Source organism: Maledivibacter sp. (assembly GCA_025210375.1).
Taxonomy (GTDB): domain Bacteria; phylum Bacillota; class Clostridia; order Peptostreptococcales; family Caminicellaceae; genus JAOASB01.
The window spans coordinates 1-57,671 of the sequence record JAOASB010000053.1 but is presented as its reverse complement, the minus strand read 5'-3'; the positions used below and the strand labels follow the sequence as shown (position 1 = coordinate 57,671).

Here is a 57,671-nt window from a genome sequence, read left to right as displayed (position 1 = left end):
CTTTTTGTATTTCTAAAACTATATCTCTTTCTTTATCAAACTTTGAATTAGTAGCTTTAGCATAATAATTTATTTGAGGCTGATTTGATATGGTTTTCATTGTAGCCTTTATTTTCTCTAGGGCTAATTCATATTCTTTTTCTAAGTAATATCCTAAATTCTCTTTCAAAAAATTTTTTCCGGTTTCCAGTGCCATTAATTCTTTTTTATCAATACCAAAATCGCATAAAAAGCTAGTAGAAATAAGCTTATATCCACCATATCTTCCTCTGGTTCTTTCAATAAATATCCCATCCGCGGATTCCAACTCATTAATAATGTTTCTAACTTGCCTCTCTCCAACACCTACTATTCCTGCTAATTCCTTACTTGTAAGTTTTCCTCTATATTTCAGATATTGTAAGATTTTTATAGCATTATATAACTTATCCATATTAGATCATCTCCAAAATATTGTTTCTAAAGTATTTTTTACCATATTATAGTTTGATTCGACATGTTCTCCCAAACTCCTTGGTGAAAATGTAATTTGAATACATATACTTATTTAATATAATTTCTCTATTTCTATTACTTTCTTGATGTCTGAATCATACTTGTATCCTTAATAATACAGTATATATCTTACTTATCGCCCAAGCCATAGTAAAAAAGAGAGGCAAGCGTAAAATTATTATAAGAAGTCTATTACCTATAATTTGATAAATTGATTTATGGGAAGTTATTGCCAATGAGAAGATATACATGCAAAATGTAAGTAGGCCTAGAAATATATAGTATAGAAAAGATATTGATATATCAAAACCAAAAATTTCAAAATTCAGCTTACTAAGCTGATTAAGTATTGGATTTAAGGAAATAGTAATTATTAAGAACTTAATACCAAATTTAAATTCATTTTTTATGATTTTATCCATAATAACCCCTCCAACCACATTTTATTATCAATACTTCTAACAGTGACAATAATAGCGCGAATTCCAAAATACCTAAATCATACAACTCACCACTTAGAAACTATCAGAAAACACTGAAAATCCAAACACGTTCTGCAAGCTACCACTTATGTCAAATCATAGCTATCATACATCTAATGTTAAGGTTTATTGGAGTTAAAGAACTCTAAATCAATACTTCAAACAGATTTCAATACATATGATGTTACAGTTTATGTAATTTCATGTTATCATATAATGAAAATAATTACAATAATGTTTTTTTATGTAATTAGTATTTCCACCTTCCTATGTTAAGGTTTATCGTAAGGTTATAATATGCTAGTTTATGTAATCGATGAATTTCAATACATCCTATGTTAAGGTTTATCAATAATTTCTTTTTATTCATTCTATCAACTCCTTATATTTCAATACATCCTATGTTAAGGTTTATCCTTGCATAGTTCTATAGGTTCATCATCATTAATATTATTTCAATACATCCTATGTTAAGGTTTATCATTATCCCCTCACAAAGTTTAATCTTCTATTTTCATTTATTTCAATACATCCTATGTTAAGGTTTATCTTTGAAAGATATTCTATGTTTAAATCCCACAACTATATTTCAATACATCCTATGTTAAGGTTTATCCTTATTAGGTACCAGGACAGGAAAGCAATACAAACAATTTCAATACATCCTATGTTAAGGTTTATCTGGCGATATTTTTATTAAATATTAGGTTGTGATATTAATTTCAATACATCCTATGTTAAGGTTTATCTGTTTTGGAGCAGAAAAGCCAGCAATAAAATCTTTCAATTTCAATACATCCTATGTTAAGGTTTATCTTAGACGAAAATCCAAATGTTGCAGCATTTTTTAAATTTCAATACATCCTATGTTAAGGTTTATCACAAACAAGGAATTATAATATCTACTCAATATCCAAAATTTCAATACATCCTATGTTAAGGTTTATCACTTATTTAATTCATCTTCTGTAAATGCTCTAGTTATTTCAATACATCCTATGTTAAGGTTTATCACATATTACTGTAGCCAGTGTTAGCAGAATATTATCATTTCAATACATCCTATGTTAAGGTTTATCTCTATGGCATTTTGTTGCATATTCATGCTTACGTGATTTCAATACATCCTATGTTAAGGTTTATCTATGCCTCCTGGAGTAAAAGGGAGGATAATTATAATAATTTCAATACATCCTATGTTAAGGTTTATCAGTTTCTATCCATATACCTTCATAACCAGGAGAATCATTTCAATACATCCTATGTTAAGGTTTATCTTTGCTTATATCAGTCATTATTAGTGCTGGATATATATTTCAATACATCCTATGTTAAGGTTTATCAATATTGCTACAACGCAAATATATGCCCATATGAATAATTTCAATACATCCTATGTTAAGGTTTATCATAAAAAAACCTAAGGTTTTCCTTACGTTTTACTTATTTCAATACATCCTATGTTAAGGTTTATCCATTGAAAAATATAGGTTTTCTAAAATCCTACAAACTATAAAAGTATGTATTTAACAGTAATTTATAATATTTTTTCTAAAGAAATCCTTTGTTTTTGTATTTCGCTAAAAAATCAAGTATATCATTGTAATATCAAACGCTTCAAGTTATTATCCTATTTTGTCTTTATGAAATTTTTTTATAGAAAATTGGTGAATGGGATATAATTTTATTTATATCTTAGCATATTTTTCATTGTTTTCACAAATAAATCCTTATTATTTTAAAACCGCTACACTTTTAAAACAATAAAGTTGGTAGCGGTTTATAAGTAAATGTATTTAATTATTAATAAGCCTTAGCCACATAAACCATATGCTTAGCTTCTTTTCCACAGAAGTGACATTTATCTCCAAGGTCTTCTTGATTAAATGGCATACACCTGATTGTGGCACTTGTTTCTGATTTGATGTGTTCTTCACATTCCCTTTCTCCACACCACATAGCCTTTGCAAAGCCAGGCTTTTGTTCCATTTTTTCTTTGAAATCTTCAAGACTTTCTACATCATATGTGTTTTCATCTCTATGTTTTCTTGCTTTTTCAAGCATATCACTTTGGATAGTATCTAATAGACCAGAAATAGTTTCAGCTAAGCCATCCATTGATATCGGTTCTTTTTCTAATGTATCTCTTCTTGCTGCCATTACTTGATTGTTTTTGATATCTCTAGGCCCTATTTCTATACGAACAGGTACACCCTTCATTTCGTATTCATTGAATTTCCATCCCGGTGAGTAATTTTCATTGTCATCAAGCTCTACTCTTATACCCATATCTTCAAACTGCTTTTTAAGCTCGTATGCTTTATCAAGAACGCCTTCCTTGTGTTGGGCTATTGGTATAATCACAACTTGGGTTGGAGCAAGTCTTGGAGGTAATACTAGTCCTCTGTTGTCCCCATGTACCATTATAACTCCACCGATAAGCCTAGTTGATACACCCCATGAAGTATGATATGGATGCTGCATATCTCCATTTCTATCTAGGAAGGAGATATCAAATGCCTTTGTAAAATGCTGTCCAAGGTTATGGGAAGTACCTGCTTGAAGTGCCTTACCATCATGCATAAGGGCTTCCATTGTATAAGTAGCATGCGCACCTGCGAATTTTTCCTTTTCACTTTTTCTACCGGTTACCACAGGGATAGCTAAAAGCTCTTCTGCCATTTCCTTATATATATCAAGCATTTGAAGAGTTTCTTCCTGAGCCTCTTTCTCTGTTTCATGTAGTGTATGACCTTCTTGCCATAGGAATTCAGAGGTTCTTAGGAATGGTCTTGTGCTTTTTTCCCATCTAACAACGCTGCACCATTGGTTGTAAAGATATGGAAGCTCTCTATAGGATTTTAACCATTTTGCATACATCTCACAGATGATAGTCTCGGAGGTTGGTCTAACACAAAGCCTTTCTCCTAGTTTTTCCTTTCCACCATGGGTTACCCATGCAACCTCTGGAGCAAAGCCTTCAACGTGTTCTGCTTCCTTTTGTAGTAGGCTCTCAGGAATAAGTAGAGGAAAGTAACAGTTTTTATGTCCTGTTTCTTTAAACCTATTATCCAAGAAGCTCTGGATATTTTCCCATAAAGCATATCCATAGGGCTTTATTACCATGAAGCCTTTTACCGGTGAATAGTCTACAAGATCAGTTTTTCTTATAACATCCGTATACCATTGTGGGAAGTCAACCTCCATAGGGGTAATCTCTTTTACAAAATCTTTGTCCTTTTTACCCATAATAACACTCTCCTTTTTATTTTTAGTTGCAAATTTTATGTTTTAAGTACTAGAGTCCTTATAATGAATCCTATGAGAAAACAACTTCACTCCAATATTCTATTGGAAATAGTTTGACTACTAACAGTTAATTCATTCTCATTAGTCTAATTTTTTTCAAAATATTCGAGTCCATAAACAAAAATAAAAAACCTCCATCTCTATTTTAGAGACGAAGGTGATTCGCGGTACCACTCTAATTAATCTATAGATCTACATTATGATGTCCATAGATTATCTTCTTGCGATGATAACGGCTTCGCCACCGTATGACTTATTGATTCGCCATAAGCTCCGGGATGGGTTCAAAATGAATATATCCTGTAAAATCTCTCAGCCAATGGATTTTACTCTCTAAAGGAATCATCACCTTTACTTGTTCCCTTCATAACCAAAAACTATACAGTTATGCTTGCTAAATCATAAAACTCACTATATAGAGTTCCAAGTAAATCTTAATTTATACATATAAAAATATCCGATGTTTCTAGGAAATTTTGATATATATAAATTAAAGCCTTGACTGGAATCTCTATAACATTATATTTAAATCACTTTATTTTGTCAACACTTACTACTGACTGAGCGGCAATTCCCTCTCCTCTACCTGTGAATCCCAATTGTTCAGTGGTTGTTGCCTTTACATTAATGCGGTCTAAATCAATATCTAGTGCCTTTGCAATGTTTAATCTCATTTGTTCAATATAGGATGCCATTTTAGGCTTTTGGGCTATAACAACTGAATCGATGTTATTTACCCTATATCCCTTATCCATTAGCTTATTATTTACTTCAATAAGAAGTTCAATACTCGAAGCCCCTTTATATCTTTCGTCAGTATCCGGGAAATGTTTACCAATATCGCCTAATGCTACTGCTCCCAAAATCGCATCCTTGATAGCATGTAATAAGACATCGGCATCGGAATGACCAAGCAAACCCTTATCATAGGGAATATCTACTCCACCTATGATAAGCTTCCTTCCTTCTACCAGTTTATGTACATCATATCCTATTCCAACACGCATAGTATTCATCCTTTCAGGTTAAAATGTATTTCTACATATTTCCCAGGAAATTATAAATATATTTCCTTTTTCGACTTAAGGTATAGATTTCCAAAAGTTAAACTTAATTTATACATCTCAAAATATCCGATGTTTCTAGGGATTTTTGATGTGTATAAATTAACTTTTCAACTGGAATATCTATAGAATTTTCATAGTATAAATTAAGTTTAATTTCAAGAAATCTATATGTCTTAATATGTTTGTAAAAATAAAGAGAGCCCATATCTCGCCCTCATTTGATGCCATATATTTACTTTACCCTTTTTGTTCCAGTCATTCCCCTTAATTCTTTATATTCCTTTATCATTCTATAGGGCTTAGTTACCACTCTAATGGGGATAGAACATAGGAACCTCGATAGGTCTTCTTTGATCTCTTGGCTCATTCTTTCAGGTTTACTTGATACCCTTTGCAATATATCCATTGCATAATTAGACATCACAAGATTTTCATCAATTTCCAAATATGTATCACATTCTAAACAAGTTATTTTTTCAATGTTTTCTCCAATATATATTACTTCATGGGGAGTATTTTTATTACAATTTACACAATATAAATCTGCCTTCATTTTTGTAACATTCACATAAACACCCCCTAGTTTTTTTCAATATATAATAAGTATATCCTAATTTTATATATGATAATATATATTATGAGAAAATTTATAATTTATTAATTTTATTTATATTTTTCATTATATGACACAATTTAGTATATCATCTATTGAAAATTTTGAAAAGTATCGTTCAATATCTATGGATGACAGCACATTCTTTATTTCTTCTCTATCATATTTGTGCCCAATAAGTTTCCCCTCAATATCTCCTAAATCGCCACTGCCAAAAAAATCACCGTGAAATTTACATCCCTTTATTATCCCTTTTTCCACATCAATAAAGGCATCCACTTTTCCATACTCCAACCTTTGTGATTTCTTCACATTGAATTTGGGAGATTCTCCATAATTCCATTCCCAGGTATTATATTTTTCTTCCATTAGCTTTTTTACTTCCATGGTTTGCTCTTCACTTAGTTCCGCCTCATGTATTTCTTCATCCTCAAATAAATATTTCAAAAGCAATTCTTTAAACTGTGGCATACCTATATCTAAGTCCAGATGCTCCCTAATATTTGTTACTCTGCTTCTTATGGATTTAATTCCCTTAGAGACTATTTTTTCATTAGAAACATTTAAAGCCTTTACTAGCATCTCTAGATCCGAATTAAATAGAAGGGTGCCATGATGGAGAAGAGCATTCTTTTTCATGTATTGAGAATTACCAGAAAACTTTTTGCCCTTTATAGCTAAATCATTTCTACTATTAAATTCAGCCTCTACCCCTAGTTTTTTTAATGCATTTATAACAGGAAGAGTAAACTTTTTAAAATCAAAGGAAGTACTTTCTGTATTTTTAACAATAAATGTAAAGTTGAGGTTTCCTAAATCATGATATACAGCTCCGCCACCTGAAAGACGTCTAACAACTTGTATGCTATTTGCTTTTATAAAGTCCATGTTAATTTCTTCTATGGTATTTTGGTGTTTACCAACGACTATTGTAGGTCGATTTTGCCACAACAATAAATATTCATCGGCTTCATGCATATTGTTAAACACATATTCTTCAAAGGCTAAATTGAAATAAGGATTGTTAGAATTGTTTTTAATATATATCACAGCTAAACACTTCCTTTCTTATTGATTAAAGTATATTCAACACATTTTAGTTACAAGTTTAAAGCTACAAGTCTTAACTATTCCCATTATATATTTAAATCATTTATTCTCCAAATTTACTTGCTATTAAATCTACCAATGTGCTAGCGGCCTGTTCTTCATCATTTCCCTCCGCACATATCTCCACCTCATTACCACAACAAATTCCTGCTGATAATAAAGCCATTATGCTTTTTGCATTATAGGAATTTTCTCCATGCTTTATTGTAATTTGAGACTGAAATTTACTTGCCATTTGAACAAACATTGATGCTGGTCTTGCATGTAATCCAGTTTCATTGGTAATATGGACACTTTTAACAACCATAAATCATTCTCCTTTATTTCTTTATTTGTAACCCCCATACTCAAAATCATACTGTTGGGGTGATTAATCCCTTATTAAAATCAACCCAAAGTTATAGATATTTCAGTTAAACAGTTAATTTATACACATCAAGAATCTCCATATAGGGATTTTGGTAGAAACTTCATATATATTTTTGTTTGTAAAAATACCACCTTAATAAGGGTGGTATCTTTGTATAGTTTGATTTGCTACTATATGTGTATGACTTTATCAAGTATACCTGCTGACGCTTCCATGATCCCCTCCGAAAGTGTGGGATGGGCATGAATGGTATCTGCTAGTTCATATACCGTACCCTCTAATTCCATCACTGCCACGACCTCTGCAATCAAATGGGCGGCATCGGGACCTATTATATGGGCACCTATTATCTCACCCCACCGCTCATCGGCAATGATTTTTATAAAGCCCCTTGTATCGTCGGAAGCCACCGCCTTACCTAATGCCATAAATGGAAACTTAAATGCCTTATATGGCAGTTTCCTATTTTTAGCCTCTTCTTCGGTTATTCCAACACTGGCAATCTCTGGATCAGTAAAAATACAGTTTGGCACTATATCATACTTCATTTCCTTTTCTTCTCCAAACATATTTTCCACTGCAACTATTCCTTGATGTGATGCCACATGTGCTAGTTGAAGCTTATTTGTGATATCTCCTATGGCATAAATATTTTCAATATTTGTTTTGAGTTTATTGTCTACCTCTATATATCCCTTTTTATCTGTTCTAATATTTATATTCTTAAACAGCTCATTATTTGGTTTCCTACCTATTGCTACTAATATCTCATCCGAGTCTATGGTCTTTCCATTGCTCAAATCTATCCTATATGCTTTGTTGTTTTCCACAATCTTTTCGACTGTAGTTTCTGTATATATGTTGATTCCTTTTCCTTTAAATTCTTGCTTAAGCACATCTATAACCTCATTATCCATCATAGGAATAAGCTTTGGCATCATCTCAACTATGGAAACCTCTACTCCAAATGTAGAAAAAATACTTGCTATTTCTACACCTATAACACCTCCACCGATTATACAAAGCTTCTTTGGAAGACTTTGCAAGTCCAAAATCTCCTTAACATCCTTAAGCTTTACATTCCCCTGTGTTGGAATATTAACTGTGCTGGATTCTGTGCCCGTTGCAATAATAATATTTTTTGTAGAAATTATGTCTTCTTTTGCCCCAGTATTTATTCTTATTTTGTTCTTATCTAAAATTTCTGCTGTTCCTTTTATAAGCTTTATCTTATTTTTAATAAACAATTTATTTACACCATCGACTAGGGTGCTAACGGCTTTGTCTTTTCTACTGATAATTTTTCCCCAGTCGAAGCTTGAATCCTTTGTGCTAAATCCATAGTTTTCAGCATTTTTTATCTTATTCCATACATCGGCATGATAAACCAATGCCTTGGTGGGTATACATCCCCAATTGAGACAGGTTCCCCCAAGCTTTTCCTTCTCAACCACAACTACCTTTGCCCCTAGTTGTGCCGCTCTAATTGTCGCAACATATCCCCCAGGCCCTGCTCCAATAACACATAAATCATATTGGTTTGATGAAGCTTCTTCATTTATTCTATTTTCTTCAATGTCTTTAGGCTCTTCCTTATGGACTTCATTCTCTGCATTATTGTCCAAAGGAGGTATTTCTTCTCCTTCCTGTCCTATAAAGGCAATAGGATCATTTACATCTACTACTTCACCCTCATTTCTATATATCTTTAAAATGCTTCCTTCAACTATAGCCTCTACTTCTAGATTTACCTTTCCAGTCTCTACTTCAAAAACCGGATCACCCTTTTCTATCCTATCCCCTTCTTTACACATCCATTTTAATAGTTTTCCTTCTTCCATAGACATGTCCAGCTTAGGCATTATCATAAATTGTCCCATATAGTCCTCCTCCTTTTTCAGATGTCCTATATAGAGATTCCAGTCAAAACTCTAATTTATACACATCAAAACCTCCTGGAAATATGGGATGTTTCAATATATATAAATTAAGATTTAACCTAGACTCTCTATAATAAAATACAAAGTGGCTCTTGTAATAACTCCTTAAGGGTTTTCAAAAATTTACATCCTTCAATTCCATCTATGTGCCTATGATCTAAGGTCAAACTAAATGCAGTCATTTTTCTAATGGTTATCTCCCCATCTATTACAACGGGTTTTTCTTGAGTTTGTCCAACAGCTAAAATACCACTCTCCGGTTGATTAATAATTGGTGTAGCAAAGTCTATTGGATACATACCCATATTGCTAATTGAAAAGGTACTTCCAGCACACTCATGGCCTAGTATTTTCCCTTCCCTTGCCCTTTTATAAAGATCCTTTCCTACACTATGTATATCCCCTATTGAGATTTTATTGGCATCCTTTATAACAGGTACTATAAGACCATCATCTAGGGCCACAGCTACACCCATATGAATTGACTCATGATATGTTATATGGTCATTAGCATAGGATGAATTTATTACTGGATGTTTTTCAAGTGCTAAAGCTACTATCTTAACTAGAAAATCTGTAATAGTCAGCTTTTGTCCGTTTAGCTTAGTAAACATTGAATTTGAACTTTTTATCAAATCAAACAGATTAGTTGTATCTATCTCACTAAACAATGTATATTGAGGAGCAGTCGCCATGCTTTCCAGCATTCTTTTAGCAATCATCTTTCTCATGGGCGATGCCTTAGCTTCTGATAAAACTTCATCATCTATCCTATTCTCTACTACTGAGGTTGAATTTCTTTGATCTAATAATTCCAAAATATCCTTCTTTGTGATTTTCTTTTCATTATTTTCTAAATCATTAATATTCAATTTATAATAATCTGCCATCCGCTTGGCAACGGGAGTAATTTTTGCTGTTCCTTTAAAGCCCAATACATCCCTTGAGAAAACACTTCCCAGCTCTCCCGTTCCAGGAATCAAAGAAATATCTATGTTTAAGTCATCAGCAAGTTTTCTTGCGTAGGGAGTAGCAAGTACGATCTCCTTATTCATTAATCTCCCTCCTTCACTACTTTACTAGTTTTAATGCCTGCTCTATTATCTCTTCTTCACTTGGAACCACCTGTTTTTCAAGTTCTGGATTATATGGAATAGGTACATCGGCTCCACATAGTCTAACTATTTTTGCATCAAGATAATAAAATGCATCACTTTCAGCAATTCTTCCGGCTATTTCTCCACCGATTCCACCCGTTTTGCATGCTTCATGGACTATCATAAGTCTATGTGTCTTTTTTACAGACTCTAAAATAGTCTCAGTATCCAAAGGTGCTATAGTTCTTAAATCCACTACCTCTACAGAAATACCTTTCTGCTCTAGTTTTTCAGCTGCATCTAAAGCTCTTTGAAGCATTCTGGAGTATGTAACTATGGTTAAGTCCTCACCTGTCCTTTTGACATCGGCTTTGCCTATTGGTAAAACATATTCTTCCTCGGGCACATCTCCCTTGGTTCTATACAATAATTTATTTTCAAAGAAAACAACGGGATTATCCTCTCTTATTGCGGCCTTTAACAGCCCCTTGGCATCATATGGAGTTGCAGGCATAACTACCTTTAACCCAGGTATATGAGCGAACCATGCCTCTAAGCTTTGGGAATGCTGGGCAGCAGCTCCAGTCCCCGAACCTGCAGGCGTCCTAACCACAAGAGGAATTTTAACCTGCCCCCCTGTCATAAATCGCATTTTAGCAGCGTGATTAGCAAGCTGATCCGCTCCTAGGGCTATAAAATCGGAAAACATTATCTCTACAATAGGTCTCTCGCCTAAGAGTGCGGCTCCGATTCCCGCTCCTATAAAGCCCTGCTCTGAAATAGGAGTCTCTAATATTCTTTCCGGTCCAAATTCATCGTAAAAGCCCCTTGTTACACCGAAGCATCCTCCGTATATACCTATATCCTCACCCATTATGAATACCTTATCATCTTTATACATTTCTTCCTTCATTGCCTCGGCAATAGCCTGTAGATATGTGATCTTACGCACAAGAATTCCTCCCTTCATTTACGCATATATTAACTCTGAAATTTCTTCTAATGTAGATCTGGAACTACTTTGAGCAAATTCTTTAGCCCTCTCAATGTCGTCATTTGCTTTATCCTTCATTCCATTAAATTCATCCTCTGTTATAACACCATTTTCTATCATATAATTCTTCATGAACTTGATAGGGCATTTATCCTTCCATTCCTTTTCTTCTTCCCTGGTTCTATACTTTCTTTGATCACTCTTTGAATGTCCCAGCCAGCGATAGGTTTTACACTCAAGTAAAAATGGTCCATTACCCTCTCTCATATGCTGGGCAATTTCACATACAGCTTCATATACTTCTAGTACATTATTCCCATCAATTATTTTACTAGGTATATTATAGGATACTCCCCTATCCGCAACATTTTTCACTGGCATTGAATAGTCAATTGGCACAGACATGCCATACATGTTATTTTCACAAACATATAGTATTGGAAGCTTCCAAATGCTAGCAAGGTTTAAAGCCTCATGAAATGTGCCTTCATTATTTGCTCCATCCCCAAATACACAGGCTATAATTGAATCCTTTTTTTGTCTTTTCAATGCTAAACCAATTCCCACGGAGATTGGAAATGTTCCTCCAACTATTCCCGATGTTCCCATGTTGTGGGCTGATATATCGGCAATATGCATTGACCCCCCAACGCCCTTACAATGTCCATCTTTTTTGCCAAATAGCTCTGCCATGATTCCATTTAGATTTCCACTCTTAGATATACAATGGCCATGCCCTCTATGGGTCGGTTGTATCCAATCATTATCTCTAAGTGCATTTGATACTCCCGATGATACGGCTTCTTGACCTATACATAGATGGGTTGTTCCATGGATTTGCCCTTGCATAAACATCTCATTTACCTTTTCCTCAAAGCTCCTTGTTAGAAGCATGTCATTTAAAAGCTTGATTTGGACTTCTTTTTCAACTGAATACTTTTTCACTCCCATTCCTCCTCATAAAAAAATTTATATTATGTAATATATGCAAATCTTATGCCATTTCAATATTTTCATTTATGGCATAACAACTTGTATTTTCAACACATTTAGTAAAAACAGAAAATACCATTTTTTTATAAAAAACGGTATTTTTTGTTTTGTTTTTGTATAATATGTTTTTAACCTATCGGGCATTATTCTTGTTTATTCTCCTTGTAGACCTTCTATTAAAACGGTCCATCATTGGATGCAATTTAGCTTCGTGGTCTTTTAATATCTCTAATAATTCATTACCATCATTAAAGAGGTCTATGTTTATCCAATACCGTCCTTTAAAGAAACTTGTGTTTCCAAGTCTTAAATAAATCTTGTTAGTAAATGCGGCTTTCCTTACATTAATCTTTTCAATATCATTCCATACATAAGTATGTTCTCTACCAAAGGAATATAGCTGTATTTTTTCTTCATTATCTACTATAACTTTAGGATGTGTAAGGGCAAAAAAATGATCTATTGCAATCATTGTACAGGTTATAAATACAAATAAATAAAATTTATTTTTCCCTCCTGTATAATATTGATAAACTGAATATATTGATAGTATGCTAGCTAAAAAAGTGGGTATTGACACACCCAGCATATATCTAAGAGAATCATAACGATATTCTTTTTTCAAAATAATACCTCCTAGCAAAGCACCAAAGAAACTTTACTAATTCTAAGGCGAAAGTTCTAAACCCAAGGTTCTTAGAGTCATTCTCTTCGATGCTTAAAAATTTTTCAGAAAAAAACAAGCTCAACATATGAAGATATAGAACTTTATATGTTGAGCTTATGATTAGTCTTTATGCTGTTGTATCTTGAGGTTCATTAGCTTCTTTTATAATACGTTTTCTATTGATTACTGCCATAACTACTGCTAAGGCTGTCATAGCAATACCACCTATAACTTTAAATTCCATTGTTTTAACAAACAGCCAGCTTGCTGGGCAAGCACCATCTGCTATACTTGATATCATTGTTGCCCCTTCTGGGATATCAAAGCTTGCATCTATTGCCGCTTGAGTTAATAATGGAGCTAAATCTGTTGAAATCCATAATCCTATCATAACAATTACTATACCTATGATTAGGGTTCTAAATAAATCCCCTTTTGTTATGGGAACTATTAAAACGAAAACAAATGGAAATACAGCTAGATCAGCAAATGGTAAAAATTGATTTCCAGGTAAAATAACTGCTATGAATACTGCTAATGGTACTAGTATCAATGAAACCGCTAATGTTGTAGGATGTCCAACTCCAACGGCAGAATCCAAACCAATATACATTTTATAATTTGATTTAAAGTGCTTATCAATAAATTCTGCTGCCCCATCAGAAATCGGAATAAGTCCTTCCATTAACAATCCTGACATTTTAGGTATAAGTACAAGGGCAGCACCCATTGTAACCCCTAGTGTTAAAAAGCCCTTTATATTATATCCTGCAAGGGCACCTATAGCTCCACCTAATACAGTTCCTACAAGTATAGGTTCTCCAAATACGCCAAACTTTTTCTGAATGGCCACTGCATCCATATTTATCTTATTGATTCCAGGTATCTTATCTAATATCTTATTTACTACTAATGCAATGGGAACAAAGGATGCGGTAAATCCATGGGGAATTGATACACCAGGAAGCCCACAATACTCTTCAACTCCCTTTGCAGTCCAATCGGCCAACACTAATGTAATAGCGGCCTGAAGTGCTGCTGCTATCATTCCAAATACAAAACTGTCTGTCGCAAAGCTAACTAATGCACCAGTAAACGCATAATGCCAGAAATTCCAAACATCAATATTAACGGTTTGTGTAGTTTTTGTAATTATCATAATTATATTAACAGCAAGACATAAAGGAATTACTACAGCTCCTATTTTGGAAGCAAATGCTATAGCAGCTGCAGCAGGCCACCCAACATCTATTACATTCAAGCTTAGTCCAAAATTATTAACCATTTCTTGAACCGCTGGTCCTAGATTACCACCTAATAATCCTATAACAAGATTAAGTCCTATAAATGCAACGCCAACAGTTAAGCCTGCTCTTAAAGCTTTACCAAATTTAACACCAAGTATAACACCAAGTATAGTTAAAATAATAGGCATCATAACTGTAGGTCCTAAATCAACGAGTCTTTGAAGTCCAGATAATAAAGTTTCTATCATATAATCCACTCCTTATTTTTCTTTTAAGCCTTCTTATTTTTCCAGCCCCAAACAATCTATAATTTCCTTTAAAACAGGTTCTGTACCTTTACCAATCAAAAATGCAACTCCCATAATTACTTTAACAGGCAATTCCTTGCTATTATGAGCTGTTGTAACAACTAAATCATATTTAGGTGCCTTCGTATGTAATTCAGCAACTGAGCATGTTCCAAATTCTACACGGTCCCCATAACCTCTTTCTTCAAATATTCCTTTAATCTTGTTAGCAACAGCTACTGAAGTAGCTATTCCAGTACCACATGCCACTAATACTCTTTTCTTCTGAGCCACATTAATCTCCCCCCATTTTTTAAAATTTAGGAAATTACATAAGTACTATGTAATTATGCAATTTCCTCTTTAAGTTGATTTTCTAATACTGATATTAATTCCTTTGTTGATTCACAGTTTTTAATTCGTAATAATAGGTCTTTATCTTGAATTAAGCTTATTAAACTTTGAAGCATTTCAATCTGAGCATGATGCTCATTTAAAGCCAGCATAAACATTATTTCTACTTGGATAATCTCATCATGATTACCCATCATTCTAAAGGAAACAGGCTTATCTAATATACCAACAGCTATAATTGGACTATTTACATGTTCAATGCTTGCATGGGGAATAGCTACTCCTACACCCTCCGAGGGTAATCCTGTAGCAAACATTTTTTCTCTTTCCTTTATAGCATTAATATATGATGTCTTAACATATCCTTCTTTTTGAAGTAGGCTCGAAAGGGAATCTAAAGCTTCATCAACATTTTCAGCTTTGATATTAATATTCATTACTTTTTCATCTAACAATTTATTTTTTGTCATTTTTTCCACCCCAGACAATTATATTAAACAACTTCGACCTCAACAGCTTTTGCTCCCTTCGGACTTTCCTTCACTTCAAACTGTACCTTCTGTCCCTGTGCAAGCTTTCTCATTCCTGTTCCTTTAATGTCTGCAAGCTTAACTTTGTATTCCTTTTTATCATCTCCAGATATGATTCCTTCACCCTTCACAATACTGTAAAGTTTTACAATTCCAGTTTTCATAATCCCTGGCCCCCTTTTTAATTCTTATTTATTTAATCTGTCTAGATGGCTAGAAGCTAAAAAACGCCACCTTGACTTAATGCCTTATAAAGATTTCTATATTGCCAATAAATTTCGTTATAGATACTAACATTTTGTTGTTTTGGCTCTATTTCGTCACTATAGTGAACCATTTTGGATACTCCTTCTTCAACATCTTTAAATATACCTACACCGATTCCAGCTAAAATGGCAGCTCCTATTATAGTCGAATCCGACACTTTAAGTCTTTTTACAGTAACATCAAACATATCAGCAATCATTTGTCTCCATAACTTTGATTTTGTGGCCCCACCAATTATACTTAGTTTATTTATCTGAACACCCGAGCTTTTTATTTTTTCATACATATCCTTACTTTCTAAAGTTATACCTTCCATTACAGCCCTAACTAAATCACTCTTGGTATTTGAAAAAGTTAATCCAGAAAACATTCCCTTTGCATTGGTATTCCAATAAGGATATCCAGCCCCAATTAAATATGGCATAAATATTACTCCATTGGCACCTATAGGACTTTTTTCAATGTGCTTTTCCATCAAATCGTAGGTATTAGAATCTATCTCATTGGCAAATATTTGTTCATTTGTACAAAGTACATCCCTAATCCAACGATAACTACTTGCTGCCCCTAGTTGAATTCCTTCTAATTCAAAGAGCCCTGGTGAAAGTGCTTTTCCCACCATAAGTCCCATATCCTCAAGAAATCTAGGCTTGTTTGCTCCAACAACTAATACCCCAGATGTTCCTAAGGACATACTAGCATTTCCTTCCTTGACTACCCCTGCACCTAATGCACCACATTGATTATCTCCTGATCCACTACATAGTATAGTACCTTCCTTTAAGCCTGTTTTTTCAGCTGCTATTTTTCCAACCTTACCTACAACGATACCTGCTTCTATAAGCCTCGGAAGCTTATCTTTATGGATTCCATATGTATCTATAATCTTATCTGACCATTTATTGTTTTCTATATCTACCATGCCACTACATCCAGCATTTGCAACCTCACACAGAAACTCCTCTGCTCCAAACCTATATAGGATATAATCAGGTACCATGACAATTTTCTTTGTTTTCCCATATATATCAGGTTGATTATTCATTAGCCAAATTACCTTCTCAAAGGAAAATGTAGGTGTAATGGGCTGACCTTCAATACAGTACATTTCAAATGCATCCATTTTTGATTTAATATACTCGATTTCTGATATGGCACGATTATCCTGCCAAACATAAAAGCGATCACCTATAACCCTATTGTCTTTATCTATCAACCCAAAGGTGGCTCTCTGAGCAGAAAAACCTACCGATGCAATATTTACTGAGGAAATATTAGAGTTTTTTATGGCTTCTCTACATGCTTCAAAGGTTTTTTCAGTGACTAGCTCTGCACTTTGTTCAACCCAGCTCAGTTTTGGATAAATACAGGGATACTCTCTATAGCCACTTCCTATTATATTTCCATCAGTATCTATTATCATAGCCTTTGAACCGGTTGTTCCAATATCTACACCCATTAAGTACTTAGACATAGTAATCCCCCTTCTCAAAAGTGAGCTTATTTACATTATGAGCATACTTTTACAGGTTTTAAAGAATTCCTATAAATTTCTATAGCATCCTCTTCCGTTAATTTCTTTAAGCTTACATCCATGCATCCTCCCATAGTGGCAAATGCGTCCTTTGCAAGCTGAGGTATCATATCTTCTGTAACTCCTAGATCTGAAATAGATATGTTAACTTCAAATCTTTCCAATACTGCTTCTAGTGCCTCACTAGATTTTTCTGCACACTCTTCTTCTGTTAATCCTTCACAATTATAGCCCAACATTCTAGTCACATGAGCATATCTCTGTATATCTGAATCATAGGTTGCCTTTAAAAATGCTTTGCCTAAGGCTGCCATAGTCAATCCATGGGGGGCATTAGTATGACCTCCGATTGGATGTCCCATACCATGAATTCCTACTGTACTTGCTTGAACTATTGCAACGCCTGCAAGGGTATTAGCCCACGCCATCTTGGCACGTACTTCTATATTTTTTGGATTATCCATAGCTTCTCTGAGATTCTCTAAAACTAGCCTTATTGACTCCTGGGCCAATAAATCAGTAAAAGGAGTGGCTACTGTAGAAATATAGGCCTCCATTGCATGAAATAATACATCTATCCCTGTACTAGCAGTAACACTTTTAGGAACAGTAACCATCAATTGCGGATCAACAATCGATACCATAGGATACATACTAGTATGACCTATTCCCGGTTTTTCATTTTTTTCTGGATTTGTAATTACTGAAAACATTGTTACCTCTGACCCTGTACCTGCAGTGGTTGTAATTGCAAGTATGGGTAAAGCATTAACTACATCCTCCAAATCTCCACGCTTTCCTTCAGGATGATAATCTTCCATTTTACCACCATTTTCAGCTACAAATGCAATTGCTTTTGCCGCATCCATTGAGCTTCCTCCACCTAGTCCTATGAGAAAATCACAATTTTTTTCCTTGACAATATCAACCATTCTATCTATATAAGTTGTACATGGGTTTGGATCCACCTCGTCACTTACTATTAATTCCACACCCCCTTCCTCTGCAAGTTTTATAACTCTATCTAAAATTCCAGTTTGTCTCATACTATCTCTAGCTGCTATTAAAAGTCCTTTTTTACCAAAATCAGAAACTACGTTTTTAACTTCCTCTACCTTTCCTTCCCCAAATATAACTTTTGTTGGTATGGAAAATTCAAAGTTCTTCACAATTAACATCCCCCTTTATCTAAATTAAATATTAATCACTTAGCTAATCAACATTGATATTATTTCATCTTCATTACAAGAAGATAGTAGCTCGATATTTTTGGGATCTTCACAAAAGCTTTGTAGCTCAGTAATAACATCAATACATTCAGATTTTAATGCTATCATCAAAATAATTTTAACTTCTACTTCACCCCAGTTTACTGGGTACTTTAAAACACCTACTCCTATAATGGGTTTATTTACATAGATAGGCTCACCATGGGGTATACTTGTTCCATTAATAAAATATGTAGGTCCGAGCTTTTCCCTATCTAATACAGATTGAATAAATCTCTTTTCAACAAATCCCTTTTCATAGAGCTTATTTGCTAAAGTTTTTATAGCCTGTTCTTTGGAATCAGCTTCCATATCAATTAAAATTGAATTTCTATTAATTAATTTACTTAATGCTGAATTTGTATCAATATTTATTTCAACTGATATATCTTCAAGAGAATTTCTTTTTAAAATAAGATTTTCAAGCTTTTTTAAGCCTTTTTCTTGAATAATATTTTCTAAAGCTATATATGGTATATTCGCTATCCTAGGATTTACAGTTCCAACTATGGATAAAATTTTGTGTTCCTTTTGGATTTCCATTATTAGTTCCTTTATATTATTTTCAACTGCACCTATGGGGATAATTTTCACCTTTTCATCAAACTTATTTATTATATTTTCTAAAAGTTCCTTAATCTTAAGGGCAGTTCCTTGACCTGTAATACACATAGTTATAATTGCCTTTTGTTTCTGTACAGTTTCAGGATATAAATTTGTCAACCTACTTATATATTTAGTTTTTTCTTCAATGCTATCTGCTATTTCATCTAAGTTAGAGTCAGGAAGCATAGCTCTTCTAATAGCCTCAATAACCATCACTGTATCTACCCTTGATACACTTTTTGTTTTGATTCCTGTTTCCTTAGTGATTATTTCACCAAAGGTTACTAAGGAACCCATATCTACTAAAAGTAATACGCCTTTTCCCTCATCCATACTTTTTACCATTTCCATGGTTCTATCTAAAGCTGTTTGAGGACTCTCATCTAAAGACATATTAACCGCCTTGGCAAAGCTCACACCTAATAATCTGTTTGCTACCTCCGCCATAGCATTAGATACATTCCCATGGGTAGCTACTAAAACCCCCACTCTTCCTTGTTTTACAGATTCTTCTTTATCGGTCACCGTTGATAGATACATGGAGATGAATCCTATTTCATCTTCAGTAAGCACTACGTTTAATTCTTCGTTGATTACTTCAACCATTTCCTTAGCTACCTCAAACTCCTTTGGATACTTTTCCTTTATCTTTTTAAGTTGTGGATTTGTAATCGTTTTCCCATTCTTTAATCTTATTAATGTTGTATTTAGATGAACAGATAGTACGTAAAAAAGATGATCCGTTATTATTCCTAACTTCCAACTAGCTATTCTTAAAATCTTATTCACTAGCTCTACAATTTCAATACCGACTATATTCACCAAATCTTTTTTCTCTATGGGTTTTATACTGGTTTCCACTTTTTTAAGTAAATTCTCTACTTTTCTTTGCATCTCATTTCCAATAATATAATTAATAACCTCTTGATTGGAAACTTGCCCTTGAAGATCGTGATATCTTTTTTCTATGAATTCATATATCTCATAGGGCATATTATACATGTCTTGATTGTCGGAAATGGGATGAACCCTTTCTTTATTTGGCTCAACCACTAGATTTTGATACTTAATTAGCTTTTCAATCTCTGGTCTATAATTTTGGGTTTTAAGTAATCCTTTTTTTGCATGGATAGGAATATCATCTATTGTTATTTCCATCATGGCAGGATTATTTGTTACATAATTTAAAAATCCCTTTGCACAGCTTACTTGTATATCGCTTCTTAACTGCCCCACATTTCCTAGGCATTCATATAGGAGTAATGCTCTTAAAACATTATTACAAACCTTGATAGCTGTCTGAATTCTATATGCCTCCTTACTAAAAAACGCCTTAATGATTTCTAGCCTTTCAGATAAAGGTCTTGTACTTAAATTCGGCAATTCTATTACCATTGGTATTCTTCTTCTGAAAGTATGTAGAAGCATTGAATCTGAGTTTTCAGTAGTGGCCGCAATTATAGTTATTTTAACTTGCCTTTGGGCACTTGTTTCACCTAGTCTTCTAAATTTACCTCTATCTATCAAATAGAATAATAACTCCTGCCCTTCTGGTGGCAAGCGATGTACTTCATCTAAAAAAAGTATACCTCCATTTGCTTTTTCAACTAATCCTTCTTTATCGGATTCTGCACCTGTAAAGGCTCCCTTTACATATCCAAATAACTGCGACATAAGCAATTGTGGATTATCTGCATAATCGGCACAATTAAATGTAACCATATGTGATTTTTGACCTATTATATTTGCTTCTTTAGAGAATTTATACATTGATTCTGCTAGCTCACTTTTTCCTACTCCAGTAGGGCCAAGAATTAAAGTATGTAAACCATGGGGTGGATAAAGCATTGCTGCCTTTGCTTGTTTTATATAGGGCTTTAGGCTGCCCTCAGCCCCAATAATATTACTAAAGGAAGAATATTTTTTCTGACTATAGGAATACGTGGAGCCGATTAATTGATTATTAGAATTTTTATTTTTCTCATCAATATATTTTGGGTCCATATTATTATTCAATTCTTTTCTATATTCTCTAATAATATGACGCGAAACATCGAACCCAAGCTCCCCAACTTTTTTAGTTAACTCTCTCTCTGAGATTTTATGATTATTTTTTAATATACCTTTAATAGCCTTAGTTAAAATTTCCCTTCTTCGTTCCCTTGAATCAGGTATACCATGGTTTTTGCGTAAACCTGTAACTATTTCTCTTCTTAGGCTCATAAGCTTTGCTAGCTGTGCATCGGTATAGGGTTTCTTTTTATCCTCTTTATTTATAATGTCAAATAATCTTTCTCTCATATTCCTCCTCCTTATTCTTCTTAATAAGCAATATTTATGCCAAACTTTGCTATTGTTTTTCCAATTTCCCTAAGCTTGTTTTTTCAATATGTATAGCAGATAAATCTTTTGAAAATATAACATTATATACCAAATAGTAAATTTGGTATATAAACAAACCAAATCGACCACTCATGGTATATCATGTTTTGAATATTTTCTATATTCAATCATATTTTTCCTGCAAAAAAAAATATTACCTTTAATTTGTTGTTAAAACAAATGAGAAACTTGCATAATTGACATTATTAATTTTGAAATACAATATGTAGATTGCTTTTCTAACTCTCTCTGCTACATTTTGTATTTCAAAATTCTTTAAATGTATTATGGAATTTCCTCAAATATTCATAGGTAATATTTTCAAGATCTAATTATGAAATTTTTTTCAGTACTTTATTTTATCTTCTTTTATGATTAAGTATTGCTTCAGCCGTAATTAAATCCTCTGGAGTAGTTATCTTTATATTTTCATAGTCTCCTTCAACCATTTTTACTTCTCTCCCAATTTGTTCTACTAGCATGGCATCATCAGTGCCTAAAAAATTTTCAGTAGCGGCAAACTTATGGGCTTGCTTTATGATCTCCACTTTAAAAACTTGGGGTGTCTGAGTGATCCATACATCTTTTCTTTTTGGAGTAAACTTCACAAATCCATCTTCCTTCATGATCTTTATGGTATCCTTTATGGGTACTCCAGCTGACACAGCTCCAAATTTTTTTGCTCCATCAATACATCTTTTAATGACTTCCTTGGATACGAGGGGTCTTGCCCCATCATGTATGAGAACAATTTCTGATTTAGGATTTAAATGGGAAAGACCATTTAAAACAGATTCTTGTCTTTGGTCTCCTCCATTAATTATCTTCACCACTTTTTTGAATCTATATTTCTTCAAAACATTTTTTTTACATAGCTCTATATCATTCTTATTAATAACAAGTATAATTTCATCGATTAACGGGCTTCTTTCAAAGGCATTTAAAGTATGGGCAATTATGGGTCTTCCCTTTAAGAACAAATATTGTTTATTTAGCTGTGCTTTCATCCTAGTTCCTCTTCCAGCAGCAAGTATTATAGCTGTGTTCATATCAATAAAACTCCTTTAATCTATGTTGTGGACAAAGGCGCCCGACAACGCTTTGTTGGTTGCAAGTTCAAAGTTTCAAGTTACAAGTATTAGGGTCATTACTTTGAGTCTAAAAGACAATAGTAAAGACTAAAGTATATTTGTCAGTATATCAAATATAGTATACCACATACATAACAAAACCCAGCTTTTATTGCTGGGTAATTGATTATTATATTATTATATCATTATTTATTATGCTGTTCTATTTATCATATTCTTTGGTTTAGCAAATATAAGTCTTCCCGCTGCTGTTTGAAGTACACTTGTAACTGTAACATCCATGGTTTGACCAATATGTTTTTTGCCACCATCTACTACTATCATTGTACCATCATCAAGGTAAGCAACCCCTTGACCGTTTTCTTTTCCTTCTTTAATAACTTGAACCACCATTTCTTCACCTGGTAATACAACTGGTTTTACTGCATTGGCTAATTCATTGATATTTAAAACCGGTACCCCTTGAAGCTCCGATACCTTATTTAAGTTGAAATCATTAGTGACAACCTTACCCGATAATACTTGTCCTAATTTGACTAGTTTTATATCCACTTCACCTATTTCATCAAAGTCCCTATCGGTAATTTGAACTTCGATATCCAATTCCTTTTGTATCTTATTTAATATATCTAAGCCTCTTCTACCTCTATTTCTCTTAAGAGAATCTGAAGAGTCTGCTATATGTCTTAATTCTTTTAAAACAAATTCTGGAATAACCAAGGGGCCTTCAACAAAACCTGTTTTACATACGTCGGCAATTCTTCCATCAATTATTACACTAGTATCAAGTATTTTAGGTATACTTGAATACTCTGGCTTGTTACTCGCCTTGTCCTTAGAACTTCTTTTAAATATATTAGGTAAGTTAATTAAATCATTAGTTTTCTTTGTCGATATACTTACTCCTAAATAGCCTAAGAAGATATAGACTATAACAGAAAGTATGGTCCCTACATAAGGGATAGGTATAATTAAGAGACTAATCAAATAAGCAATTATAAGTCCAATTATAAGTCCAATAGATCCTACTAAAATATCAGTAGTTGGTATTTTCTGCAGCTCAGTTTCAACCCAGTTCGCACTACTCAAACCTTTTTTCATCAGCCATGGTGTTATAGCAAAGAGTATAAATCCAAATACAACAGCACTAACAATGCTAATTATTAATTCTTGTAACGTTGTTAAAGGAGCGATATTTAAGAAATTTTGGGCTTTAATAATTTTGGAAATTAATATTCCCACTGCATATCCAGCCATTGCTCCCGCAAAAGTTAAAGAACCACGTATAATTTTATTCAGCATGTTATTTCCACCTCCTTTTTGTAATTATATCCACTGAGCTGTTATTTTATAACAATAGTATTTCTAGTCAAAAAAAAAAAGAATTTTGCATAAATTGTATACTATTTTTTTCTCTTTTTCTATATTAGTCACAAATTTTTTAGTTAACTGTAATGTAGATTTCACATAGTAACATAATAGTAAACTAAAAAATATGTGTGTTGAAAACGAATTTTACTGAACAGCTTCGTTTATAAGATCTTCTACACTTATTTCATCGGCATCATTCACTAATACCAATTCGCTTACTAATATTTGTTTTGCATTATTTAACATTTTTCTTTCTCCCGTGGAAAGCCCTTTTTCTCTATCCCTAAGCATTAAATTTCGAACTACAATCGCAACTTCATAAATATCTCCGCTTTTAATTTTATCCATATTTGCTCTATATCTACGATTCCAATTTTGAGGCATCTTAGACTCATCATCATTTAATACTGCTAAAACCTGTTCAACTTCTTTCTCTGATATTATATCTCGAAGTCCCATAGTTTCAACATTGTCAAGGGGAATCATTACCTTCATATTTCTTAGAGGTAATCGTAAAATATAATACTTCCTCTTTTTACCTAAAATTTCCTTTTCTTCAATTGATTCAATTATTCCTGCACCGTGCATAGGATAAACCACTTTATCGCCTATATTAAACATAGAATTACCTCCCAAATGACATTCCACATTTTCAGTATACAGTATTTGGTACATGATGTCAAGAAATAAATAATTTTATCATAGTCACAAATAATTGTCAATGATTTTTTATGAATCTTTCCGACTCTGATATATACTATTTACAACACTTTATACATTTTTTACCTTTAATATATTTTTATCTCATTTTTTCTTTATATATACATTTATGTTTACCCTTTAAATTTATACTTCTTTATGCTAAAATAATTGTGTCAACTATAGAAAACCAACCGTCTACTTGTGGGAGTGATTATTTATGAAGGACTTATTATGTGATGAATTTCAAAACTCTGTTGGCGAAGTTTTAACCAGACATAAAAGCATATTAGATACAATAACTAAACTTCAGGAATCTTCTGCAAAAATTAATAGAGCAGTGATCAAATCAGTAACCAACTGTGGGTGTGTTAAAATCGACGCTTGTAATCAAAAAGTTCCAGACGATGTAAATTATGAAGATATATCAAATTATCTAGACAATCATCTTCGGGGAGAACTTTGTGAAGTTTGCAGAGAAAAAATCATTGAAGAAATGGGACGTAATTTATTTTATATGGCTGCACTAGCAAATGATTTTGATATAAATCTTTATGATGTAATGCTTAAAGAATTTAAAAAAATTAATGCTTTAGGTAAGTTTACCTTGTACTAGAATAAGAAGTTTTTGTTATAATTTATACTACATATCCTATTGATTATTGTCCTAGATTTTAATCAAACATTAAAGCTTCTAGCTACATGCTAGTGGCTTTTTTAATTAAAACCATTTTTCTTAGAAAAGTCTGCCCAAAGGGCAGGATACTTGACATCCTTGAATTTGCGTTTTATTTTTTCAACAAATGTCTGTCTAAAAGAACTTGATCCCTTACCCTTCTAAGTCCTTCTTTTATATTTTTTGCCCTTACTTCACCGATTCCTTCTACATCATACAATTCTTCCGTACTGGCCCTTGATATTTTTTGAAAGTCTTTGAAATACTGAACAATATTATCTATAACTGCCGATGGTAATCTAGGTATTTTGAATAGTATTCTATATCCCCTTGGAGTTACTGATATATCTAAAATATTAATATCATATGAATATCCTAATATGTTTGCTATATTTGTTAAATCCAAAAGTTCCTCCGATGAAAGTTCCCTAAGTTTTTTCATTATGGAGTCCTTATCATTTTCCTCAATATAAATTCTATAGTCCTCAATAACATGTTCTCCATCTTCCTTCACAAAGCATATCAATTCCTCAAGCTGCATGCTAACTAATCTACCTTCACTGCCCAATTCATTTATATATCTTTCTATCTCATTTGCTATTCTTATTACCATATCCGTTCTTTGTATAACAAGGCATACATCATATAAAGTTACTAGATCCTCAAGCTCTAAGGCACTAAGGCTCGTCATTGCCTGATCTAAAACCGTTTTATATTTTTCCAGAGTTTGTACAGCTTGGTTTGCCTTATTTATAACCTTGTTTGTATCCTGTAATATATATTTATGCTGTCCCTTATAAAGGGTTATGATATTTCTACGTTGAGATATAGATACCACAAGATTTCCTGTTTCTATTGCCGTTCTTTGAGCTGTTCTATGCCTTATACCAGTTTCAGATGATGTGATGGAGGGTTGAGGATTAAGCTGTGCATTTGCATAAAGAATCTTTCTTTGATCCGAGCTAATTATAATGGCCCCATCCATCTTAGCTAATTCATATAAGTGGGCAGGGGTAAGCTCTGTATTTATATAAAAACCTCCATCGACTAGCTTAATTACCTCTGGATTATCTCCAACTACTATCAAAGCTCCTGTCTTAGCTCTAAGAACACTCTCTAGTCCTTCCCTAAGGGGCGTTCCTGGAGCTAAAATTTTTAACGACTCATTTATATCTTGAGTTCTGTTTTTTTCTTCCTGAACCACTAACGTCTACCTCCCAAAATCATATCAAGGGCTTCATATACATTATCCACGCCAATTATTTCTATATCCTTAAGCTCTGGAAGCCCACTTAAGTTTCCCTTTGGAATTACACAAGTCTTAAATCCCATTTTTACCGCTTCTACTATCCTTTTTTCAGCATGATTAACTGATCTAACTTCTCCAGTCAAGCCTACTTCCCCAAATATAATAGTGTGGGGATCTATTATTTTATTTCTGAAGCTTGAAGCAATGGCTGCTACAATTGCTAAATCAACTGCAGGCTCACTAAGCTGTATTCCCCCTACCACATTTACATATCCATCTTGCCCTTGAAGCTGCAAACCTACTTTTTTCTCAAGAACTGCCATAAGCATTACTACCCTATTATAATCAATACCCGTTGCCATTCTCCTTGGATTACCAAAATTTGTAGGGCTTATAAGTGCTTGTATTTCAATTAGCACAGGTCTTGTTCCTTCTATCCCCGATACAACCACTGATCCCGATGCTTTTTCCGGTCTATGGGATAAAAATAGATGCGAAGGATTTAAAATTTCTTGTAAACCATTGTTAGTCATCTCAAAAATGCCTATTTCATTTGTAGATCCAAATCTATTTTTAACCGCCCGAAGCACTCTATATATATTATGCTTTTCCCCTTCAAAATATAGCACTGTATCTACCATATGCTCTAATACTTTCGGCCCTGCAATTGATCCAGTCTTAGTAACATGTCCTACAATGAAGGTTGCAATCCCTTGGGTCTTTGATAACTTCATAAGTGCAGAGGTTCCTTCACGAACTTGACTAACACTCCCCGGTGCAGAGGCTATATCTGGATTATACACCGTTTGTATAGAGTCTATAATTAGTAAATTTGGATCAACTTCTTCAATATACTTTGAAATAAATTGTAGATTGTTCTCAGAAACTATATACAGATTATCATTGTTTATACCAAGTCTATCGGCTCTCATCTTTATTTGCTTAAGAGACTCTTCCCCGGATACATATAAAACCCTTAGGCCTTGGCCTCCTATATTACTTGCCACTTGTATAAGAAGAGTTGACTTACCAATACCTGGGTCTCCCCCTACTAAGACCAAAGAACCCTTTACAATTCCTCCTCCTAGGACCCTGTCCAGCTCACTGTTAGCTGTTGAAAATCTATTTTCCATCTCCAGCTCAATATTTTTAAGCTTTACGGGTTTTTGTGAAACGGTTGTGGATAAATCGCTGCTTCTCCCCTTCTTTTCAACAAACTCCTCCACAAAGCTTTGCCAACTATTGCACTCCGGGCATTTCCCCATCCATTTTAATGATATATATCCACATTCCTGACATACATACTTTGTCTTTATCTTACCCATAAATATCACCTCTAATTCCTAAATTTGTCATATAATAAATTTAGGGATTCTACATTTGTTGTAGAATCCCATTACATTACATTACTTCTTACTAAATATCAATTTGTCTTCTTCTACATCTACTATTATATCATCTTGTTTAGATATTTTCCCCATTAATATTTCCTCTGAAAGCTTATCCTCTATCATTTTTGTAATAACCCTCTTAAGGGGTCTCGCACCATATTCTATGTCATAACCCTTATCTGCAAGATAATCCTTAGCAGTCTCTGTAATTTCAATGGTTATATTTAAATCGATTAGTCTATTTGTAAGCTCTTTTACCATTAGGTCAACTATCTCTTTTATATGCTCCCTTTGTAATTGATGAAATACTATAGTATCATCAATTCTATTTAAAAACTCGGGTCTGAACTGTCTCCTAAGTTCACTGATTATATTTTCCTTCATCTTCTCGTATTCATTTTTCTTTGTATCTTCATCTATTCCGGAAAACCCTAGGGTTTTTTGCTTCTTAATTCTACTTGCTCCTACATTTGAAGTCATTACTATAACCGTGTTCTTAAAATCTACCATTCTACCCTTAGCATCGGTTAATCTACCATCATCCAGCATTTGCAGCAATATATTGAATACATCGGGATGTGCCTTTTCTATCTCATCAAATAATATTACAGAATAGGGCTTTCTTCTGATCTTTTCAGTCAGTTGACCACCTTCATCGTAGCCTACATATCCTGGAGGAGATCCCACTAGCTTAGCTACTGAATGCTTTTCCATATATTCAGACATATCTATTCTGATCATTGCATCCTCATCCCCAAACATGGTCTCAGCCAATGCCTTTGTAAGCTCTGTTTTCCCTACCCCAGTCGGTCCTAGGAATATAAAGGACCCAATAGGCTTATTAGGGTCCTTAAGCCCTACTCTGGCTCTTCTTATGGCCCGTGATATGGATTCAACAGCTTCTTCTTGTCCGATTACCCTTTTATGAAGTATATTTTCCATGTTGAGAAGTCTCTCGGATTCCTCTTGTGCCAGTTTATTTACAGGTATACCAGTCCATACTGAAACTACACCTGCTATTTCTTCCTCTCCTACTTCTGAGTTCTTGTTAATACTTGTTTTCCAATTATCCTTTTTATCATTAAGCTCTTGTAAAATGTTTTTTTCTTCATCTCTAAGCTGTGCTGCCTTCTCAAAATTTTGATTACTTACTGCTTCTTCCTTTTCTTTTTTTATTTTTTCCAGCTTATCCTCTAAGCTTTTCAAATTTTCGGGTTGAGTGGCATTTTGTAATCTTACCTTTGAAGCAGCTTCATCAATCAAGTCTACCGCCTTATCTGGCAGGAATCTATCTGCTATATATCTATGGGAAAGCTCGGCCGCTGCCTTTAAAGCTTCATCAGTAATTTTCACCCTATGATGGGCTTCATATTTATCCCTAAGTCCTTTAAGTATCTTTATAGTATCCTGTATTGAAGGCTCCTCTATCATGATAGGCTGAAATCTTCTTTCCAGTGCCGAATCCTTTTCAATATGTTTTTTATATTCATCAAGGGTTGTTGCCCCTATGGCTTGTATTTCTCCCCTTGCAAGAACAGGTTTCAAAATATTTGAGGCATCTATGGCTCCCTCAGCACCTCCGGCTCCAATAATTGTATGCATTTCATCAATAAATAATATTACATCCCCGGCTTCTCTAAGTTCATCCATCACGGTGGTTAATCTTTGTTCAAATTCTCCTCGATATTTTGCCCCAGCAAGCATTGAAGCCAGTGCTAAGGTAACTACCCTTTTATTTTTTAAGATTTCTGGTATATTCCCCTCAATAATTTTTTGGGCAAGACCTTCGGCAACAGCAGTTTTCCCCACTCCCGGTTCACCTATAAGGCATGGATTATTCTTTGTTCTTCTACTAAGAACCTGCACTACTCTATCGATTTCCTTTTCTCTGCCTATAACAGGATCTAGCTTATCTTCTGCTGCCATTATGGTTAAATCTCTACCGTATTTATCCAGTGTAGGTGTTTTTGTTTTCACATTGCCTTTAACTTTACCCATTTTAGGCGATTCTGATTCCACATTGTTTCCCAATAATTTAAGTACTTCTAAGTAAACCTTATTGATATCTACACCCATACTCAATATTGCCTTAGCAGCTACCCCTTCACCTTCTCTTATTAGGGCGAGGAGTAAATGTTCAGTTCCTACATAATTATGACCAAGCTTTCTGGCTTCCTCAAAGCTAAGTTCAAATACTCTTTTTGTTCTAGGAGTAATTCCTTGAAGCTCACTTTCTTCTTTTCCCACACCAACCATGGCTTCGATATTTTGTCTAAGCTTATCTATTTGAATCCCTAGATTGGTTAAAGCCTTTGCCGCGACTCCCCCACCTTCGCTTAAAAGGCCTAATAGTATATGTTCAGTCCCGATATAATTATGCTTTAAGCGTTTTGCTTCTTCTTGAGCCAATCCAATTGCCCTTTGTGCCCTTTCCGTAAATTTATCAAACATAAACATGCTATTACCTCCTTCTTTTAGTTACAAGTCCCATGTTACAAGTTTTAGGGTCACTGTATTTGGTTTTAAATTATATACTCATATTTTCTAATTACCCTTTAATCTTTCTCTAATAAGATTTGCACGCTTTATATCTCTTTCATTAGTACTTAAGTTTTTACCATAGATTTTTTGGAGTATCCCTCCCTGTATATCTACCATAAGAGTGTTTATAGTTTTGACATCTATATCCTTTATTATTCCAAGGTCAATGCCTAGTCTAACGTCTGAAATAAGCTTTAAAGCCTCCTTGGAATTCATTATTCTTGCATTGGTTAGCACACCATAGGATCTGCATATCTTATCTTCCAGCTTTATTCTATTATTAGCTATTAAAGTTGCCCTTGCATCCTTTTCCTTATTCGTTATCTGTTTTGTAAGCTCTATAAGAGTAGTGATAATCTCTTCTTCCGTCCTACCTAATGTAACTTGGTTGGATATTTGAAATATATTTCCTTGAGATTGACTTCCTTCTCCATACAACCCTCTGACAGTAAAGCCTATTTGGCTTATAGCTTGAAGTATTCTATTCATATACCCAATCATCGCAAGGGCTGGTAGATGAATCATTACAGAAGCCCTTATGCCAGTTCCAACATTTGTTGGACAGGATGTTAAATAACCTATGTCTTCAGCAAAGGCATATTTAAGATTTTCTTCAATTATATCGTCAATTTTATTCGCCATATTCCAAGCCTCTTCTAACTGAAAACCTGGAAAAAGACATTGGATACGAATATGATCTTCTTCATTTATCATAATACTTACCGATTCATCGGCATTCATCATTATAGCACTTTTATTTGGCTTTTCTATAAGGTTAGGGCTTATTAAATGTTTTTCTATGAGTACTTGCTTATCATTATTTTCTATTTGGTCTATGCCTATTAAATCAAAATCATTTTTAAGTATTGTATTGCCCTGTAGGATAGAATCACTAACCTTTTTGATGACCTCTTTACTTTTTTCCGTAGTCAAAGCAACGGGAAATGGAAATTCTTCTAAATTTCTTGCTAGTCTTATTCTACTACTTATTATGATATCGTTTTGTGGCCCTTCTCCATCAATCCATTTAGTCATATCACACACTCCCCTACTTATTTATTTCCAAATCCTTTTCCAGTAATCTTATTTTGTCTCTGAGTTCAGCGGCTTTTTCAAATTCCTGCTTATCAATGGCTCTATTTAACTCCTTCTTCATATTCATGATTTCTCTCTTCATCCTAATAACGCTACCTGTCTTTTTAGGAATCTTTCCAACATGCTGCTGACTGCCATGTACATTTTTTACCAGGGGCATTAGCTTCTCACTAAAGGTTTTATAGCATTCCGAACAGCCAAGTCTTCCTAACTGCTTAAATTTACCATAGCTCATTCCACATTTACTGCATGTAGTGGTCTTAATATAATCAACCTTTATATGGGGACTCTGAACCGAGTCCAAAAGACCCGTTAGAAAATTATTTATCGTAAATGGATTTTCAAAACTTATATCCTGACTTTTCCTTGCACATTCTTCACATAAATGTATCTCTGTCTTTTTATTATTTAAGATTTTTGTTAAATGAACAGTGGCTTTATTTTGTTTGCATTTTTCACAAAGCATTTTATTCTACCTCCTATCTGGATAAAAGCGTTTGAGAACGCATTTTTGGTGCCAAGTTGTATGTTCCAAGTTACAACCTACAAGTGTTAGGGTCATTCTTTTATGCCCCTAAATATCTATCTAAGTAATGAAGCAAGCATGGATTTTAAGATACCTGCCCTTACATTATTTTTTGTTTCAGAATCAATATCCAAAGCCCTATTATTTACGGCTGCCATCATTATTCTTGCCTCTCTGTCTTTTATAATACCTCTTTCCAGTAGAAAGCCTATGAGGGATATTGCCTTAGCCATATTTATGCTGTCTCCAATTTCACCTATTATATTATATATAAGCTCAGTATCATCAATCTTAAGTCTAATAATCCTTATATGACCCCCGCCACCTCTTCTACTTTCTATGGTATATCCTTTTTCTACAGAAAATCTTGTTGTAAGAACATAGTTTATTTGGGATGGCGCACAATTAAAGGTATTGGCCAATTCGTTTCTTTTAATCTCTACAACTTGCCCTTCTGAATCCTGTAAAAGTTCTTTTATGAAAGCTTCAATTATATCACTTAATCTAGCCATAACATCATCCTCTATTTTACTTTGACTTTCTTTGACCTTTATTTGATAATAATAGATTTTACTATTAATTTCAAGTGTCATTTACTGTTAATTACAGTTAAATTTCATGTTCATTTGTTATTTTCTAAAATTTTCTTTATTTTATTCATTTTTTTTATGTATATTTCCAAATTACTCTATATTTCATAAAATTTTCATTAATTCAACTGAAAACCTTGCTTTGACATATTACTTGGAAATCTTTTTTGCATAGGCTCCGAAAAAATGACACGGGGACAGACACACACTGAGAAGAATGTGTGGGTGTCTGTCCCCATGTCATTTTTTAAAGTATATTTTTATAACAGTCCCAACCTAACAGGATCTTATTCTCTAATTTGTCCTTCACCATATATGATATTCTTTATTGTTGTAAGCTCTTTAAGTCCCATAGGCCCTCTAGTATGAAGCTTCTGTGTACTTATTCCTATTTCTGCACCAAATCCAAATTGACTTCCATCTGTGAACCTTGTGGATGCATTTACATATACTGCTGAAGCATCAATTTCTTTCAAAAATCTTTGTGAATTCCCATAGTCATTTGTAATTATTGCTTCAGAATGGTTTGTCCCGTACCTATAAATATGATCTATAGCTACATCTATGGAATCTACCACTTTAATGGCCAATATTAAATCTAAATACTCAGTGCCCCAGTCTTCTTCTAAGGCGGGTTTTATCTCAGGTAAAATCCTTTTAGCTACCCCACAACCCCTTAACTCTACACCTAAATCAATTAGTTTTTGAGCCAAGCCCGGTAAAAACTCAGGGGCTATATCCCCATGTACAAGTATTGTTTCTATAGCATTACACACTGCCGGTCTTTGGGTTTTCCCATTTATTACTATGTCCTCTGCCATTTTAATATCAGCACTTTTATCAATGTATATATGGCAATTACCCACTCCAGTTTTTATAACAGGTATAGTGGCATTGTTGGCAACGGCATTTATAAGTCCAGCTCCACCCCTAGGTATTAATACATCTATATATTCATTCAGCTTCATCATTTCATTTACAGCTTCTCTGTCTGTAACCTCAAGAAATTCTATACACCCCTCTGGAAGCCCATTTTCCACAGCGGCTTTCTTAATAATATTCACCAAGATAGTATTTGAATTGATGGCTTCTGTTCCACCCCTTAGGATAACCGTATTACCTGCTTTAATACATAACGCCGCAGCATCAACCGTTACATTCGGTCTTGATTCATATATCATACCAATTACTCCTAGAGGAACTCTTATCTGACCAATTTGCAGATTGTTTTCTGTCCTCCACATTTTTTCTACTTCCCCTACTGGATCTTTAAGGGAAGCTACATTCCTAAGACCCTCGGCCATATCATTTATTCTATTCTCATTTAGCAATAATCTATCCAGCATGTACTGAGATAGCCCTTTTTCTCTACCATTTTTCATATCCATTGTATTAGCAGCTAGAATGTCGGCCTTATGATTTATTAAAGCCTCTGCCATAGCCCTAAGGGCCTTATTCTTTACATCTGTGCCTATTGTAGACATTCTCCTAGATGCAGTCTTGGATAGCTTCCCTTTTTTTGCTACATATTCTCTTGTATTCAACCTTATATCTCCCTTCAGTTTTAGGTATATTTTTAAAATAGAACAATGAAAATTCCTTCGCGACCTAATTTATTTATCCTTTTCATATCCCTGATTTAACTAGTATTGCCATATTATCTGCATGAATCACTTCATCATAGGTCTTATGATCAAGCTTTTCTTCTATATCCGAGGTTTGACTTCCCTTGATTAACTCAACCTCATATGAATTATAATTAGTTATGCCACGGGCAACTTCCATTCCTAACCCATTAACAATAGATACAATATCCCCTTTTTCAAATAATCCATTTATAGATAGCACTCCCGCAGGTAATAGACTTTTTCTGTGCTTAGTAAGTGCGTCTATGGCACCATCATCTATAGTTATTTGTCCTTTAATTAAGGTATTATATGTTATCCAACATTTTCTGCCTTGAAGGGGATGCCTATTAGCAAGGAAAAATGTACCAACATTTTTGCCTTCAACCACTTGATTTATAATATTTTCTGTAGAACCATTCACTATTATCATAGATGAACCTGCAGATACAGCAATTTCTGCTGCATTTATCTTAGTTTCCATTCCACCTGTACCAAACTTTGTCCCTGCTCCTCCAGCCGCTTCCCTTATTTTATCTGTAATTTCTTCAACAAAGCTGATAAGCTTAGCATCTTTATTTTCCTTGGGATTTGAATCATATAATCCATCAATATCTGAAAGTAGTAAAAGAAGATCTGCTTCTACAAGGCTTGTAACCATTGCTGACAGAGTATCATTATCTCCGAATTTTATCTCATCAATAGCTACTGCATCATTTTCATTTACGATAGGTATTACTCCTTGTTTAAATAGTGTAAAAAAAGCATTTCGTGCATTTAAAAATCTTTTTCTATTTAATATTGCTTCCTTTGTTAGAAGTATCTGGGCTACGTTTTTTCCATACTCGGAAAACAGCTTCTCATACATATGAAGCAAAACTCCTTGTCCTACAGCCGCCGCGGCTTGTTTTTCAGGTATAGTAGTAGGTCTTGTTTTAAGTCCTAGCTTACCCATACCTGCACCTATGGCTCCAGAGGTTACTAAGACAATCTCTATATTTTGATTATGCAGATTTGTCAATTGTCTTACTATGCTTTCTATTCGATTTAGGTCTAATAATCCTGTTGAATGTGTTAATGTCGATGTTCCTATTTTTACAACTATTCTTTTTGCATCCTTTATAAATTCACTTCTCATAGTTTTTATAATTAAGACTGAAAAACAGTCTTGCCTCCTTTCATATTATGTATTATTATATATTCTATAAAATAATTATTCAATTGTAAATCTTATCCCATTTATTTTAGAAAATTTAAAACTCTGCTACGTCCTTTTGTTTCTAAGACATTCATCAAATTCTCGACGTACGGTCTAGGTATGACTTTAAACCCCATAAACGTCTTAGAAACTAAAACTACTTGCATTTTTTTAAACATTCCATTAATAATCTGGGATTATAGAAATTCTGGTAATTTATAATATTTCATGATAATAATAATTGAGAGAATTACATAACTCTTACTCGGCACATTTGAATAATATATAAAGTAATTATGTAATTTGCTAAATTGTATTTAAAATATTTATGGAGGAATATTAATGAAGAAAAATATTGGTTTCATAGGATGTGGAAATATTGCTAATGCCATGATAGGTGGACTTGTAAAATCTAAAACCATATCACCTAAGGCTATAATGGTGAGTAATAGATCGTCAGAAAAATTGGATAAAGTAAAAGAGCAGTACGATGTTAATATTACATTAAACAACATAGAGGTTGCTGAGTTTGCAGATGTGTTGATTTTATCTGTTAAAACCAATAAATATTATAAAATAATAGATCAAATTAAAGATGTTATTAAAGAAGATACTGTAATCGTGTCCTTAGCAGCTGGTAGAAGCATAGATACCATTGAACAAGCCTTTGGAAAAGAAATAAAGCTCGTAAGAACAATGCCGAATATACCCGCCATAGTTGGTGAAGCCATGTCTGCTTTATGTCATAACAATATGGTAACCGATGAGGAATTTAGGTTAGTTCTTGATATCTTTAAAAGCTTTGGCGAAGTAGAGATTGTGGATGAAGAATTGATGGATGTTGTAACTGCTATCTCTGGATCTTCTCCAGCTCTAGTTTACCTATTTATTGAGTCCTTAGCAGATGGAGCAGTTTTAAAGGGGTTCCCTAGAAACAAGGCCTATAAAATGGTTTCCCAGGCAGTGCTAGGTGCCGCCAAAATTGTACTAGAAACGGGGAAACACCCTGGACAGCTAAAGGATGAAGTTTGTTCTTCTGGAGGAACTACCATAGAAGCTATTTATGCCTTAGAAAGGAAAGGCTTTAGAGGCCATGTAATAGAAGCAATTGAAATGGGTACTGAAAAGTCTAAGAGGCTTTCGGAGAAATAATACAAAGAGTGTAAAGACATTCTTGTAGTTGCAAGTTCCATGTTCCAAGTTACAAGTTTTATAGTCATACTTTTAGATCAAGATAATACTCTTGGAGCTTAGAACATGGAACTGCCAAAGCGTTATCAAACGCTTTGGCAAATAATTATTCTTCTTCTTTAGATTCTTCTATAATTTTTTGTGATAGATGGGCTGGAACCTCATCATATCTTTCAAATTTCATTACAAAGCTTCCTCTCGCTTGTGTCATTGAGCGTAGGTCTGGAGCGTATTTAAACATTTCGGCTTGGGGGGCCTCAGCAATTACTTTTTGATAACCCTCTCCTGTTGGTTCCATACCAAGGATTCTACCTCTTCTCTTATTCATATCACCCATTATATCTCCCATGTAGTCTTCCGGTATAAGAACCTCTACATGCATGATTGGCTCAAGTAGTACTGGTTTTGCCTTTTCAACACCCTTTTTAAATGCTTGTGAAGCCGCAATTTTAAATGCCATTTCGTTGGAGTCAACTGAGTGATAAGAACCGTCAAATAATGTTGCCTTAATATTAACTACAGGAAATCCTGCAAGAACTCCCCTTTCCAATGAATCCCTAAGCCCTTTCTCAACCGCTGGTATATATTGCCTTGGAACTGAACCACCAAATATTTCTTCATTAAATTCAAATTCCTCAGTTGAAGGTTCAAATCTTATATGAACATCTCCATATTGACCTGATCCACCACTTTGCTTTTTATGTTTTCCTTGAACGCTTGCAGTTCCTTTGATTGTTTCTCTAAATGCAATTTTAGGATCCATGAGATCTACTTCAACCCCAAAATTATTCCTCATTTTATTAGTTATTACAGTAAGCTGCATAGTCCCTTGACCACCAATAAGCAGCTGTTTAGTTTCTTTATTTCTTTCAACTATAAAGGTAGGATCTTCTTCGGTCAACCTATGGAGTGAAGTCCCTATTTTTTCTTCATCTCCCTTTGACTTAGGCTCTACTGCCATGAATAAACAAGGCTGAGCAAATTTGATCCCATGATATTTTATTGGAGCGCTTCTATCGCAGAGTGTATCCCCTGTCTCCGTGTACTGAAGCTTAGCTATGGCTCCGATATCTCCGGCAACTATGGCATCACACTCCAACTGATTTTTACCCCTTAGCATAAATAAGCTTCCTATTTTCTCCTTCTCATCCTTATTAGCATTGAGGACTTCCATATCCTTAGTTAATTTTCCAGAGTAAACCTTAAATAAGGATATCTTACCCACAAATGGGTCAACTATAGTTTTAAATACTAGGGCTGAAAAAGGCTCTTTTTCATCTACCTTTCTTACTAAGGGTTCCTCACTTTCTGGATGTAACCCTTCGTATTCCCCATTATGCATGTCCTTTGGCGTAGGCATGTAATCAGATGTCATTCCAAACAAGGTATGGATTCCTATATTATTAGCAGCTGAACCTACTAACACTGGTACCACCTCTCCAGCCAATACACCCTTTCTAAGTCCCTCATGGATCTCCTCAGTACTAAAGGCTTCGCCTTCAAAGTATTTTTCAAGTAATTCCTCATCACTTTCTGCAACGGATTCAATAAGCATTTCTCTAATAGGTGCTATTTTCTCCTTTAATTCCTCGGGCACATCAACATTTACACATTCCTTACCGTTGTATTCTCTTCCAATCATATCTACAACATTTACAAATCCCTTAAAGTCTGAACCCTCTCCGATTGGAATTGCAAATGGAGCAATCTTTTTGCCAAATGCATCTCTTAATCCAGTAATCAACTTATCATAGTTAACGTTTTCCTTATCCATCTTATTAACAAATATTATCTTTGGCATTTTTCTTTCTTCCGTATATTTCCAAGCCTTTTCGGTACCGACTTCTACTCCGGAAGTGGCATCTACCATTATAATAGCTCCGCCAGCTACTCTAAGGGCACTTATAACTTCACCTGAAAAATCAAAATAACCCGGTGCATCTAATATATTATATTTTGAATTATTCCATTCAACTGGAATAACTGAAGTTCCTATTGAAAATTGTCTAGATATTTCTTCTTTATCAAAATCCGATACTGTATTTCCATCTTCTACTCTACCCATTCTTTTTAAAAGGTCTGTGGTATATAGCATTGATTCCGTTAATGTAGTCTTCCCGCTTCCACCATGACCTAATAATGCGACGTTCCTTATTTTGTCTACTTTATAATTCTTCATACTTTTCCTCCTCACTTATTGTTTTGAATATTTATATATTTAATTCTATAAAATTTTGAAAATTCCTTTAATTATCCTTTATTATACAACTTTTTTCCAAAAATAAAAAGACCTCCAAATAAAAATTGAGGTCTTTTTGAAAAAATTTACAAAATTTATATTGTAAACCTATAATATGCCAGACATTTTTATGACTTCTACTCCTCTTTTTTCCAGTTCTTCAATAATAATATTCAATCCTATGGAATCACTTGCCATATGACCAGCCACAATCACATTTCCGATATTTTGCTTTTCCACTTCCTCCTTTACATCATCTGGTACATGCATACAGATTATAGTACCTACACCAGCTTCAAAATATGCTTTGAATACATCGCTTCCACCATTAGTTCCACCGGCCATAAGAACTGCTATTTTACCTGCATAATCCTTTTCTCCGCCTACCCGTATAATTGGACCAGCAGTAGCATCCTTATACTCTTCCATTTCCTTTAGTACATCAACTATATCTTTTAATGTAGTCCTAGGCTTATCATCAAATTTGCTATTTAGAAAGTCTTGAACATATCTTTCTGTAATTACATCGGCGGGCATATGTATATTGAGATAAGGCATATTAAGTAATTTTGCTGCTGACTGCACTCTATCATAATTACTTACATGCATACCCCTTTCAACTTTTCCAATCTTCTTTCTTAAGGCTTTTTGAGCTTTATTTATTGGAACTCCAAATTCAACCATCTTATCTATCTGTACATCTAGTACTTTATGAAAATCTATCATGGAACTTCCTGTTTTTGGATGGTGACTTATAACACAGTCCACTCCTAATTCTTTTCCAAGTAATAATTCTTGGGTTTCCATGTCTACTCCAAATAAAACCTTCTTTATCCCTTCTCCTTCAACTGCAATTCCAGAATCTGAAGGTATTTCATCTAAACCCGCAAGTTCTAAAGCTAAATCCATTATTTCTTTAGTTTTCATATTTACTCCTCCTATTTACATTCCTATTTCATATAAAAAATTTTTTATGACTATATTTTACTATATATCTAGTATAATTTGTTGTTTTTACTATAATTATTTACACCTGTGATTTCTAACTGGAAGAATAAAACACTTAAAAGAGGTGTCCCAAAATGATGAACTTTTTCATTATGTGAAATCCCATGGATATAGCACATACATGGCTACTAGCCAAACCCATGGAATTTCAAAACTCAAAGCTTCATTCATTCTGAAACACCCCAGAAACTGAATCAAAGGGATCATCTTTTCGAGACATTTCCCTCAGTCTACATATTATTAAACAGTCTCTAGACAATTATTTTTCATATAATACTGATACACTTCTTCAAAGCTAAGACCCAGACATTCCCCTAGATTTACATATCTAGCAAATAATCTTATATAGATCGAAAGGGAATCTACATAATCTTTTTGTAGGATATTCTTTCTTAGATCTCTAATATCATCAAAAATACTGGAGAAAAGCTTTATAACATTATCGGTTTTTTCTACTTTATCAATGGAATCCTTGTTTATAACATTGAATTCATGATTATTTCCAATTGATAATAAAAACTTCATGCCGTCTATATATCTTACTATTATCTTTTCCCTTGGTATATTTCTTTTTATTTTATAATACTTATAGCATTTTGTAAGGTTTGCTATTTCCCCTGTCTTTACTTGAAGTGCTAGAAATTTTATATCAAATAAATTCTCTTCTCCCACAGAATCTTCTTTTATATCAGATAAGCTCTTTATTTTGTCCTCAATAATTTCCTGTATCTTAAATAGTTCATTTAAATCCATTGAAATAACCTCCTAGTTTATTACGGGTTTTAGTACCTAGTATTAATAGTTTGTATTAATATTATATACCAACTACTAATCCTTTGTAAAGTGAATTGTATTAAAGCATACAATTTAAATAATGGAAAAAACCTATAGAATATCTATACTAGACCTAAAGATATCCCACAGGTTTCTTACCAAACGGAGTATGTATATATCAAATTATCCTTTTATATAGCCTCAACATATCCCTTTCCAATCAACTTTTGTATATGCTCATCTATATATTTTTCGACATTGATTCCATGCTGCTTTTCTAAAACCAATATCATGGTTATTGCAGTTTGGGCCACATCTAGAAGCTCCTTTGTTATTTCCTTGTATGCTTCCCCCTCAGATAGCTTTATGCCATCTCTTTCACCATTCATTCCCCTAAACTTACCTATGGCTCTACAAAGCTCTCCTTGTTCCTCAGACAGTTTTAATGCTGTGCTTTCAATTGTCGGTGAAATAGAATTAAGATATGGTAGAGATATGGTTTTCAATTTAATATTTGAAAACCTATTTTCTTTAATATGTTTTCTAATGTCATCAGCTGATATATTTAATTCTTCAAGTTCTTTAATTAATTCTAAGTATTGTGCTTTCATCCTTATCCTCCTAGTTATTTATAGGTTTTATATACTATCATCAATCCCAGCCATTTTAATAAGATACATTGCATTACGAGTTGTGGAAACTCCTGATCTTAGCTTATAATCAAAATAAATTTCATTGTTCTTATAGTATTCTTGGAAATGATAATTCTTAATTTTTGAGTTATTATCTTCCTCCATAGCCCCTAATTCAAGGTCATGGGTTGATACCATTCCCATACCGCCATTTCTCAATAGGTTCTTTATTAATATTTTTGCACCTTCATGTCGATCCTGGGAATTAGTTCCCTTAAAGATTTCATCCAACAGAAAAAACACTTTCCCCTTATTCTTTGTTTCCCTTACAATATCCTTTATCCTCAAAAGTTCAGCATAGAAGGATGAGGTGTTTTTTTCAAGATTATCACTTATTCTCATGCAAGTATATACCTTCATTATGGAACAACAAAGGTCTTTTGCACAAACTGGCGCTCCACTATAGGCTAATACGAGATTTATCCCCGCAGTTCTTAGTAGTGTACTCTTTCCAGACATATTTGATCCTGTTATCAATAAAACTCTAGCTTGATTTTCAAACTTCAAATCATTTGATACTCGTTTTTTAGTTAATAGGGGATGTCCTATTTGAACTGCCTTAAGGTATGAAGGTTCATCAATGATCTTAGGTGTTGCCCAGTCGGGCTTATCATATCTAATTACCGCAAGGCTTGACAATGCTTCTACTTCTCCAATGGCATCAAGCCAAGTTTTTATTAAAATCCCTGATTTTTCTTTCCATCTTTCTAAGGCAATCATACACCTATAATCCCAAAGGGTAACTATGTTCACAAATATAAACATGGCATTATCTCGATTAGTAATACTTTCTACGATTTTTTCCAATCTATCTATTTGCTCATAGGCCTTTTGTTCTTCCTCGTTGACAAGGTTATCCTTTATTTCTCTCAGATATCTAGAGGTAAATTTTTTATTCTCAAAATGCTTTAACATTTGTCTATATACCTTTATATTGTCCTTATACTTATAAACTGTATTTAAAACCTTGGCTCTTTTTTTATTTTGATATTTTAGTATGATAATTTGGATACCTAACATTGTAATAGGATAATAGTAGGATATATTATCGGTAATAAAATATATCAAAATTATTAACAAACTGATTATTGGAAGTATACGAACTCCAATTACAATCCAAGGCTTGAAATAAAATTCATCTCTATCTTCTATCCATTTATACAAAGTCTCAGGATTCCGTATTTCCTCTTCCATTGACATACCTTCAGCCATAAATCTTTGTCTCCACCATAGCTTTCTAGATAATTCATTGATCGCTTCCTGTCTCTTATATATTTGGTCTTTCCCACGGCAAGGCTCTGTAAGATATCCCTTTAGGCTTTGTCTTCCCATGTAGGTTGTGGCTGTATTTATCCACTGAAATAGAGATCCCTTTCCAAAAATATCGAGATCACTAGAAAAACTATGCTCTTCATTAAGAAATTCCTCTCCCGTATCACAGAAGGATTTCCATTCACCCTTTATACGTTTTAACGAGTCGTCATTTATCCTATATAATGAAAGGGTATATCTTTCCCTAGATTTCATTTGACCATGCTTCATAATCAAGTAGATAAATATGGCTGTATATGCTAAAGCTATTGGAAAAAAAAGATTATTATTGTGGGTTATGTATAAAAACACAAGATTTAAAAGCCCAACTAATACCACAAATAATCTTAGTCCTCCTATTATTTTTAATGACTTTTTTTGATTTTCAAGTAACTTGGCATAATAATCTTTACGTTTTTTATATGGATTATTAGGAGTATTCATACTATTTATTTCTCCTTTCAAAAAGCATCTTAAGACGCTTTTTTAGTTGCAAGTTTCAATGTTACTCTTCATGGTTATCAAAGATTTAACTACTGAAAATACCATACTCTTTGCCAGAATTTATTTATAGCAAATTTTATAGGATCTATATTATAAACTTCTATTATATTATTAAACTCTATATCTTCTTTTTCTTCAAATTTGAAAAATAGGTTCGCCATATGATTTTTTGTTATTATTATATCCTTTATGCCATCATCATTTATATCACAATTTCCTTGATATTCTGTGGCATACATATCATTTTCTTTGCTTTTTCCTCCACACCATATGCCTTCCCATTTATCCTCTTTTCTTGTGTAGACTTTAAGCCATATATCTTCCTTTCTCATGAATGAAGCTTGCCCTGTTAAGGTTAAAAATATTATATCATCCCTGCCATCACCATCAAAATCATCTACCTTTACTTCATGGGCATTATTAATTGAATTTAACATCGTTGACCAACTTTTTATGTTTTCTTCTTTATGGAGCTTTACAGCTTTATCACTATACTCCAATCTGTTAATAGTTACTTCATCTAAATCCTCAGCTATTAAATATAATTCTTTTTTGTTATCTCCATCAAAATCGCCACTTATTATTCGACCTAATTCTTCTATAACTTCATAGAAATCTTCCTTTAATTTGCCTTCACTAAGCCTATAGGAATACATACGTGGTTTTCCCACCGTGTCATAAATCCATATTATATGATTATTGCCATTGTCATCCTTATGGATTTCAATATCAGTAAAGAAATTATTAAATTCATATACCTTAGTGCTATATTCCTTAGAATCTATCATTTTGTATATGCCATTAATTTCTTTGTATATCATCAATCTATTTGCATTATCCTCTGAGTCGGTCACAATTAACTCGAGGGATTTATCATTATCTAAATCTGCTAATTCAAAGGTTGCCCCCCAATCATTCTTTTCATCTTGGCCCGGGGAAGCTTCTATATCATAACTCTTTTTTATACTAAGTTTATTTTCATTCCCCTTATAGATATTTAGAACTTTTCCATTCCTGCCAGCTACAATTGATATCATGTCCTTTGACCCATTTCCATCAACATCTAAAAATTTCATATCTTTTATAGTTTCGTTTATGGTTATGGAATTCACCTTATGTAGCCCAGACATTCCAACATCATTTACAAAGGAATTTAGTACTCCACCTGTAAAAATCAAAGTGGTTAGAATAAGGGCCCCTATCCTGATTCTTTTTAATTTTTGACTCTCTTCCCACGGACTATTATCTAATTTTTCAATAATCAAATCTTCATTTTCCCTTAATATTACTATAGTACTGGCTAATTTATCATGCCATGTTTGTCTATTATCATTGAAAAGCATCCATAGATAACCTATACTTAGAAAAGTCTCTGATAATGTTTTTGAAAAATATCTAATAAAGGCTTGTTTTAAAGTTAATTTATCACCTAATGTAGATATTACTCTTATCTTAAGAGCCATTTTTCCTATTGTCATACCATTATGATAGATACTAAAAACTTCATAGGAAAAATCTATTAATATTACTATAAGAATACTAAATACATTTATATCACTTGCTTTTAGTATTATCATATCAGCAAGTCCTATGATTAACCCATCTATCAATATGGCTCCAAATCGCCTCCAGAAAGATGCATAATCTATTGATATATATCTTTTATCATCCATACACCCACCCCCTAAATAAAACCACTTAAATTATATCTTCCCAGCTTATATTAAAGCTTTTCTTCCATAGAAATATGATTATTAATGCTACAACCACACAATAAATTGGCAATCCAAATTTTATAGACTTTAATGCCCACTGTAATCCAAGAGAAACTCCACAAAATCCTGCTGTAAGAAAGAATGTTCCTGCATTATTTTCTTGGATATAATTTATATCCTTACAGAAGGGAAGATCCTTAGAGGATTTTTTGAGAATTAACAGACATAGTAAAATCATATTTAGAAGCATTAATACTATATCCGTAATAATTTTGAACTTATAAATAACTAAAAATACCAAGCTCGGTATCAGATATATTGGAACAACGTATTTAATTAGAAATCCCTTAAATGAGCCCTTATATATTGGAGAAGGATTTTCTATGGGTAAAACCTTGTATATCCACCCTCCCTTGTATTTCTCGCTTGAACCTATCATGGTTATCAAATTTGCCAATAATAATACTGAAAAATATATGGACATATAAGACTTACCATTTGCGATCTCTAAGATACTCTCAGAAAAGCTTCTATCACCTCTAAAGGTTCTAAGAACCATTATCATGGGCATAACTGCTGCAAATGCTAAGTTTGGATATATTCTTAATTTGAACTTTCTTTCATTTGATATCATGTCTTGGGTGAATCTAAAAAATATATTTTCCATCCTATCAGAACAAAGGATTCTAGTCGATTGTCTACGTATTCTTTCTTTTATCCCCGTTAGTACACCTGTTCTCCCACTATTATTATTTAGTTTTACAAGATTCTTTTCAAAATATGGTATTACAATTTTTATATGTATTATCAATGAGATTATTGGAACTAAAATGCTAATGATCCCTAAATAGATAAAATGGCTTCCATAGTCACCATTTATAAGCATTTCAAAGGGAGCTGCAAACCAAGCCGGTGGAATAAGATAAATCCACCACTTCGGTGTAAAAACTAAATCTAAAGAAAAAACATCAAACATACGACCTATAAACTGATACCCTATAAGCAACGTTATGGATAAAATAATTTGAACATAGTTTATAATATCCTTAAGCTTCTCTCCATCGAAAAAATTCAAAATAATACAGTATAAAGAGGAGGTCAAGAAAATGATAAAAGCCGAAATTAGTATCATATCCAAAAAGAATACCAAAAAAAATATAAACCCATGTTTTATAGTCCCTGCAATAAGGGAAGGTCCTGCAATGACCATAGTAATAATGAATAGATAGATAAATATGTGAACTATCTTAGCAGCATTAACAGTCTTAGCATCTATTGGTTTAGATAATAGGATATTCTTATCCTTTACGTCTAATAAAACCGTTGAAAAATCAGAAATCATAGTTGTCATAATCATAAATATACTTATACCAAAGGCAAAGCTCATCTTTACAAACAGGGATAATGATGAGATTACCATTGCCATGACTAATAATCCTACCAACCCATAGGATAATAAGGATTTGATAAAAAAGTTATTTTCTTTTTTATCCTTTTTTTGATTTGTCATGATAGTTGGGACACGTCTTCCATCCATAATGAATTTGAGCTGTAATATTCTTCTCATCACTTTATAATCTATTCCCATTTTTTCAAAGATAAAGCTAAATCTATCAAGTAGTTTTAAAGATCTAAAATCCTTCATTACTACACCGCCTTTAAGGTACTGATAAATTCATCAGCAATATCCTTATGCTTATTGAATCCAGTCAACTGATTAAATATTTGTTCCAGAGATCCTTCAGTACTCATTTTCTTTAGTTCTTCAAAGGTTCCATCTGCCACAATTTGCCCATTATTTAATAGCAATATCCTATCACTTATCTTTTCTACAACCTCCATGATATGGGATGAATAAAAGATAGTCTTACCCTGGGCTGCAAGCTGGGCTAAAATTTCCTTAAATATCATAACACTGTTTGCATCCAGTCCACTTAGTGGTTCATCTAAAAATAATATATCGGGATTATGTATGAGGCTAGCTATAATTAACAACTTTTGTTTCATGCCCTTTGAATAGGATGATATTCTAGAATAATAATTTTCTTCTCCAACCCCAAATAAAGATAATAATTTTTTAGCTTTAGCACCTACTTCTTCAGTCCCCATCCCATAAACCTCACCTAAAAAAGTCAGGTATTCATGGGCAGTTAGATTATCATATATTTCAGCGGATTCCGGTACATATCCAATTTTTCTTTTATACTCTATTTTATCCTTCGAGATGTCCTTACCAAATATCTCAATTTCACCTCTATAGCCATCTAAAATACCTAATAGAATCTTTACTGTAGTACTTTTACCCGCACCATTTGGCCCAATATATCCTATAATTTGACCGGAATACACCTCAAGATTTATTCCCTTAAGTATATCCTCTTTGTCTTTATCATAACTCATCTTCAAGTCCTTTATTGTAATAACCGGTTGCATATATTAAATTTACCTCCTAATTTTATGTTTTATATAGGTTTTTTATAGTATAAGCTAAAGTCTATACTAAAATCCCTATAGTAAATCTTATTATTAAAGATTATGTTAAATTATACCATATACATTATTATGTTGAAAGGATACCCTATTTTAAATACGACAAAGGGACTTAACTCCTTCCATATAGTCTTTCTAATTATATCAGGTAATTTAGTCTCCTACTATATTAAAATCAACCAAAATATCTAAACTTATCTTTAACACAAATGGTAGGTTCCCAATATTATATATTATAACTCTTTCTTCGAGTAACTTTAGTTTTGAATAATACTAAGGTGATATAGAGATTATGAAAGGAGCTATCGTTTGTCTATGTATAATTCAAATTCCATAAATCCTCTAGATAAAATAAGACTTGATAAGGGAATTGAAGAAATGAAGGATCATTTCGTAATATTGGCAAAAAAAAATAATGAAGAGGCCTTGAACTTAGTTAACGCTGAAAATCTTCGTTTCCCTACCCTATTTTTACTTAAGAATGAAATTGATAATCTTAACCTTCTTGACAATTTAAGCTTGAGAAACAAAACTGCAATAGAAATTACCGATGAAGTGATAGAGAAAAACAAAAAAATTTCCATAAACGAATATATCTCTTCAGACCTTACTCAAATTGCTTATTCCGTTTTAAAGTGGATATTTGATACGGGTTCTAATGATGATGGTTTAAGCAACGAATATGATGAGGTTTTAGATATAAGTGCGATACTTTTAATCAGAATATATAAAGATCAAACAATATTACCCACTATAGTAAATATGATCTTTGACAGAAATAGAAGGGGATATTTTAATCATGACCTGGTTTGGGCTTTTTTTGAATCAAAGGACCCCAATAGTTTGATTATGATTGCAAATGGTCTATTGTCCACGGAATCAAAGGATATTGATTTAGCAACCAAGCTTTTAAGCTTTGTCCCTGGTATGGGAAAAAATAATACGGCTAATAAGGAAAAAAAATATACCACATTCCTTAATTGGCTCAAAGAAAATAGTCCATTCCTATACTTCACAGGCCAAAGTCTCCAACAAGTCAATAAACCCATAACCTATATAATAGACCTAGAAGCAAAATATCTTAACAAATACGTAGACTCCGATACCGGTAAAAAACTCAAAGCATTGACCGGTGAAGAGGCTAAACTTCTATATGAGTTTAGTAGACTAGATATCAATACGAGGCTGTTACTTGCGAATTACTCGAGTAAGTTATATAACAATAATAAAACCCGGTGGACTAGGTGGATACATTATCCCATGACAGAACAAATCAGAATTGCTAAAGGCATGATGGAGGGAGAACAATGATTGAGATTTCGGGTAGTAGAATAGATACTAATGATATTATTAATGAATATCCAAGGGATGGTATTGAAGTCAAGATACTTGAAATATTATATTCCAGTGATCGTTTGTATATATATGAATCCTTAGATGAATTAAGGTTTGAACTAAATCTTAGGAAAAATATCATAAGTGCATCAAGAGAATTAAATGACAGCTATTTTTCCTTTAGAACCTTTAGGAAATCCATATGTAATTCTGAGTATTGGACACGTACAGCTGAAGGTGGTTTTTTAATAAAGGAAGATGTAAAACCTTCAGACGGTATTAAGGACATTTTTATCAACAGCTCTATGTATGGCACCGAATGTGCCACTGCAATAGTTATAGTTTATTATAAAGCCCTTGTGGATATATACCCTGAGGAGTTATTTAATCAATTATTTGCAAATATACATCTTATGAACTGGCATTATTTAGATAGAGATCTTGATATACGCTACTATGAAGATGTAGATTTTTTACCCGGGGATTGCAGATACTTTAAAAATCCAGATGTGAATCCTCTAACCCCTGAATGGCAAGGGGAAAATGTTATTGATCTAGGTGATGGAACCTATTATGGTCATGGGATAGGAATAGGAACAGCAGAAGAAATCATTGAAGCATTAAATGATAATAGAAAGGAAGATTCCACAACATCTGCTTATTTGCTCGATTCTGCTACTCGCCCTAATTTCAAATATCTTGGTGAAAAATATTATGATTTTATAGCAATGCAGGAAAGAGAAAACTATGATAGAATCTATGCATACTATAGAAGCTTTGAAAAAAAGCTACCAAGGGTATTTTGTTAGTGGGTTCAATATAAATTTATCCGGAACTCTCTATATAGAGTTTTGAGATGTATAAATTAAGTTTAACTTTTGGAAATCTATATTCTAAATTTTAGTGCTGTTTATCTATGGGTAATTTCTCCACAAAATACTTTGATATAATGATAGAGCTAAATATTACCAGTGGTAAAGATATTATTAGCCTTATAATTGAAAATTTTATCCCTATAAAAGATGCTTCAAAGATGGTCATTGGTATTCTAGTTAAAGCAGATGAGCCAATATAGGTTAAAACATAGCTTAGATTGGCCCCCTTTTTATATAAGGAATATCCTACTGGAAATGCTACATAGGCTCCCCCAACCGTAGTACTTGATAGTATCACTGCCCACAAATAGCCTTTATATCCTGAAGCATCTCCAAAATACTTTTCTATAGTTTCCCTTTTAACCCATACTTCAAATAGACCTATTAAAATAAAGGCACATGGAAGTACTTTCATCATGCCTAGGGTAAAGCCCATGAAATTAGTTCCTATTTTCACCCCTGGATCAAATTTAAATATGAAGGATATAAATATAAATACTATATATATTATTAATCCTGTAATTTCTACCCTTTTATTTTTCATAATATTATCTCCCCATATAATACTCCAATAACTAAAGCAATTACTATGGCCATTATATAACTAACTATATTTCTTACAATAGTAAGTTTTTTCCCAAAATACTCACTTTCAACAGGATAAGTTAAAATACCTACCATCATCAGTGTAGTTGAAAAAGCCGATACAACCATATAACTTACACCCTTTTGAACTAATATACCACATAGGGGAAATGCAATGAACCCGGGCATCATTGTTATGGACCCCAATAGGGATGCTAATATAGCACCTTTATATATATTACTTCCTCCAAGATATTTAAGTATCACCTTATCAGGAAATAAATAAAGTACTATTGATATAAAAATAAGCATCTTAATAAAAGCAGGTAATATTTTTGCAAATTTCTTCCATGCAATTTTTAGTGCTTTAAGTGTCTTTTGTTTACTTGAAAAAAATGAAAATATAAGTAATATACAGGTCAGTATATATATATATATCATGGTCTCACCCTATCCTTAGTAGTCCTATGGAAATCTAACTCTAAGCCAAGGCCTACTTCCTTAATATCAATTTTTTCCCTAATTCCACTTTGCTTTGCAAATCCATACAATAGTAGGCATATAAACCCCTAAAATTTAAAATAGAAAAATTCGCAATATATACATAGATTATATATCCTTTATGTTTTTCAGATAAAAATCATATTCTATAAATTCTCTGTTTTTGAAAATAACAGTTGGAATGTCCCTAACTACTATTTCATCAGATATTATCTCCTTAAGGTATAAGTCCTTAGCTATACAGATATCAACGTTTTTGCCACCATCACGCATATATATGTACTCTTTACCATTCTTATCATTTTCCCTCATAAACATATATACTTTACCATTTTTAGCTATAGATTGAAAAACATAGGCCTGGGATATATATCTTTTGTTATTGGCTTCAACAAATTCCGTATTTAGAGTAGTATCTATTCCATACTTAACCTGACAGCCATTAATGGTTATTTCTCCTTCTCCAAATGGTGTATTATCTGGTAATGAGAAGTTATCCATATTCCCATTTACAGTGTTAACATTAACCCTCTTTTCATAATCGTTAAAATTCAAATTTAAATTTAAGCCTAACCTATCACAAAAAGCCCTTAGAGGTATATATGTATTCCCTTCATAAACCAAGACCGGATTGTCATCCTTATACTCATTACCATTTAAATATACGTTGAACTGTGCTGGCTGCAAAATATATTCTTTTACAGCACCATAGGCCTGTGGTGTACCCATTAGAACTGTCATGCAAAAAGCTCCTAAAACAAAGGATTTTATATTGATTTTTTTAAACATAATAATTTCCTCCTAGGTGTCCATATTATTATAATGTAATATTTATTACATTACAATAGTATCACTATATCTATATGTAAAATATTACATTTTTCTTAAATCATTAGTATTACTCAAATACCCCTACTCTTTTCTTTAATAGAATAGATTCCTTATCATCAGAAGAAGTAGTTGGCTTACCAAACTCATGGGTACTATTGGAGGCTATGCTCCCTAAGGAAATCCTTCATTAGTAAATTGGATATATTTAAAGCATCCCCACGGGTTTTAGCAGGAGCAGATATCATTAAACCTTTCTCGCTGCTCCATCCACTACGGGATTTATCCGAAGCATCCTTCTCCATGATAGTCATAGTAAACATAGAAAATTTATCTTTCATAAATATTTCTCCTTCCATTAAATTCATAAGATCATCTGAATTAACCTTAACATACCCATATCTTCCATATCCATCCCTATTGAAATTTATATCAGCTAAAGTACTCTTTAAGTTTGAAAACCCTGAATCATCCTTAGTAAATTCATAGCCTTCGATATATATCGTACCTATAAAGGTATCAGATAAAAACAGCTTTCTATTATACTGTCCATCTATTTTAATAGTAATATTTTCAATAGATTCTTCATCTCCAAGTCTATATTTTACAGCAGGTATCTCTTTATTTATTGTAATTGGAAAAGCAAATATGCCATATGCAATAAGTACAATTAATACACTCATCCATACAAATCTCCATCTGTTCATGAATCACACTCCTATTCTTGTAAAAGCTTGCCCATATCTTATCTAAGGCTTGCCCTGGTATCGATTTTACTGAATCTACTATCTAAATAATATGGAGATCACAGTAAAAATTATAATTTAACATATTCATTAAAAACATCAATGAATTTTTCAAAGCATTCTTTATCCTCTTCCTCAAATCTTGAAAATATTGGGCTGTCTATATCTAGAACCCCCTTTAATCTATTATCTTGAATAATTGGAACCACTATTTCCGATTTAGATGACGAATCACATGCAATATGTCCAGGAAATTCGTTAACATTCTTTACTACTTGAGTTTTCATTTCACTTGCTGCCCTACCACATACGCCCTTACCTATTTCTATATGGGTACATGCTGGCTTACCCTGAAAGGGTCCCAATACAAGCTCATTATTTTTATATAGATAAAAACCCACCCAATTAATATCATCAAGTAGAAGCCACAATAAAGCAGCTGTATTAGAAAGGTTAGCCAGCCAATCATTCTCATTACATATTAAGCCCTTAAGCTTTAAATTTAAATAATTATAAAATTGTTTTTTATCTTTAAACTCTACTTTTTTTATATCATGCATCTTTTTCATCTCCTAGCATTTTTAATAATTATATACTATAATCCATTACCCTACAATTATGATTTATTTTAATCCTCATGGAATAAAAATTTTACTAAGCTGTTGCAATATTATATGAAAAAGTAGATAATATTTAAAGAAAGGGGTTGAAAAATGACGAAAAATGCAAATTCTTAGCAAATCCTAGCTTATACAGATAAAACCAGTATATATTTAACTAATGAAAGGAAGATCATATGTATTTAAATGATAAAGAATTTATGGATATGATGAAAAAATTTTTCCATGTTTTATGTTCTGTTTTTATTACTGATACAGGGGTTGGACTCACAGATACAGAAAAATTTACTATGACTAAACAAGCCAATTCTTTCAAATTAAATATTCAAGAAAATGCTTATATAACAGAAAATGGAGCTTCGCAAAAGGCCATGATTACAAGACAAAATCAAGTTGCAAGATATCCTAAAGAAATCTTTGGATTTCCTATAATTGCTTATGCTATTCCATTAATCAATAATGATACGGACAATGTAGTTGGAACAATCACCTTCGCAGTTTCTCAAGAGAAAGAAAATGATATTATAGAAACGGCAAAGGAATTACAGAGTTTTTCTGAACAATTATCCCTATCCTCCCAAGAACTTTCAAGCTCATCACAGGAATTATCAGTAAGTAGTCAAGCTTTTAATACAACTATTAATAATATTCAACAGCAAATTAAAAGTATGGATGATATCCTTAAGTATATCAATAATGTTGCCAATACTACAAATCTATTAGGACTTAATGCAGCAATCGAAGCCGCACGGGCCGGTGAGCATGGAAGAGGCTTTGCAGTGGTGGCTGAAGAAATAAGAAAATTGGCTCAAAGCAGTAAATCTTCAACGGAAAATATAACAACAACATTAACTACAATTAGAGATGATATTAATAAGATGATTGACTCTATTAATACCTTTGCAGAAGTTAGCGAAGAGCAATCGGCCCAAACACAACAAGTAGCGGCTGGAGCAGAACGATTGAATGAACTATCGATCAACTTAATAAAAGCATCGGAAAATCTATAAAATAAATATATATAAGGGGACGATCAGTAAATAGTTGATTTTGAGCTATTAAGATAAGAAATTATTAAAATCCTTGGATTTGGATATTATAAACTTGGAAACCCAAATGTCCCCTTACTATGTTCTTTAATCAATGTCCACCTATCACTGGGAGTTAGATTAAGACCCCATCCCCCACCAATTAAATATTACTAACCATACATATCTATAAAATGATATAATATTATTAATCGAGCAAATTGCGTAATTGCCTTCTTCGTAAAATTGTGTACTATATATAGTTTTAAAATCTGCAAAGCCATACCCCATGTATTATGCAATTTCCTCAAGTATATTTAATATATCTAAATCTATGATTCAATAATTAGTTATGTTTGGAGGAATATTATGATTGAATCTCATTTGGGAGAAATAGCTGCCCTAGGAACAGCTATTTGTTGGACCGTTACATCTATCTCCTTTGAGTTAGCAGGACGTAAAATAGGTTCATTATCCGTAAATTTAATACGATTAATTATGGCATTCTTTTTAATAGGCACCTTTACCCTCTTCACTAGAGGAATGTTTTTACCCCTCGATGCATCTTCAGATGTCTGGATATGGCTCAGCATATCGGGTCTTATAGGATTTGTATTAGGGGATTTATTCTTATTTCAGGCCTTTGTAGAAGTAGGTGCTAGAATATCCATGCTTATAATGGCCAGTTCTCCACCCATAACAGCTCTTCTTGGATTCATAATAATGGGAGAAGTGCTTACTTCACAACAACTAATAGGAATGCTTATAACAATATCCGGTATAGCTACTGTTATACTAGTAAAAAAATCAGGCAATAAAAAATTAGAATTTTCCCACCCTGTTAAGGGACTAACATATGCATTTTTAGGAGCATTTGGTCAATCTCTAGGATTAATCTTAAGTAAAAAGGGCATGGGAAATTATAATGCATTTGCTGCCACACAAATCAGAATTATATCCGCAACAATTGGATTTTTAATAGTAATTACTATACTCAATAAATGGCCAAATATAAAAACTGCAGTAAAGGATTCAGATGCAATGGCAAAGGTATCCATAGGTGCTTTTTTCGGCCCCTTCCTGGGAGTCTCGCTTTCTCTAATAGCCGTTAAGTTTACAACAACTGGTGTTGCATCTACACTAATGGGAATTGTTCCTGTACTGATAATTGCTCCTTCAATTATAATATTTAAAGAAAAGATAGGTTCTAAGGAAATAATAGGTGCAATAGTTACTGTAGCAGGTGTATCTTTACTATTTCTATAAAGTTACATGCAGCCTAATTTTAATAATTTAAAAGCTATATTTTAGGAAATCAAAAACAGAGCTGTAACTTTTTCTAGGTTACAGCTCTGCTTTTTAAATTATTTGTTCAAAAATTTAGTATTTAAGCAATCGTAATAAATTACAGATTACGGTAGCAACTTCGGCTCTAGTTGCTTGTTTCTTCGGCTGGAATTGATTCTGAGCGTTACCATGCATCAACTCTACCTTTACTGTAAATCTTACTGTTTCTTTAGCCCAATCTGCTATTTGATTTTCATCAACAAACTCTGTTAACTCTGATTTTTGTTTCAAATCCAACCCTTTGTATTTCACATAACGGGATAATATGGCACAAAGTTCTTCTCTTGTTACAATTTGATCCGGCTTAAAGATACCTTCTCCATATCCTTTTACAATCCTATGCTCTGCACCCCAAGCAATGCCATCGGTATACCACTCGTTTTCCAAAACATCAATAAACGGGTTATTTTTACTGTAACTTGGTTTGTTTTCTAGTCTATATAGAATCGTTGCTATCATGGCTCTACTTGTACCAATGTAAGGACTGAACTTGGTGTCTGAAGTCCCTGACATGATACCTTTTTCGTGTACCATTAATACTTCATCATAGAACCAATCCTGTTCTGATACATCGGTAAATGGTTTTTCTACTTTGCTAACTGCTTCTTTATTTGTTTCTTCTTTAGTTTCTTCTTTAAATAGTACCTTAATCCTATGGCCGTTTCTTATATTTTTTAACGTGTATTTATCGACTGAACCTACGGATTTTCCATCAACCAATACATCTGAGATTTCATAGCCTTTTTTGGCTTTGATGGTAAAGGTCTGGTCATTACCTTTACGAATTCGTAAAATATGATCTGAACCACCGTCAGGGGTAATTGTACCTTCGCCCTTTACAGTAAGGGGAATATCATAGTATTTATGGGAGCTATGTCCACCACCACTGGAAGAACTGCTTCTATATGTCCAGTGGGCATATATAGTGGTGTTTTCTGTAAACACAGTGTCCTTTGTGATCTTAGTTCCACCGTTTAACTTTGTATACCAACCGTCAAAGTCATAACCTCCGCTACGAGTTGGAGCTGGTAGTGTGGTAAGCTTTCCGTCTGTTCCTGTGAACATATTCGTAGATGAGATAGTTCCACCGTTTGCGTTAAAGGTAATAGTTTTCCCTGCTGTCTTATACCCAATGGCATAGGTAGAGAATTTTTTTGCGTACACATAGATGAATCCGTTTACTTCATCTAAATAATAGGTTCCATCTGAATAAGGTGCTGTTGGTTTTGCTTCACGCTTTATAAATGTGTTAACGGCTTTTTCATGGTAACGATATACCTTAACATCTGATTTATCTTTAAAGTCATAAGGTATTACAATTTCCAGTACTTTACCTACTTCTGATTGCAGTTCACTGGTATCATTGATAGTTTTTATTACCTTCATATCCAGAAAATCTAATTGTTTCCCATTTGCTACCTTCTTGATATCAGCGGCATTTGGTGCTTTCTTTTCCTCTTTTTTCTCTACAGTCATTTTAATAACAACTTTCGGTTCTGAAGATCCTTCAGCAACCTCATCTAAACCACCTACAACCACTTCTGGGGTTTCATCTCCCGTTACTTCTAGAATACTGTCTTTGTTTGTGTTAGGTAAAGATACGTTTTTTGTCACATTTCTCTTTTGAATGATAATTAAAGAAGTGACAGTCTTCTCGCCCCTTGTAATTACAAGATTATATACCCCTTTTTTAAGGTCTGTAAAGCGATAATTCCCATTTGTATCTGTATTTGTTTCTCTTATTACATGTTTTCCTTGTTTTAGTACAACATGTGCATTATTTACTGGGTTATTTTCATTATCTACTACACTTCCTCCAATTTCAAATTCTTCTTCATCTGGAATTCCATCATTATCATCATCAGGGTCTTTTGCATCATCTATTCCATCGTTGTCATGATCCTTTGGATGCTCATCTTCGTCATCATTTATTCCATCATTGTCATCATCTGGATCTTTTGCATCTTCTATTCCATCATTATCATGGTCCTTTGGATACTCATCTTCTTTATCTGGAATTCCATCATTGTCATCATCATTTGGATATTCATCCCCTGTATCATCTATTCCGTCATTATCATCATCTGGATCCTTTGCATCATCTGTTCCATCATTATCATGATCTTTTGGATAATCATCTTCTTCATCTGAAATTCCATCGTTATCATCATCGTCATCTTCTGTATCTGAAATTCCATCATTATCATGGTCTTTACGA

50 protein-coding genes, 1 CRISPR repeat array and 1 other annotated feature (1 of these 52 running past the window's edge) are annotated in these 57,671 nt (G+C 33.3%); of the genes, 6 read left to right on the top strand and 44 right to left on the bottom strand.

Going from position 1 to position 57,671, the window contains the following annotated elements; genetic code table 11:
* From N4A68_19790 to N4A68_19685, 22 genes are all read right to left on the bottom strand, one after another.
* On the bottom strand, positions 1–433 hold the 5' portion of the coding sequence (locus N4A68_19790; GenBank protein ID MCT4566543.1) for a WYL domain-containing protein. 512 nt of this gene lie to the left of the window's left edge; only the first 433 of its 945 coding nucleotides appear in the window; it begins with the start codon at positions 431–433; the stop codon falls past the left edge of the window.
* 157 nt (positions 434–590) lie between these two features.
* A complete protein-coding gene (locus tag N4A68_19785; protein MCT4566542.1) occupies positions 591–917 on the bottom strand; it encodes a hypothetical protein in 327 nt (108 codons plus the stop codon).
* Positions 918–1,231: 314 nt separating this feature from the next.
* Positions 1,232–2,452: a CRISPR direct-repeat array (repeat unit 30 nt; unit sequence ATTTCAATACATCCTATGTTAAGGTTTATC).
* Positions 2,453–2,780: 328 nt separating this feature from the next.
* Positions 2,781–4,226: a proline--tRNA ligase gene (gene proS, locus N4A68_19780; GenBank protein ID MCT4566541.1), complete on the bottom strand. Its 1,446-nt coding sequence runs from the start codon at positions 4,224–4,226 to the stop codon at positions 2,781–2,783.
* Between the two features lie 204 nt (positions 4,227–4,430).
* Positions 4,431–4,663 (bottom strand) — a binding site (T-box leader).
* A gap of 153 nt (positions 4,664–4,816) precedes the next feature.
* A complete protein-coding gene (ispF, locus tag N4A68_19775) occupies positions 4,817–5,293 on the bottom strand; it encodes a 2-C-methyl-D-erythritol 2,4-cyclodiphosphate synthase (protein MCT4566540.1) in 477 nt (158 codons plus the stop codon).
* Positions 5,294–5,585: 292 nt separating this feature from the next.
* The gene (locus N4A68_19770; protein MCT4566539.1) at positions 5,586–5,921 is read right to left on the bottom strand and encodes a bh protein; all 336 of its coding nucleotides are present in this window, start codon (positions 5,919–5,921) and stop codon (positions 5,586–5,588) included.
* 111 nt (positions 5,922–6,032) lie between these two features.
* Positions 6,033–7,016, bottom strand: coding sequence for a lipoate--protein ligase (locus tag N4A68_19765; protein MCT4566538.1), 984 nt, complete (start codon positions 7,014–7,016; stop codon positions 6,033–6,035).
* Positions 7,017–7,119: 103 nt separating this feature from the next.
* A complete protein-coding gene (locus N4A68_19760) occupies positions 7,120–7,383 on the bottom strand; it encodes an HPr family phosphocarrier protein (protein ID MCT4566537.1) in 264 nt (87 codons plus the stop codon).
* A 233-nt stretch (positions 7,384–7,616) separates the two neighbouring features.
* Positions 7,617–9,326, bottom strand: coding sequence for a dihydrolipoyl dehydrogenase (gene lpdA, locus N4A68_19755; protein ID MCT4566536.1), 1,710 nt, complete (start codon positions 9,324–9,326; stop codon positions 7,617–7,619).
* Positions 9,327–9,454: 128 nt separating this feature from the next.
* Positions 9,455–10,441, bottom strand: a complete 987-nt coding sequence (locus N4A68_19750) for a 2-oxo acid dehydrogenase subunit E2 (GenBank protein ID MCT4566535.1) — start codon at positions 10,439–10,441, stop codon at positions 9,455–9,457.
* Between the two features lie 16 nt (positions 10,442–10,457).
* The gene (locus N4A68_19745) at positions 10,458–11,435 is read right to left on the bottom strand and encodes an alpha-ketoacid dehydrogenase subunit beta (protein ID MCT4566534.1); all 978 of its coding nucleotides are present in this window, start codon (positions 11,433–11,435) and stop codon (positions 10,458–10,460) included.
* Between the two features lie 18 nt (positions 11,436–11,453).
* Positions 11,454–12,422 (bottom strand): thiamine pyrophosphate-dependent dehydrogenase E1 component subunit alpha, encoded by a 969-nt coding sequence (locus N4A68_19740; protein ID MCT4566533.1) that lies wholly within the window; start codon positions 12,420–12,422, stop codon positions 11,454–11,456.
* Between the two features lie 181 nt (positions 12,423–12,603).
* Positions 12,604–13,095 carry a hypothetical protein gene (locus N4A68_19735; GenBank protein MCT4566532.1) on the bottom strand — a complete coding sequence of 164 codons (492 nt, stop codon included), beginning with the start codon at positions 13,093–13,095 and terminating at the stop codon, positions 12,604–12,606.
* Positions 13,096–13,264: 169 nt separating this feature from the next.
* Positions 13,265–14,632: a PTS galactitol transporter subunit IIC gene (locus tag N4A68_19730; protein MCT4566531.1), complete on the bottom strand. Its 1,368-nt coding sequence runs from the start codon at positions 14,630–14,632 to the stop codon at positions 13,265–13,267.
* A 33-nt stretch (positions 14,633–14,665) separates the two neighbouring features.
* A complete protein-coding gene (locus N4A68_19725; protein ID MCT4566530.1) occupies positions 14,666–14,965 on the bottom strand; it encodes a PTS sugar transporter subunit IIB in 300 nt (99 codons plus the stop codon).
* A gap of 53 nt (positions 14,966–15,018) precedes the next feature.
* Entirely contained in the window at positions 15,019–15,495 is a 477-nt protein-coding gene (locus tag N4A68_19720) for a PTS sugar transporter subunit IIA (protein MCT4566529.1), read from the bottom strand.
* A gap of 23 nt (positions 15,496–15,518) precedes the next feature.
* Positions 15,519–15,719, bottom strand: a complete 201-nt coding sequence (locus N4A68_19715; protein ID MCT4566528.1) for a cold shock domain-containing protein — start codon at positions 15,717–15,719, stop codon at positions 15,519–15,521.
* 56 nt (positions 15,720–15,775) lie between these two features.
* Positions 15,776–17,296 carry an FGGY family carbohydrate kinase gene (locus tag N4A68_19710; protein ID MCT4566527.1) on the bottom strand — a complete coding sequence of 507 codons (1,521 nt, stop codon included), beginning with the start codon at positions 17,294–17,296 and terminating at the stop codon, positions 15,776–15,778.
* A 35-nt stretch (positions 17,297–17,331) separates the two neighbouring features.
* On the bottom strand, positions 17,332–18,525 hold the full coding sequence (locus tag N4A68_19705) for an iron-containing alcohol dehydrogenase (protein MCT4566526.1): 1,194 nt from the start codon (positions 18,523–18,525) through the stop codon (positions 17,332–17,334).
* Positions 18,526–18,564: 39 nt separating this feature from the next.
* The gene (locus N4A68_19700) at positions 18,565–21,531 is read right to left on the bottom strand and encodes a sigma 54-interacting transcriptional regulator (protein ID MCT4566525.1); all 2,967 of its coding nucleotides are present in this window, start codon (positions 21,529–21,531) and stop codon (positions 18,565–18,567) included.
* A gap of 440 nt (positions 21,532–21,971) precedes the next feature.
* Entirely contained in the window at positions 21,972–22,661 is a 690-nt protein-coding gene (ispD, locus tag N4A68_19695) for a 2-C-methyl-D-erythritol 4-phosphate cytidylyltransferase (GenBank protein MCT4566524.1), read from the bottom strand.
* 234 nt (positions 22,662–22,895) lie between these two features.
* Entirely contained in the window at positions 22,896–24,005 is a 1,110-nt protein-coding gene (locus N4A68_19690; GenBank protein ID MCT4566523.1) for a PIN/TRAM domain-containing protein, read from the bottom strand.
* Positions 24,006–24,218: 213 nt separating this feature from the next.
* Entirely contained in the window at positions 24,219–24,695 is a 477-nt protein-coding gene (locus tag N4A68_19685; GenBank protein ID MCT4566522.1) for a CarD family transcriptional regulator, read from the bottom strand.
* Positions 24,696–24,993: 298 nt separating this feature from the next.
* Here N4A68_19685 and N4A68_19680 point away from each other — a divergent pair, with 298 nt between their 5' ends.
* Entirely contained in the window at positions 24,994–25,389 is a 396-nt protein-coding gene (locus N4A68_19680) for a DUF1573 domain-containing protein (protein MCT4566521.1), read from the top strand.
* Positions 25,390–25,561: 172 nt separating this feature from the next.
* Here N4A68_19680 and disA read toward each other — a convergent pair whose 3' ends face one another.
* The 8 genes from disA to proB form a co-directional block, all read right to left on the bottom strand.
* Complete coding sequence (disA, locus tag N4A68_19675; GenBank protein ID MCT4566520.1) at positions 25,562–26,653, bottom strand: DNA integrity scanning diadenylate cyclase DisA; 1,092 nt, start codon at positions 26,651–26,653, stop codon at positions 25,562–25,564.
* A complete protein-coding gene (radA, locus tag N4A68_19670) occupies positions 26,653–28,023 on the bottom strand; it encodes a DNA repair protein RadA (protein ID MCT4566519.1) in 1,371 nt (456 codons plus the stop codon). The genes disA and radA overlap by 1 nt, the downstream gene beginning before the upstream one ends.
* A gap of 81 nt (positions 28,024–28,104) precedes the next feature.
* The gene (locus N4A68_19665; GenBank protein MCT4566518.1) at positions 28,105–30,540 is read right to left on the bottom strand and encodes an ATP-dependent Clp protease ATP-binding subunit; all 2,436 of its coding nucleotides are present in this window, start codon (positions 30,538–30,540) and stop codon (positions 28,105–28,107) included.
* Positions 30,541–30,633: 93 nt separating this feature from the next.
* Positions 30,634–31,665, bottom strand: a complete 1,032-nt coding sequence (locus tag N4A68_19660) for a protein arginine kinase (GenBank protein MCT4566517.1) — start codon at positions 31,663–31,665, stop codon at positions 30,634–30,636.
* A gap of 13 nt (positions 31,666–31,678) precedes the next feature.
* On the bottom strand, positions 31,679–32,191 hold the full coding sequence (locus tag N4A68_19655; GenBank protein ID MCT4566516.1) for a UvrB/UvrC motif-containing protein: 513 nt from the start codon (positions 32,189–32,191) through the stop codon (positions 31,679–31,681).
* Between the two features lie 116 nt (positions 32,192–32,307).
* Positions 32,308–32,763 carry a CtsR family transcriptional regulator gene (locus tag N4A68_19650; protein ID MCT4566515.1) on the bottom strand — a complete coding sequence of 152 codons (456 nt, stop codon included), beginning with the start codon at positions 32,761–32,763 and terminating at the stop codon, positions 32,308–32,310.
* 365 nt (positions 32,764–33,128) lie between these two features.
* The gene (locus tag N4A68_19645) at positions 33,129–34,385 is read right to left on the bottom strand and encodes a glutamate-5-semialdehyde dehydrogenase (protein MCT4566514.1); all 1,257 of its coding nucleotides are present in this window, start codon (positions 34,383–34,385) and stop codon (positions 33,129–33,131) included.
* 82 nt (positions 34,386–34,467) lie between these two features.
* Complete coding sequence (gene proB / locus N4A68_19640; GenBank protein ID MCT4566513.1) at positions 34,468–35,604, bottom strand: glutamate 5-kinase; 1,137 nt, start codon at positions 35,602–35,604, stop codon at positions 34,468–34,470.
* Between the two features lie 402 nt (positions 35,605–36,006).
* Here proB and proC point away from each other — a divergent pair, with 402 nt between their 5' ends.
* Complete coding sequence (gene proC, locus N4A68_19635) at positions 36,007–36,816, top strand: pyrroline-5-carboxylate reductase (protein ID MCT4566512.1); 810 nt, start codon at positions 36,007–36,009, stop codon at positions 36,814–36,816.
* Between the two features lie 145 nt (positions 36,817–36,961).
* On the opposite strand, the gene fusA is transcribed toward proC, so the two are convergent.
* From fusA to N4A68_19595, 8 genes are all read right to left on the bottom strand, one after another.
* Positions 36,962–39,034 (bottom strand): elongation factor G, encoded by a 2,073-nt coding sequence (gene fusA, locus N4A68_19630; protein ID MCT4566511.1) that lies wholly within the window; start codon positions 39,032–39,034, stop codon positions 36,962–36,964.
* 168 nt (positions 39,035–39,202) lie between these two features.
* Positions 39,203–40,021: a Nif3-like dinuclear metal center hexameric protein gene (locus tag N4A68_19625; protein ID MCT4566510.1), complete on the bottom strand. Its 819-nt coding sequence runs from the start codon at positions 40,019–40,021 to the stop codon at positions 39,203–39,205.
* 321 nt (positions 40,022–40,342) lie between these two features.
* Positions 40,343–40,855, bottom strand: coding sequence for a dUTP diphosphatase (locus N4A68_19620; protein MCT4566509.1), 513 nt, complete (start codon positions 40,853–40,855; stop codon positions 40,343–40,345).
* A gap of 212 nt (positions 40,856–41,067) precedes the next feature.
* Positions 41,068–41,388 (bottom strand): MazG-like family protein, encoded by a 321-nt coding sequence (locus tag N4A68_19615; GenBank protein MCT4566508.1) that lies wholly within the window; start codon positions 41,386–41,388, stop codon positions 41,068–41,070.
* Positions 41,389–41,514: 126 nt separating this feature from the next.
* A complete protein-coding gene (locus tag N4A68_19610; protein ID MCT4566507.1) occupies positions 41,515–43,323 on the bottom strand; it encodes a DNA mismatch repair protein in 1,809 nt (602 codons plus the stop codon).
* 89 nt (positions 43,324–43,412) lie between these two features.
* Positions 43,413–45,056 (bottom strand): RDD family protein, encoded by a 1,644-nt coding sequence (locus N4A68_19605; protein MCT4566506.1) that lies wholly within the window; start codon positions 45,054–45,056, stop codon positions 43,413–43,415.
* Between the two features lie 25 nt (positions 45,057–45,081).
* Positions 45,082–46,743 carry a hypothetical protein gene (locus tag N4A68_19600; GenBank protein MCT4566505.1) on the bottom strand — a complete coding sequence of 554 codons (1,662 nt, stop codon included), beginning with the start codon at positions 46,741–46,743 and terminating at the stop codon, positions 45,082–45,084.
* Between the two features lie 2 nt (positions 46,744–46,745).
* A complete protein-coding gene (locus N4A68_19595; protein ID MCT4566504.1) occupies positions 46,746–47,531 on the bottom strand; it encodes an ABC transporter ATP-binding protein in 786 nt (261 codons plus the stop codon).
* Between the two features lie 366 nt (positions 47,532–47,897).
* Here N4A68_19595 and N4A68_19590 point away from each other — a divergent pair, with 366 nt between their 5' ends.
* Complete coding sequence (locus N4A68_19590; GenBank protein MCT4566503.1) at positions 47,898–48,899, top strand: hypothetical protein; 1,002 nt, start codon at positions 47,898–47,900, stop codon at positions 48,897–48,899.
* On the top strand, positions 48,896–49,732 hold the full coding sequence (locus N4A68_19585; protein ID MCT4566502.1) for a protein-glutamine gamma-glutamyltransferase: 837 nt from the start codon (positions 48,896–48,898) through the stop codon (positions 49,730–49,732). The genes N4A68_19590 and N4A68_19585 overlap by 4 nt, the downstream gene beginning before the upstream one ends.
* A gap of 91 nt (positions 49,733–49,823) precedes the next feature.
* Here N4A68_19585 and N4A68_19580 read toward each other — a convergent pair whose 3' ends face one another.
* The 5 genes from N4A68_19580 to N4A68_19560 form a co-directional block, all read right to left on the bottom strand.
* Positions 49,824–50,342, bottom strand: a complete 519-nt coding sequence (locus N4A68_19580) for a permease (protein MCT4566501.1) — start codon at positions 50,340–50,342, stop codon at positions 49,824–49,826.
* A complete protein-coding gene (locus tag N4A68_19575; GenBank protein ID MCT4566500.1) occupies positions 50,339–50,824 on the bottom strand; it encodes a permease in 486 nt (161 codons plus the stop codon). The genes N4A68_19580 and N4A68_19575 overlap by 4 nt, the downstream gene beginning before the upstream one ends.
* A gap of 168 nt (positions 50,825–50,992) precedes the next feature.
* Positions 50,993–51,673 carry a hypothetical protein gene (locus N4A68_19570; protein ID MCT4566499.1) on the bottom strand — a complete coding sequence of 227 codons (681 nt, stop codon included), beginning with the start codon at positions 51,671–51,673 and terminating at the stop codon, positions 50,993–50,995.
* A gap of 194 nt (positions 51,674–51,867) precedes the next feature.
* On the bottom strand, positions 51,868–52,419 hold the full coding sequence (locus tag N4A68_19565) for a hypothetical protein (protein ID MCT4566498.1): 552 nt from the start codon (positions 52,417–52,419) through the stop codon (positions 51,868–51,870).
* Between the two features lie 110 nt (positions 52,420–52,529).
* Positions 52,530–53,018: a GAF domain-containing protein gene (locus tag N4A68_19560; GenBank protein ID MCT4566497.1), complete on the bottom strand. Its 489-nt coding sequence runs from the start codon at positions 53,016–53,018 to the stop codon at positions 52,530–52,532.
* Between the two features lie 431 nt (positions 53,019–53,449).
* Between N4A68_19560 and N4A68_19555 the strand changes: the two genes are divergently transcribed.
* On the top strand, positions 53,450–54,088 hold the full coding sequence (locus tag N4A68_19555; GenBank protein MCT4566496.1) for a methyl-accepting chemotaxis protein: 639 nt from the start codon (positions 53,450–53,452) through the stop codon (positions 54,086–54,088).
* Between the two features lie 387 nt (positions 54,089–54,475).
* Positions 54,476–55,372: a DMT family transporter gene (locus tag N4A68_19550; GenBank protein ID MCT4566495.1), complete on the top strand. Its 897-nt coding sequence runs from the start codon at positions 54,476–54,478 to the stop codon at positions 55,370–55,372.
* Positions 55,373–55,486: 114 nt separating this feature from the next.
* Here N4A68_19550 and N4A68_19545 read toward each other — a convergent pair.
* A partial coding sequence (locus N4A68_19545) for an S-layer homology domain-containing protein (GenBank protein ID MCT4566494.1) occupies positions 55,487–57,671 on the bottom strand: 2,185 nt, incomplete at its 5' end.

Excerpts from the sequence above, each read along its gene's own strand:
- N4A68_19785 (MCT4566542.1), bottom strand. The coding sequence starts at position 917 with ATGGATAAAATCATAAAAAATGAATTTAAATTTGGTATTAAGTTCTTA.
- proS (MCT4566541.1), bottom strand. The coding sequence starts at position 4,226 with ATGGGTAAAAAGGACAAAGATTTTGTAAAAGAGATTACCCCTATGGAG.
- ispF (MCT4566540.1), bottom strand. The coding sequence starts at position 5,293 with ATGCGTGTTGGAATAGGATATGATGTACATAAACTGGTAGAAGGAAGG.
- N4A68_19760 (MCT4566537.1), bottom strand. The coding sequence starts at position 7,383 with ATGGTTGTTAAAAGTGTCCATATTACCAATGAAACTGGATTACATGCA.
- lpdA (MCT4566536.1), bottom strand. The coding sequence starts at position 9,326 with ATGGGACAATTTATGATAATGCCTAAGCTGGACATGTCTATGGAAGAA.
- N4A68_19750 (MCT4566535.1), bottom strand. The coding sequence starts at position 10,441 with ATGAATAAGGAGATCGTACTTGCTACTCCCTACGCAAGAAAACTTGCT.
- N4A68_19730 (MCT4566531.1), bottom strand. The coding sequence starts at position 14,632 with ATGATAGAAACTTTATTATCTGGACTTCAAAGACTCGTTGATTTAGGA.
- N4A68_19720 (MCT4566529.1), bottom strand. The coding sequence starts at position 15,495 with ATGACAAAAAATAAATTGTTAGATGAAAAAGTAATGAATATTAATATC.
- N4A68_19715 (MCT4566528.1), bottom strand. The coding sequence starts at position 15,719 with ATGAAAACTGGAATTGTAAAACTTTACAGTATTGTGAAGGGTGAAGGA.
- N4A68_19710 (MCT4566527.1), bottom strand. The coding sequence starts at position 17,296 with ATGTCTAAGTACTTAATGGGTGTAGATATTGGAACAACCGGTTCAAAG.
- N4A68_19700 (MCT4566525.1), bottom strand. The coding sequence starts at position 21,531 with ATGAGAGAAAGATTATTTGACATTATAAATAAAGAGGATAAAAAGAAA.
- ispD (MCT4566524.1), bottom strand. The coding sequence starts at position 22,661 with ATGAACACAGCTATAATACTTGCTGCTGGAAGAGGAACTAGGATGAAA.
- N4A68_19690 (MCT4566523.1), bottom strand. The coding sequence starts at position 24,005 with ATGCTGAATAAAATTATACGTGGTTCTTTAACTTTTGCGGGAGCAATG.
- N4A68_19685 (MCT4566522.1), bottom strand. The coding sequence starts at position 24,695 with ATGTTTAATATAGGCGATAAAGTGGTTTATCCTATGCACGGTGCAGGA.
- N4A68_19680 (MCT4566521.1), top strand. The coding sequence starts at position 24,994 with ATGAAGGACTTATTATGTGATGAATTTCAAAACTCTGTTGGCGAAGTT.
- radA (MCT4566519.1), bottom strand. The coding sequence starts at position 28,023 with ATGGGTAAGATAAAGACAAAGTATGTATGTCAGGAATGTGGATATATA.
- N4A68_19665 (MCT4566518.1), bottom strand. The coding sequence starts at position 30,540 with ATGTTTGATAAATTTACGGAAAGGGCACAAAGGGCAATTGGATTGGCT.
- N4A68_19660 (MCT4566517.1), bottom strand. The coding sequence starts at position 31,665 with ATGACTAAATGGATTGATGGAGAAGGGCCACAAAACGATATCATAATA.
- N4A68_19655 (MCT4566516.1), bottom strand. The coding sequence starts at position 32,191 with ATGCTTTGTGAAAAATGCAAACAAAATAAAGCCACTGTTCATTTAACA.
- N4A68_19650 (MCT4566515.1), bottom strand. The coding sequence starts at position 32,763 with ATGGCTAGATTAAGTGATATAATTGAAGCTTTCATAAAAGAACTTTTA.
- proB (MCT4566513.1), bottom strand. The coding sequence starts at position 35,604 with ATGAGAAGTGAATTTATAAAGGATGCAAAAAGAATAGTTGTAAAAATA.
- proC (MCT4566512.1), top strand. The coding sequence starts at position 36,007 with ATGAAGAAAAATATTGGTTTCATAGGATGTGGAAATATTGCTAATGCC.
- fusA (MCT4566511.1), bottom strand. The coding sequence starts at position 39,034 with ATGAAGAATTATAAAGTAGACAAAATAAGGAACGTCGCATTATTAGGT.
- N4A68_19625 (MCT4566510.1), bottom strand. The coding sequence starts at position 40,021 with ATGAAAACTAAAGAAATAATGGATTTAGCTTTAGAACTTGCGGGTTTA.
- N4A68_19620 (MCT4566509.1), bottom strand. The coding sequence starts at position 40,855 with ATGGATTTAAATGAACTATTTAAGATACAGGAAATTATTGAGGACAAA.
- N4A68_19610 (MCT4566507.1), bottom strand. The coding sequence starts at position 43,323 with ATGAATACTCCTAATAATCCATATAAAAAACGTAAAGATTATTATGCC.
- N4A68_19605 (MCT4566506.1), bottom strand. The coding sequence starts at position 45,056 with ATGGATGATAAAAGATATATATCAATAGATTATGCATCTTTCTGGAGG.
- N4A68_19600 (MCT4566505.1), bottom strand. The coding sequence starts at position 46,743 with ATGAAGGATTTTAGATCTTTAAAACTACTTGATAGATTTAGCTTTATC.
- N4A68_19595 (MCT4566504.1), bottom strand. The coding sequence starts at position 47,531 with ATGCAACCGGTTATTACAATAAAGGACTTGAAGATGAGTTATGATAAA.
- N4A68_19585 (MCT4566502.1), top strand. The coding sequence starts at position 48,896 with ATGATTGAGATTTCGGGTAGTAGAATAGATACTAATGATATTATTAAT.
- N4A68_19580 (MCT4566501.1), bottom strand. The coding sequence starts at position 50,342 with ATGAAAAATAAAAGGGTAGAAATTACAGGATTAATAATATATATAGTA.
- N4A68_19575 (MCT4566500.1), bottom strand. The coding sequence starts at position 50,824 with ATGATATATATATATATACTGACCTGTATATTACTTATATTTTCATTT.
- N4A68_19570 (MCT4566499.1), bottom strand. The coding sequence starts at position 51,673 with ATGTTTAAAAAAATCAATATAAAATCCTTTGTTTTAGGAGCTTTTTGC.
- N4A68_19565 (MCT4566498.1), bottom strand. The coding sequence starts at position 52,419 with ATGAACAGATGGAGATTTGTATGGATGAGTGTATTAATTGTACTTATT.
- N4A68_19560 (MCT4566497.1), bottom strand. The coding sequence starts at position 53,018 with ATGCATGATATAAAAAAAGTAGAGTTTAAAGATAAAAAACAATTTTAT.
- N4A68_19555 (MCT4566496.1), top strand. The coding sequence starts at position 53,450 with ATGATTACAAGACAAAATCAAGTTGCAAGATATCCTAAAGAAATCTTT.
- N4A68_19550 (MCT4566495.1), top strand. The coding sequence starts at position 54,476 with ATGATTGAATCTCATTTGGGAGAAATAGCTGCCCTAGGAACAGCTATT.